The 44453-nt window shown below is 71.2% G+C and carries 59 protein-coding genes; 15 read left to right on the top strand and 44 right to left on the bottom strand.

Annotated elements, in window-relative coordinates; translation table 11 throughout:
- Nucleotides 1–131: 131 nt before the first annotated feature.
- The 24 genes from ACIREO_RS38785 to ACIREO_RS38900 form a co-directional block, all read right to left on the bottom strand.
- The gene (locus tag ACIREO_RS38785; RefSeq protein WP_404119531.1) at nt 132–914 is read right to left on the bottom strand and encodes a hypothetical protein; all 783 of its coding nucleotides are present in this window, start codon (nt 912–914) and stop codon (nt 132–134) included.
- Nucleotides 914–1759 (bottom strand): ParA family protein, encoded by an 846-nt coding sequence (locus tag ACIREO_RS38790; RefSeq protein ID WP_404119533.1) that lies wholly within the window; start codon nt 1757–1759, stop codon nt 914–916. Before ACIREO_RS38790 ends, ACIREO_RS38785 begins: the two co-directional genes overlap by 1 nt.
- Before the next feature lie 204 nt (nt 1760–1963).
- Nucleotides 1964–2398: a hypothetical protein gene (locus ACIREO_RS38795; RefSeq protein ID WP_404119535.1), complete on the bottom strand. Its 435-nt coding sequence runs from the start codon at nt 2396–2398 to the stop codon at nt 1964–1966.
- Between the two features lie 214 nt (nt 2399–2612).
- Nucleotides 2613–3305 (bottom strand): hypothetical protein, encoded by a 693-nt coding sequence (locus ACIREO_RS38800; protein WP_404119538.1) that lies wholly within the window; start codon nt 3303–3305, stop codon nt 2613–2615.
- A complete protein-coding gene (locus ACIREO_RS38805) occupies nt 3302–3736 on the bottom strand; it encodes a hypothetical protein (protein ID WP_404119541.1) in 435 nt (144 codons plus the stop codon). Before ACIREO_RS38805 ends, ACIREO_RS38800 begins: the two co-directional genes overlap by 4 nt.
- Nucleotides 3737–3840: 104 nt before the next feature.
- Nucleotides 3841–4278 carry an NUDIX domain-containing protein gene (locus tag ACIREO_RS38810; RefSeq protein ID WP_404119544.1) on the bottom strand — a complete coding sequence of 146 codons (438 nt, stop codon included), beginning with the start codon at nt 4276–4278 and terminating at the stop codon, nt 3841–3843.
- A 22-nt stretch (nt 4279–4300) separates the two neighbouring features.
- Nucleotides 4301–4477 (bottom strand): hypothetical protein, encoded by a 177-nt coding sequence (locus tag ACIREO_RS38815; protein ID WP_404119547.1) that lies wholly within the window; start codon nt 4475–4477, stop codon nt 4301–4303.
- A complete protein-coding gene (locus tag ACIREO_RS38820; RefSeq protein ID WP_404119550.1) occupies nt 4477–4959 on the bottom strand; it encodes a hypothetical protein in 483 nt (160 codons plus the stop codon). Before ACIREO_RS38820 ends, ACIREO_RS38815 begins: the two co-directional genes overlap by 1 nt.
- Nucleotides 4959–5165, bottom strand: a complete 207-nt coding sequence (locus tag ACIREO_RS38825; RefSeq protein WP_404119552.1) for a hypothetical protein — start codon at nt 5163–5165, stop codon at nt 4959–4961. Before ACIREO_RS38825 ends, ACIREO_RS38820 begins: the two co-directional genes overlap by 1 nt.
- Before the next feature lie 21 nt (nt 5166–5186).
- A complete protein-coding gene (locus tag ACIREO_RS38830) occupies nt 5187–5465 on the bottom strand; it encodes a hypothetical protein (protein WP_404119554.1) in 279 nt (92 codons plus the stop codon).
- Nucleotides 5462–5902 (bottom strand): hypothetical protein, encoded by a 441-nt coding sequence (locus tag ACIREO_RS38835; protein WP_404119557.1) that lies wholly within the window; start codon nt 5900–5902, stop codon nt 5462–5464. The genes ACIREO_RS38830 and ACIREO_RS38835 overlap by 4 nt, the downstream gene beginning before the upstream one ends.
- Nucleotides 5899–6576, bottom strand: coding sequence for a GGDEF domain-containing protein (locus ACIREO_RS38840; RefSeq protein WP_404119559.1), 678 nt, complete (start codon nt 6574–6576; stop codon nt 5899–5901). Before ACIREO_RS38840 ends, ACIREO_RS38835 begins: the two co-directional genes overlap by 4 nt.
- An 87-nt stretch (nt 6577–6663) precedes the next feature.
- Nucleotides 6664–6966, bottom strand: coding sequence for a hypothetical protein (locus tag ACIREO_RS38845; RefSeq protein WP_404119562.1), 303 nt, complete (start codon nt 6964–6966; stop codon nt 6664–6666).
- A 101-nt stretch (nt 6967–7067) separates the two neighbouring features.
- Nucleotides 7068–7376 carry a hypothetical protein gene (locus ACIREO_RS38850; protein WP_404119563.1) on the bottom strand — a complete coding sequence of 103 codons (309 nt, stop codon included), beginning with the start codon at nt 7374–7376 and terminating at the stop codon, nt 7068–7070.
- A 14-nt stretch (nt 7377–7390) separates the two neighbouring features.
- Nucleotides 7391–7600, bottom strand: coding sequence for a hypothetical protein (locus ACIREO_RS38855; protein ID WP_404119566.1), 210 nt, complete (start codon nt 7598–7600; stop codon nt 7391–7393).
- A complete protein-coding gene (locus ACIREO_RS38860; protein ID WP_404119568.1) occupies nt 7597–7863 on the bottom strand; it encodes a hypothetical protein in 267 nt (88 codons plus the stop codon). Before ACIREO_RS38860 ends, ACIREO_RS38855 begins: the two co-directional genes overlap by 4 nt.
- Nucleotides 7860–8795, bottom strand: a complete 936-nt coding sequence (locus ACIREO_RS38865) for an AAA family ATPase (RefSeq protein ID WP_404119571.1) — start codon at nt 8793–8795, stop codon at nt 7860–7862. Before ACIREO_RS38865 ends, ACIREO_RS38860 begins: the two co-directional genes overlap by 4 nt.
- A gap of 113 nt (nt 8796–8908) precedes the next feature.
- Nucleotides 8909–9076, bottom strand: coding sequence for a pRL2-8 (locus ACIREO_RS38870; protein WP_404119678.1), 168 nt, complete (start codon nt 9074–9076; stop codon nt 8909–8911).
- Complete coding sequence (locus tag ACIREO_RS38875) at nt 9076–9414, bottom strand: hypothetical protein (protein ID WP_404119574.1); 339 nt, start codon at nt 9412–9414, stop codon at nt 9076–9078. Before ACIREO_RS38875 ends, ACIREO_RS38870 begins: the two co-directional genes overlap by 1 nt.
- A complete protein-coding gene (locus tag ACIREO_RS38880) occupies nt 9411–9995 on the bottom strand; it encodes a hypothetical protein (RefSeq protein WP_404119577.1) in 585 nt (194 codons plus the stop codon). Before ACIREO_RS38880 ends, ACIREO_RS38875 begins: the two co-directional genes overlap by 4 nt.
- A gap of 125 nt (nt 9996–10120) precedes the next feature.
- Nucleotides 10121–10669 (bottom strand): hypothetical protein, encoded by a 549-nt coding sequence (locus ACIREO_RS38885; RefSeq protein ID WP_404119579.1) that lies wholly within the window; start codon nt 10667–10669, stop codon nt 10121–10123.
- Nucleotides 10670–10697: 28 nt separating this feature from the next.
- Nucleotides 10698–11162: an RRQRL motif-containing zinc-binding protein gene (locus ACIREO_RS38890; RefSeq protein ID WP_404119582.1), complete on the bottom strand. Its 465-nt coding sequence runs from the start codon at nt 11160–11162 to the stop codon at nt 10698–10700.
- Between the two features lie 188 nt (nt 11163–11350).
- The gene (locus ACIREO_RS38895) at nt 11351–11575 is read right to left on the bottom strand and encodes a hypothetical protein (protein WP_404119585.1); all 225 of its coding nucleotides are present in this window, start codon (nt 11573–11575) and stop codon (nt 11351–11353) included.
- A gap of 106 nt (nt 11576–11681) precedes the next feature.
- Nucleotides 11682–12506 carry a hypothetical protein gene (locus ACIREO_RS38900; protein ID WP_404119588.1) on the bottom strand — a complete coding sequence of 275 codons (825 nt, stop codon included), beginning with the start codon at nt 12504–12506 and terminating at the stop codon, nt 11682–11684.
- A gap of 188 nt (nt 12507–12694) precedes the next feature.
- Between ACIREO_RS38900 and ACIREO_RS38905 the strand changes: the two genes are divergently transcribed.
- Nucleotides 12695–12913, top strand: a complete 219-nt coding sequence (locus tag ACIREO_RS38905) for a hypothetical protein (protein WP_404119590.1) — start codon at nt 12695–12697, stop codon at nt 12911–12913.
- Nucleotides 12914–12983: 70 nt separating this feature from the next.
- Here the strand turns inward: ACIREO_RS38905 and ACIREO_RS38910 are convergent, their stop codons facing one another.
- From ACIREO_RS38910 to ACIREO_RS38980, 15 genes are all read right to left on the bottom strand, one after another.
- Entirely contained in the window at nt 12984–13547 is a 564-nt protein-coding gene (locus ACIREO_RS38910) for a hypothetical protein (RefSeq protein ID WP_404119593.1), read from the bottom strand.
- A gap of 82 nt (nt 13548–13629) precedes the next feature.
- Nucleotides 13630–13869 carry a hypothetical protein gene (locus ACIREO_RS38915; protein ID WP_404119596.1) on the bottom strand — a complete coding sequence of 80 codons (240 nt, stop codon included), beginning with the start codon at nt 13867–13869 and terminating at the stop codon, nt 13630–13632.
- Nucleotides 13870–13898: 29 nt separating this feature from the next.
- Nucleotides 13899–14087: a hypothetical protein gene (locus tag ACIREO_RS38920; RefSeq protein WP_404119597.1), complete on the bottom strand. Its 189-nt coding sequence runs from the start codon at nt 14085–14087 to the stop codon at nt 13899–13901.
- A 31-nt stretch (nt 14088–14118) separates the two neighbouring features.
- Nucleotides 14119–15546: a transfer protein gene (locus ACIREO_RS38925; protein WP_404119599.1), complete on the bottom strand. Its 1428-nt coding sequence runs from the start codon at nt 15544–15546 to the stop codon at nt 14119–14121.
- Nucleotides 15543–16373, bottom strand: coding sequence for a hypothetical protein (locus ACIREO_RS38930; protein ID WP_404119600.1), 831 nt, complete (start codon nt 16371–16373; stop codon nt 15543–15545). The genes ACIREO_RS38925 and ACIREO_RS38930 overlap by 4 nt, the downstream gene beginning before the upstream one ends.
- A 92-nt stretch (nt 16374–16465) precedes the next feature.
- The gene (locus ACIREO_RS38935; RefSeq protein ID WP_404119603.1) at nt 16466–16897 is read right to left on the bottom strand and encodes a hypothetical protein; all 432 of its coding nucleotides are present in this window, start codon (nt 16895–16897) and stop codon (nt 16466–16468) included.
- Nucleotides 16898–16906: 9 nt separating this feature from the next.
- Nucleotides 16907–19162, bottom strand: coding sequence for a hypothetical protein (locus tag ACIREO_RS38940; RefSeq protein WP_404119606.1), 2256 nt, complete (start codon nt 19160–19162; stop codon nt 16907–16909).
- 123 nt (nt 19163–19285) lie between these two features.
- A complete protein-coding gene (locus ACIREO_RS38945; protein WP_404119608.1) occupies nt 19286–19477 on the bottom strand; it encodes a hypothetical protein in 192 nt (63 codons plus the stop codon).
- A 3-nt stretch (nt 19478–19480) separates the two neighbouring features.
- On the bottom strand, nt 19481–20002 hold the full coding sequence (locus ACIREO_RS38950; RefSeq protein ID WP_404119610.1) for a hypothetical protein: 522 nt from the start codon (nt 20000–20002) through the stop codon (nt 19481–19483).
- Between the two features lie 263 nt (nt 20003–20265).
- Nucleotides 20266–22440 carry a DUF2637 domain-containing protein gene (locus ACIREO_RS38955; protein ID WP_404119613.1) on the bottom strand — a complete coding sequence of 725 codons (2175 nt, stop codon included), beginning with the start codon at nt 22438–22440 and terminating at the stop codon, nt 20266–20268.
- Nucleotides 22441–22576: 136 nt separating this feature from the next.
- Entirely contained in the window at nt 22577–22726 is a 150-nt protein-coding gene (locus tag ACIREO_RS38960; protein ID WP_404119615.1) for a hypothetical protein, read from the bottom strand.
- A 344-nt stretch (nt 22727–23070) separates the two neighbouring features.
- Nucleotides 23071–23259: a DUF5999 family protein gene (locus ACIREO_RS38965; protein ID WP_404119680.1), complete on the bottom strand. Its 189-nt coding sequence runs from the start codon at nt 23257–23259 to the stop codon at nt 23071–23073.
- A gap of 205 nt (nt 23260–23464) precedes the next feature.
- Nucleotides 23465–23761: a WhiB family transcriptional regulator gene (locus ACIREO_RS38970; protein ID WP_404119618.1), complete on the bottom strand. Its 297-nt coding sequence runs from the start codon at nt 23759–23761 to the stop codon at nt 23465–23467.
- A 253-nt stretch (nt 23762–24014) separates the two neighbouring features.
- Nucleotides 24015–24224, bottom strand: a complete 210-nt coding sequence (locus tag ACIREO_RS38975) for a hypothetical protein (protein ID WP_404119621.1) — start codon at nt 24222–24224, stop codon at nt 24015–24017.
- A gap of 164 nt (nt 24225–24388) precedes the next feature.
- A complete protein-coding gene (locus ACIREO_RS38980; protein WP_404119623.1) occupies nt 24389–25249 on the bottom strand; it encodes a hypothetical protein in 861 nt (286 codons plus the stop codon).
- Between the two features lie 500 nt (nt 25250–25749).
- Here ACIREO_RS38980 and ACIREO_RS38985 point away from each other — a divergent pair, with 500 nt between their 5' ends.
- The 7 genes from ACIREO_RS38985 (at nt 25750) to ACIREO_RS39015 (ending at nt 33906) form a co-directional block, all read left to right on the top strand.
- On the top strand, nt 25750–26538 hold the full coding sequence (locus tag ACIREO_RS38985) for a GntR family transcriptional regulator (RefSeq protein ID WP_404119625.1): 789 nt from the start codon (nt 25750–25752) through the stop codon (nt 26536–26538).
- Complete coding sequence (locus ACIREO_RS38990; protein ID WP_404119628.1) at nt 26535–27125, top strand: UTRA domain-containing protein; 591 nt, start codon at nt 26535–26537, stop codon at nt 27123–27125. Before ACIREO_RS38985 ends, ACIREO_RS38990 begins: the two co-directional genes overlap by 4 nt.
- A gap of 82 nt (nt 27126–27207) precedes the next feature.
- The gene (locus ACIREO_RS38995; protein WP_404119631.1) at nt 27208–27990 is read left to right on the top strand and encodes a GntR family transcriptional regulator; all 783 of its coding nucleotides are present in this window, start codon (nt 27208–27210) and stop codon (nt 27988–27990) included.
- Complete coding sequence (locus ACIREO_RS39000) at nt 27987–28532, top strand: GNAT family N-acetyltransferase (protein ID WP_404119634.1); 546 nt, start codon at nt 27987–27989, stop codon at nt 28530–28532. The genes ACIREO_RS38995 and ACIREO_RS39000 overlap by 4 nt, the downstream gene beginning before the upstream one ends.
- 1203 nt (nt 28533–29735) lie before the next feature.
- Nucleotides 29736–32369: a hypothetical protein gene (locus ACIREO_RS39005; protein WP_404119637.1), complete on the top strand. Its 2634-nt coding sequence runs from the start codon at nt 29736–29738 to the stop codon at nt 32367–32369.
- Entirely contained in the window at nt 32366–33202 is an 837-nt protein-coding gene (locus tag ACIREO_RS39010; RefSeq protein WP_404119639.1) for a DciA family protein, read from the top strand. The genes ACIREO_RS39005 and ACIREO_RS39010 overlap by 4 nt, the downstream gene beginning before the upstream one ends.
- Before the next feature lie 59 nt (nt 33203–33261).
- Nucleotides 33262–33906 carry a hypothetical protein gene (locus tag ACIREO_RS39015; protein WP_404119641.1) on the top strand — a complete coding sequence of 215 codons (645 nt, stop codon included), beginning with the start codon at nt 33262–33264 and terminating at the stop codon, nt 33904–33906.
- A gap of 31 nt (nt 33907–33937) precedes the next feature.
- Here ACIREO_RS39015 and ACIREO_RS39020 read toward each other — a convergent pair whose 3' ends face one another.
- From ACIREO_RS39020 to ACIREO_RS39030, 3 genes are read right to left on the bottom strand one after another with little or no spacing between them, the layout of a single operon-like run.
- Entirely contained in the window at nt 33938–34342 is a 405-nt protein-coding gene (locus tag ACIREO_RS39020) for a hypothetical protein (protein WP_404119643.1), read from the bottom strand.
- A gap of 53 nt (nt 34343–34395) precedes the next feature.
- Nucleotides 34396–34608: a hypothetical protein gene (locus ACIREO_RS39025; RefSeq protein ID WP_404119645.1), complete on the bottom strand. Its 213-nt coding sequence runs from the start codon at nt 34606–34608 to the stop codon at nt 34396–34398.
- A gap of 21 nt (nt 34609–34629) precedes the next feature.
- Nucleotides 34630–35097 (bottom strand): hypothetical protein, encoded by a 468-nt coding sequence (locus tag ACIREO_RS39030; RefSeq protein ID WP_404119647.1) that lies wholly within the window; start codon nt 35095–35097, stop codon nt 34630–34632.
- A gap of 204 nt (nt 35098–35301) precedes the next feature.
- On the opposite strand from ACIREO_RS39030, the gene tap reads away from it, so the two are divergent.
- The 7 genes from tap to ACIREO_RS39065 all read left to right on the top strand — a co-directional run bounded on the left by tap (nt 35302) and on the right by ACIREO_RS39065 (nt 40973).
- Entirely contained in the window at nt 35302–37524 is a 2223-nt protein-coding gene (tap, locus tag ACIREO_RS39035) for a telomere-associated protein Tap (RefSeq protein WP_404119650.1), read from the top strand.
- Between the two features lie 15 nt (nt 37525–37539).
- Nucleotides 37540–38097 (top strand): telomere-protecting terminal protein Tpg, encoded by a 558-nt coding sequence (gene tpg / locus ACIREO_RS39040; RefSeq protein WP_404119653.1) that lies wholly within the window; start codon nt 37540–37542, stop codon nt 38095–38097.
- Between the two features lie 109 nt (nt 38098–38206).
- Entirely contained in the window at nt 38207–38797 is a 591-nt protein-coding gene (tpg, locus tag ACIREO_RS39045; protein WP_404119655.1) for a telomere-protecting terminal protein Tpg, read from the top strand.
- A 102-nt stretch (nt 38798–38899) separates the two neighbouring features.
- On the top strand, nt 38900–39661 hold the full coding sequence (locus tag ACIREO_RS39050) for a hypothetical protein (protein WP_404119657.1): 762 nt from the start codon (nt 38900–38902) through the stop codon (nt 39659–39661).
- Nucleotides 39662–39925: 264 nt separating this feature from the next.
- The gene (locus ACIREO_RS39055) at nt 39926–40159 is read left to right on the top strand and encodes a hypothetical protein (RefSeq protein WP_404119660.1); all 234 of its coding nucleotides are present in this window, start codon (nt 39926–39928) and stop codon (nt 40157–40159) included.
- Nucleotides 40159–40431 carry a hypothetical protein gene (locus tag ACIREO_RS39060; protein WP_404119663.1) on the top strand — a complete coding sequence of 91 codons (273 nt, stop codon included), beginning with the start codon at nt 40159–40161 and terminating at the stop codon, nt 40429–40431. Before ACIREO_RS39055 ends, ACIREO_RS39060 begins: the two co-directional genes overlap by 1 nt.
- A 17-nt stretch (nt 40432–40448) precedes the next feature.
- Nucleotides 40449–40973 (top strand): hypothetical protein, encoded by a 525-nt coding sequence (locus ACIREO_RS39065; RefSeq protein ID WP_404119666.1) that lies wholly within the window; start codon nt 40449–40451, stop codon nt 40971–40973.
- A gap of 1632 nt (nt 40974–42605) precedes the next feature.
- Here ACIREO_RS39065 and ACIREO_RS39070 read toward each other — a convergent pair.
- Both ACIREO_RS39070 and ACIREO_RS39075 read right to left on the bottom strand, forming a co-directional pair.
- Nucleotides 42606–42986, bottom strand: a complete 381-nt coding sequence (locus ACIREO_RS39070) for a MarR family transcriptional regulator (RefSeq protein ID WP_054219678.1) — start codon at nt 42984–42986, stop codon at nt 42606–42608.
- Nucleotides 42983–43453: a transcriptional regulator gene (locus ACIREO_RS39075; protein ID WP_404119669.1), complete on the bottom strand. Its 471-nt coding sequence runs from the start codon at nt 43451–43453 to the stop codon at nt 42983–42985. The genes ACIREO_RS39070 and ACIREO_RS39075 overlap by 4 nt, the downstream gene beginning before the upstream one ends.
- Nucleotides 43454–44453: the final 1000 nt, after the last annotated feature.

The following is a 44453-nucleotide window of genomic DNA, read 5'->3' on the forward strand; positions in this document are numbered from 1 at the left end:
CCGCGCCTCGGCCCCGCTCCCCCCCCCGGCCCCCTCCGGCCCCCCCCCGCGGGCCGGCGCCCCCCCCCCCCCCCCCCCGGGGGCGGGTCCCCCATTTTTCCCCCCCCCCCCCCTGGGGTGTCGGCGGAGCGCTACTTGGCGGCCTTGGTCACCGTTGCCGCCCATGAGGCGACTTCCTCAGCGAGACGCCGGGCATCCTCCGGGCTCTCCTCGAACGCCTTCTTCACCAGCCCCCGCGTCAGGTGCTTCTTCGCGAGGGCGACAGCGTTCTCCAGCTGGCCCACCGCGCTCGGTGTGGTGGCCGCGTGGTTGGTGCTGCTCAGCACCTCGCCCTGGATCGCCTGCTTCGGGTTGCCGTACCCGAGGTCGTCGACGGCGGCCTTGAGGGTCGTCGCGGTGGGCTGCCCGTTCCTCTTCTCGGATTTTGCCCACGCTTCGCTGACGGCTTCCAGCCCGTTGTGCCGGAGCACCGGCGCGAGGACTTGGACGTGCCCGGTGTTCGCGTTCGTGCCCTCTGGGAGAGCCTTCTGCACCTTGGCCGTGGCGACCAGGAGGTAGCCGTGGGTGGAGGAGTAGTCCCACCGCCGCTTCACGTAGTCGACGAAGCTCTCGTAGTCCGGGCGCCACAGTTCGTCGTCATGGATGAGCGCGAGCGCGGGGCCGGCCTCGCGACTGAACTTGTCCTTCGCTTGGCGAACGGTGAGTTCCGCGTTGTCCTGAGCCTTGCCGATGATGCCTTCGAGTACGACCAGACGCTCTTCTGCGGTTCCCTCGTGCGCTGTGCGCGGGAGCGGCACGAGGCCGATGGTCGTGTCGGCCGGGTCGGCTCGGTCTGTGGCTTTCTGGAGGCCGCCCCGTCCAGCCTTTGCAGGGGGCGTGGCGGCCGCGGCCTTCTGAAGCAGTTTGGAAGCCATCAGGCGCCCTTCTGTGTGACGACGTGGTCCAGGAGCTGGCCGTACCAGCCGCGGAGCTTCTTCGCCTCGCGGCCAGGAGCGGAAGTGATCGGTGTGCAGGCCACCCGGCACTCCTCCCGTACGGAGTAGCTGACGATTCCCGGGTAATGCCCCTCATCGGCTGTGAGGTGATCGAGCAGCTTGTCGCCGAAGGTTTCCACGAGTTGCCCGTTGACGAAGTGGTTGACGGCGCGCATGTCGTCCTTCTTCGGCAGGATGCTTCTCACCACCCCGGCGATCTCCAGGTTCTCGTTCATTCCGCTGCCGGGTGAGCTGACGAACCGGATGGTGCGGAGTGCTTGCTCGGCTCCGAGTCGCCCATCGGCGGTGAGGGTGGCGGGGATGAGCACCTTCTTCGCGGCGATGAGCGCGCAGGTGGCGAGCTTGCCGCCCGCTCGTGGCGGGACGTCCATCACGGCGAGGTCGATCTCTCCGTCCAGACCTTCCAGGGCCCGGCGCAGACGTGCCTCGAACATGGTGGAGTCGGTCTCGCGGCGGCCGAGGGGCCGTTCCGAGGGGAGCACCCAGACGTTGGACGGCCATCCCTCACCGGCCCGCACGATCGCGTCGTGGATCAGTTCGGCGGGATCCCCGGGAGGCGTGTCGGCTTCGGGGTCGATGTAGAGGAGATCGTTGAGCGTGAAGCGCGGGTCCTTGACTCCGAGCTCCTCGGTGAGCGTGGCTCGGGGATCGAGGTCGACGGCGAGGACGTTCAGCCCGCGTTCGGCGGCTTCGGCCACCATGCCCGCGGAGTTGCTCGTCTTCCCGACGCCTCCCTTCTCCGAGTAGTTCGCGACTGCGTCCACGCCAACCTCCACTTATGCGATCACTTCCGCGCCGGATCGTCGCTGCTCAGGCTCTCCCCAGGCAAATCACCCTGGTGAGAGGCATCGCGTTGACCTGCGCGTTCGGGAGGCAGCGTAGCGGTCCGCCGTTTCCCAAATTTGGGAAACACCCGTGTCGTCGCCCTACCGAGGGTTGTGGCGGAGTCTTGATCTTGCGCGGCGGCTTCATCTCGCCTGTGCACCAGCCAGGCGTCGCGCATCTTGCCGGACGTTCTCCAGGGCATCGGACGCGCAGCGGATGAACGGGCCGACCAGGTCCGGCGCAAGGATGGCGTGGAGGGCGAGCAAGATGTGCCACGCCTCCTGACGGCCCTCCGCTCCGTCAAGCGGTCCGAGGCGAGTGCGCAACTCACCGGCGAAGTGATCAATGAAAGCAAGCGGGGAGACGGCTCCCTGCTGCTGGCTGGCGATGTCGGCCCGGAGCGCGGTCTGGAGGAAGGCCGCGAAGTCGTCCTCCCCGAGAAGGCCGGCCATCGCGTTGGTCATGTAGACCGCCGCCCTGCACCGGGTGGGCTGACTGCGATCTCTCTGCGGACCGAACCGCTCACGCAGCAGGTCGGCGAGTTCGTCCGGGTAGTCCATGAGATTCCTGGTATCCACTCGGACAGCAAAGCCATCGCTGTCCGGCTGGAGCGAGCGACTCGCCGGAGGGCCACCGAAACGCAAGAAGGCCCGGCCCCCTCGCGATCGATACGCGGGGGTGCCGGGCCTTCGGTTGTCAGGCTGCCCAGGTCACAGGTGCACCTGCGTCAGGGGTAGGGATGCTGATGACGCCGGACTCGGCGCGTCTCGATCTCGTACCGGGCGGGAGCGGTCACGCACTCACCCCCGCAACGGCGGCGTCCAGGAGGGCAACGGCGTCGGCCTCGTACGGGTCGGCGAACAGCAGGTGGTCGCTGACGTCGAAGGGCGCGTACCGCACGCCGACGCGGTAGCCGGGTACGAGGGTGGTCTCCCGCCCGTCCAGCGCGGCGGTGATCCGGTCGTGGTCCTGCTGGGCGTGGCGGGTCTGGGTGTACGGACCGAGGCGCAGCAGGGTGTAGCCGTCGAGGCTGCCGTCTTCGCGGTTGCGGACCTCGATGTAGAGGGCGTAGTGGGCGAGCTCCATGCCGAGGTCGTCGGGCAGGGGCAGGTTGGCGGCGGCGTGGGTGAGCATCGCGTAGCCGGGCTGCCAGATGCCGAGGATCGCGGTGGTCTCGCAGCGCAGCCAGCCCCGTTCGGTGTAGCGGAGCTGGCGGCCGTGGAGGTAGGCCGCGGCGTGCGGGGTGTCGGGGTGGACCAGGGCGACGGCGATCATGTCGGGGCCGTGGTCGTCGCCGGGCCGGGTATGGGCGCGTTCGACGAACGGGCCGACGCGTACGGCGATGTCCTGGGAGTGGCCGGGTGCCCAGGGCTGCGGGTTGCGTACGGCGGTGAGCATCGCGCGGAACTGGTCGACGACGGCCTGGTCCTCGGGCGTGACGTCGCCGGGCGCGTTGCCGCACCGGCGGAACAGGTGACGGATCATCGGGCGATCTCCTTCTCAGAGGTGGCAGGGGCGGCGGGGGGTGACTTGAGCACGCGCGGCAGGTGGGCGTGACGGTGCTCGACTTCGACCTCACGGCCCCGTGCCCGGAGTTCGCGGGCAAGGATTTCCGTGAGGCCGCATGCACGGTGGCGGCCTCCCGCACATCCGATTCCGATGCGGCGGGGGCCAGCGGGAAGGTCGGCGTAGTCGGCGAGGTTGGCGATGAGCTCGCGGGCGCCGGGGGTGTTCAGGACGACGTCCTGGACGCGGGGGTGGAAGCCGTCCAGGTCGAGGATGTCGCGGGCGGCGGCCGGGTCGCGGAGCCGGTCGCGGACGTCTTCGATCCGGTCGGCGGCGGGCGGGACGGGAGAGCCGTCCGGGCCGGTGGGCAGGTGAAGGTAGCCGAACGAGATCAGGCGGATGGGTTCCACGAAGGTGCCTCCGGAGCGCTGGTGAAGGGTGGGAACGCCGGAGCGCCGCGCCCGGCCGGGAAGGTCAGGAGCGGCGCTCCGGTGTCGCGGTTCGTGCGGTGTATTCAGGAGGTGAGGGCCGTGGCCGCGCTGAGGATGTCGGCGTGGTCGAACGCCAACCGGTCCGGCAGGCCGTCCAGGGGCCACCAGCGGGCGGTGCGGGCGTCATCCCCGGCGACGATCGGGGTGTCGGCGGGGACGGTGACCACGTACGCGACGGTCACGTACCGGGCGCGCGGGTCGCGGTCGGGCTGGTCGAAGACGCCGATCTGGCGCAGGTCGCCGGCGCTCACGTGGACGCCGGTCTCTTCGGCCAGCTCACGGACGGCGGCCTCACGGCTCGTCTCTCCGATGTCTACGTGACCACCGGCGATGGCCCAATCGCCCTTGTACGGCGGCCAGTCCCGCTCGATCAGCAGGACGTCGCCGTCGGGCGTCAGGACCACCACGTCGGCGGTGTAGCGGATGGTCTCGAACGTCTCGGTCTCGAACGTCTCGGTCATGTTCGCCTTTCGGTCGGGCGGGTTATCGGATGGTGTCGGTGATGACGAGGAACTGGTCGGTGGCCAGGTCCATCACGACGTGGGCGTCGCGGCCCTGGTCGCGCTGGGTGGCGGCGTATTCGTCGGCAGGCCAGGAGCCGCGGGGGTGGCCGGCGGGGAACCGCTCCAGGACGGTGCGGGTGGGCGCGGTGGTCGTCATCAGGCGTCGCCGCCGGTCACGCGCTCGTGGATGTCGATCAGGGTGGTGATGGCGTCGGGGTTGTCGGCGAGGCCGACCCACGTCCCGAGCGCGGTGAAGACGGGCACTTTGTCCGTGCTGGCGTCGAAGATGACGACGTAGTCGCCGTACCGGTCGATGACCATGTCGTTCAGGACCGGCAGGAGCGCGGTGTCCAGGACCTCCAGGACATCCACGGTGAGCCGCGCGGGCTCGCCGGACGCCGACGGCTGGACCAGGGTGCCGGTGACGCGGAGCAGGTCGCCGGGCTGTATGCCGTGCAGCAGCTCGTGGACGATCCCGGCGGCCTTGCCGGTGCAGGAGATGACCGTGTCGGGGGCGTCCTCGGGCAGGGTGTCCGCGTCGGCGGGGCGGACGATCAGATCGAACGTGGCGGTGCTGTGCGGGCCGGGAGCGGGGATGACGTCCACCCAGCCGTCGACGGCGCAGTGCGTGGTCTCCATCAGCTGGCCTCCGCCAGGGTCTTGGTGGTGCGCGGCGAGCGGGGTCGGGGGGTGTGCTGCGCGCGGAGCAGCAGCTCGCAGTTGCGGCGCTGCTGCTCCGGGGTGATCGGCCGGGGCTTGGGGCCCTGGCGGTGCCAGAGCGGGGAAGCGGGCGGCTCGGGGTAGGCGAGGGTGGGATCGACGTCGTCCTGCGGAGTGCTGCTCATGGGAGCCTCCGGGCGGGTAGTTCAGGCGTGGTTGTCGTCGCGCCGGCGCTTGGGCTGGGTGTCGGAGGCGAACCGACCGAGGCGGGCCTCGGTCGGGTGCTCGGAGATCCAGGACTCAGCGCACACCTTGTGAGCGGGCTCCCCGGAGTGGGAGCGCAGCGGTGTGGGCTGCTCGCACAGCGCGCAGGGGCGCATCTGCCAGTGGTCGTAGTGCTGGCTGTCGCGCCAGTCGAGAAGGCCGCCGGGAGCCGGGACGCAGCCCGGCTCGAACGGCGGCTTCTTGTCTCGCTTGCGGGTCACGGCCGGAAGCCGGGCAACTGCTGGAACACCTGCTCCAGCAGGTCCGGCGTCGGCTTCCAGGGACCGAGCTGACCGCCGACGGGGACAGGCAGGGCGAGCTCCTGGACGTCGGCGAGCACCACATGCCACGCATCGCGCTGTGCCCACTCGGTACAGGGCGGGGAGCCGGCGGGGTCCTGGTGGCAGTCGGTGATCCGGGCGACGCCAACCACCGCGCCGGTCACCAGCTCGCGGCCGCGGATCGTGCGGGCGACCAGCGGCAGGCGCAGGGCGGGCCGGTCGGTCTGCAGGCCCGCGTGCAGGAGCACCCAGCCGGTCCGCCACGGCCGGGGCCGGTTCTCGACCGTCTTCGCTCCGGTCAGGATCGCCGTGGTCCACGGCTGCCTGATGCTGATGCCGCGGATCCAGTCGCCCTCGGGCAGGGTTACGGCGCTCACGCGGCCCGCCCCCACGTCGCTGTACCGGGGCGCCCGGCCCGGCGGCCGTTGATGGACGGCACCGTGACGTGCTGCGCCGTCGCGAGGACCGCCCGGCCGGAGTGCTTGCCGTCGTAGAGCGCAGCGTCGGCGGCCCTCTGCAGCACGGTCAGGTCGCGGGAGCCGACCGAGGCCGGGGCCGCGGCGCCGACCGAGGCGGCGACGTCGACCGTACGGCCGTCGGCCAGGACGACCGGCGTGTGCAGCATCCGGACCAGCTGCTCCAGGCGCTGCGCGCGGCGGTCGCCCTTCAGCTCCAGGACCACGGCGAACTCATCGCCCCCGAGGCGGCCGACGGACGCGCGCGGGCCCGCCCAGGCGGTGAGCCGGGCACCGATCGACGCGAGGACGGTGTCCCCGGCCTCGTGGCCCATGCCGTCATTGATCTGCTTGAAGTGGTCGGCGTCGACCATGACCACGGTCACCTTGTCGCCATGGCGGGCCAGGAGCCGGCGGGCGCGGGCGGTGTAGGAGTCGCGGCGCAGCAGGCCGGTCAGCGGGTCCTTCTCCTTGGCGGCGATCTGCTTGAGCAGCACGGTCGCGTGGACGGCCCAGCCGGTCAGCGGGACGGCGGCGGCGGTGATCAGGAGGGTGCGTGGGCCGAACCGGCCCGTCGTGTGCAGGACGGAGTCCATACTGAGGTCTCCCTCTCGTCTCGTACGGGATGGGTGGCCCGGGGCAGTCGTCAGCCGGACAAGCAGGGCGGCTGTCCCGGGGCGGAGCTACAACTCGAAGGTGCTGGGCTTGGTCCAGCGGTAGGGGTTCGTCCAGCGGCCGGCGGTCGCGGCGGGCCAGTCGAGCTCCCAACCGGGCCGGTATCCGCAGGCGCCCCAGCCGTCCGGCCGCCCGTGGGGGATCTCCCGTCCGGCCTCCGTCGCGGCGCGTGCCGCGTCGTAGACCTCGTGGGCGATCCGTACGGCGGCGCTGCGGCTGTCGGCCCGGCCGGTGAAGACGTGCAGACCGTGCTGGCCGGGGGCCACGGTGCTGCGTATCGGGACGTCCACCTCGAAATACGGCAGCGGCATGACGTCCATCTCCTCTCTGTGTTGAGGGGCCACCGCGACCGCCCCGGGCCCCACGAGGTGCGGGGGCCGGGGCGGCACGGAGTGCGCTCAACTCAGGAGGTTCAGCCGGCCGAGGCGACCGCGCCGCGCAGGTGAATGCGCGCCTGCGCCAGGAGCGCGGCCTGATCGGCGCCGGGCTCGGTCAGCGCGTCGGTGAGGCAGGTGGCGGCGTGGTCCAGGTCGTCGCTGGCGTCCTCGTAGTGGGGGAGGCGGGAGTCGGCGAGGAGGTCGCGGACCTCCTCGATCAGGTCGATGAACCGGTTCGGGGTGAGCGGGCGCGGCGGCTGGCCGCCGGTGTGGGCGGCGAGGTCGGCGGTGAAGCACTCATCGAGCGCGGCGAAGGTGTCGACCTTGGTGAGCGAAGCAGGCATCAGGTTTCCCCTTGTCAGAAGTCGAGCCGGATGGTGATGGGGGTGCGGCGGTCGCCGTAGTCACGGCGCGGGTTGTGGACGGTGCGGCGGTGCGCGGCCAGGCCCGCGCCCCCGCCCTGGACGGGCAGGTGGCACTCGGGGCAGCCGAGCGACCAGTCGTCACCGGGTGGGAGGTCGGCCGGTGTGAGGGGGTGCGGGTGCGGCCCGTCGGCGGCCCGGCTCACCGGCTCTCGCCTCCGGCCGGCTGCCGGTCGGCGAGGACCAGGAGCTCCGCGGCGAGGTCCGGCGCGGCCAGGATGGTGCGCAGGATCGAGGTGATCCCGTCGCGCTCGATCGGGTTGAGGCGGTCCCACACGGCGTGGGCGTCACCGTGGACGCCGACGGCCTTGAGGTAGTCGGCCTCGGACGTCGCGGTGTGCTCGGTGCCGCACCGGCCGCACCGGAAGACGGCCTGGTCCCAGCCGCACGCGGGGGTCTTGGTCGTCATCCGCTGATCGCTTCCAGGGCCTGCGCTTCGAGGTCGGCGTGGTCCTCGGGGTCGTCCTGCCCGGCGTGGTCGTAGAACCCGCCGTGGGCGGTGCAGTGGATGTCCTCGTCGTTGTCCAGGTCGCCGTTGAGCGCCCGGAAGAGGCAGGTGACGCTGTAGGCGGGCGCCCAGGCGTAGTCGGTGCACTCGTCGTCGTGCGGGCAGGGCACGGCGACGTCGAACCCGACGTCGCCCTCACCGTCCACGTCGGTGCGCAGGGTGAGGGTCAGGTACTGCTGACCGAGGCGGATCTCCGCAACGCGGTCGCCCCCGGCGACGTTCGAGCCGTCCTTCCACCGCCACAGCGGCAGGATCTCCTCGCCGAAGGTCCGGCGTACGAGGTTCAGTTCGCCCAGGCCGTCGCTGCCGTCCAGACCGAGGTCGGCTTGCCGCGTCCCGCTCAAGCGCTCCAGGAACGGCAGGAGCCGGTAGAGGCTGTCGGAGAAGACGACCTCGGGGAAGCCCTCCGCCTTGAGGGTCCGGTGGGAGTCGACCATGTCCTGACGCTGCTTGACGACCACGGCTTCCGGCACCGTGCGGTTGGCCGGCCTTGGTCCCTGCCGCTCGATGCAGACGCTGCCGGGCGTGGCGACCATGAGGGCGATGGGGAGCATGTCGTGCCGCTTGGCGGCGGCGAGCAGCGGCTCCCTGGCGGACCTGGTCACGTTGGTCGCGTCGACGACGGTGAACAGCCGGCGGCGCATCCTCGCCTCCAGGAGCAGGTGCAGGGCGGCGACCGCGTCGCCGGTCGCGTCCTGGTCGCCCGCGTTGTCGCTCACGACCTCGCGCAGCGCGTCCAGGGACAGGACCTGCGAGGCGGGCCAGGTGCGCGCGATCGTGGACTTCCCGGCGCCGGACGGGCCGATGAGGACCACCAGGCTGCGCTCGGGCATCTCCGGATAGATCAGCTCGGTCGTGCGAGATCTCCTTGCGGGTGAGGGCGCCGGGCAGCCCGATGAGGCGCTGCCCGGCGTTGTCGGTGAGGGGAGCGGGTGGCTTCGCGCCGTCAGCGGACGATCATGTGGGCGGGGTGGCCGTGGTTCATGTGGTTCACGCACTGCGGGCAGTCCTCGCGCGGGCCGAGCCCTGCGTGGGCCTGGCGGCTGGCGTACGCGTGGTACCAGCACTGCGTGCACTCGCCCCGGGGCGGGTTCTCCGCCTTGGCGTTCGCTATCAGCTGTCTCCCTGCGGGTGGAGGGCGCGGGCTGCCCAGAGGAGGCGCTGCCCGGCGTTGTCGGTGATCAGGGCGGCGGCTTCGTGCAGCGGGCAGGAGGCGTCTCCGTCGCGGTCGGGCTCGATCTGCTCAGCCCTGCGGGCGGCGGCGGTGAGCAGCTGCGCGAGGAACGGGATGAAGCCGCCGGGCGGGTCGGTGTCCTCGATGAGCTCGCGCAGGATCGCGGCGAGCTCCTCCTGGTCGACGTCGTCTGCGCTGAGGTCGTCCTCGATCTGCTGGAGGGCCAGGGAGGCGATGCCGACGGCGGCGCGGACGCGGTCCAGGCGGGTGCGGGTCACCGGCGGGCGCCGGGGCGGGTGGTGAGCCAGACGGTGACGGCGGCGGCGCCGACGCCGATCGCGCGGTGCAGTGCGGCGTCCAGCTCCATCCACGAACTGCCCGGCCCGTTCACCTCCCGGGTCAGCGTGCCGTCGTCGGCAAGGCGGACCGCCTGGCAGTGCTCGATGTAGCCGTTCTTCTTGGTCTTCTTCGCCAGCCACAGCAGAGCGGCCCCGCGGTCGATCGCCGCGTGCGTTCCGGCGTTGATGGCCGCACCGGCGAGCAGCGCGGCCGGGGTGACGCGGTAGCCGAACGCGCGGGTGATCGCGACGGTCGCCCCGAGCTGCACGGCGGTGTACGAGGCGACATGGCAGGCCACGGCGCGCCTGCCGAGCGTGGTGGTGGTCATGGTCGGGCGGGTGGAGCCTGACGTGGCGGGGGAGCCGTCGGCGTGGACCAGGTCCTCGCCGTACAGCCGCTTCCGGGAAGCCGTTTTCGAGCCCTGCACCCAGTGGTCACAGGCGGGGTGCAGCTCGCCGAAGGTCGCCAGCAGGGTGCCGAAGAGGGCCAGGCGCTCGGTGGTGAGGGGCAGTCGGTGCATGCTGGGGTTCTCCTGATCTCGACATGGGTGAAGGGAGCGGGGCGGCCGGCCTCCTTGCCGATGCTGCGGTCGCCCCGGTGCGCGGCTCCGCCCCCGGCCTGCGTGGCCGGGGGCGGAGTTCGTACTCAGGGCCGGCCGAAGGGCTGGACGGTGAAGCGGGTGCCCTGCCCGGAGCTGGTGGGCGTCGCGGCGAGGAAGCCGGGTTCGGCCTGCGCGAGGGACGCCAGCAGCGCCTTGATCCAGCCGGTGGAGCGCTGAACGTCGACGCGCAGCGCGTTGAAGTCGGCGAGGTTCACCGGGCGCGGCGCCGTGCCGTAGCGGTGGCGCCACAGCCGGGAGCGGATCAGTTCGACGGCCTCGGTGTCGTCGGGCCGGGCGGGAACGCCGCGCGGCATCGCCCGGCAGGCCGTGGCGTGCGCGTTGGCGGCCTTGGCTGCCTCCGCCTCCGACATCGGGTTGTGGCCGGTGTTCTGGTCCGCGCGGTAGGTGCAGCCCAGGCACGCGGCGGCGTAGTGCCCGGTGCTCCGGTCGGCGTCGGCGGTGTAGACGAGGACGGTCGCGCCCTCCAGCGCCCGGTAGCGCTGGGAGACGAGCGTCCCCTCCGGCGTCCAAGTCTCCGGCTCGGGGACGGGAGCGGGGGCGGGGGCGGGGGCGGTGCGGGTGAACAGCGACACGGTGACTCTCCTTCGAGGGGGTCGTTGATCAGGCGGCGAGCCGGTGGAGGACCGGGGCCGGGGACGTGAAGTACGTGTCGGGGCTGGGCTCGTAGCCCCTGGCGCAGGGGTCACAGGAGCCCTGGGTGCGCAGCGGGAGGCAGAAGTAGTAGCGCCTGCGGCATTCCGGGCACGTGGACCTCGCGGCCATCGCCCGGTCCAGCGCCCATTCCTGCGCCATCGTCGGCACGCGTTTGGGCCGGGCGAGCGCCACGTCGTACAGCCAACCCCTGGTCGGGTGGTTGCACGAGATGTCGGGGCGGAACGCGCAGTACTTGCAGCGCAGGATGGCGACCGGGCCGTGCCCGCCGGGGCTCAGGCCCCGCTCGCGCAGTTGCCTGCGGGTGACCAAGCCCTCGGGGCAGGAGCGCCGGTCGAACTCCTCCAGCGTCGCGGTACTGCGCGACACCTTCTTGACCTCGCGGCGGGGCCGCTTCTTCCGAGGGCGGGGCATCACCTGCTCCAGGTACCGGGGAGCCTGTGGGGGCGGTGCGGGTAGCGGGGGCCGGGACGCTGCGGGCGGGGCCGGCCGATCCGGCGGCGCGGGCGGGGGATGAGCACGAGGCGGTTCCTCCAGAGGTCGGTGGACAGCGCCGTGGCCCGCCGGCGTCGTTCGTCGGCGGGCCACGGCGTGTGCCGGGTTCAGGCGGGGTGCAGGGCCGTGTGCGTGCGGTGCGTGCCGGGCTTGGTCGGTGCCGGCGTGGTGTGGCTCGGGCGCGGGTGCTGCGGCTGCGGGTCCGGGGAGCCGTGCAGATGGGTGCCGATCAGGTAGCCGATCAGCAGTCCGCCGACGCCGTAGACCTTGTGCCGGTTGGCCCTCCACCAGGTGGGCGGGGTGGGCTCCGTCAGCACGCCTATGACGGCCACGAGTTCTCCATTCAGTTGGGGGCAGGGCTGGTGGTGCGTGAGGCCGGGCGGCCTGTCCGGTCCTCGCCCGCGCAAGGGGCGGGCGAGGACCAGGCAGGGCGACGGGTCAGCGCTTTTGGAGCGGGTGCACGTTGTCCGGGGTGTCAGCGGCGGGCGGCGCGGGCGGGGCGGGCGGGGCGGGGACGTGGATTTCGGGGCGGATGTCGATGCTGGGGGCCGCGTTGTGGATGAACAGCGACGGGCGCAGGCTCAGGCCGCGCAGTGCGAAGGCGGAGGCGACAGTCCAGGCGAGGACGGCGAGCCCGGTGGCGATGGCGCGGCCGTCGGCCGGTGCGGCGCTGTAGACCATCGCGATGCTGGACACGCCGAACGCCGTCCAGGTCAGGCGGGCACCGCTGCTGCGGAAGAACCCGCCGACCAGGCCGAAGAGGCCGACCACCTGCCAGAGGGTGTAGACGGTGGAGGCACTGATCGGCAGCGACCCGGAGTGGGCCGCGATGTACGAGCGGATCGGCTGGTCGACCACGGCGAAGACGCCAGTGGAGGTGTCGGTGCCGACCTGGACGCGCGGGACGGCGGTCAGCAGGTCGTGCAGCGCGGCGGCCAGGACGTCGGTCGCGCCGTCCAGCAGGATGATGACCGCGCAGATCGCGGCGAGTCCGAGCGCCGCCTTCACCCAGTTCGCCATGCCGTGCCAGCCGAGCTCGGGGACCTGGCGCACGTCTTCCCAGCGCTGGTGCAGGAAGCCGCCGCTCTCCCACGCGTGGTCCCACCATTCGCGGGCGGCGGCGAACTGCGTCTGCTTCGGCTTCTGGTACTCCCCGGCCAGGAGCGGCGGGAAGTTGAAGGGCTGCTCCTCCTGGGCGTGCTGGAGGAAGTCCGGCTGGTCGGTGTTCGGGGCCTGGCGGTCGCGGTCGTTGTGGTCAGCCACGGTCAAGGTCTCCTTGGGTGTGTCGGTGAGTGCGCGGAACGGGCCGGGCGGCCTGCTTCGGCTCCCGAACTCCGTCCGGTTGATGGCGGGTTCGAGGGCCGGGGCGGGTTGTCCGGAGGTGTGCGCGGGGATCTGTTGGAAGGGCCTGGTGTGCGTCAGGCTGTGCGCATGAAGCGAAGGGGGCGGTGATGGGCTGGTTCACGCGCGATGAGCCGGAAGGCGTCGTGTTCGATCAGGTGATCGCCGACGGAGTGATCTGGCCGGCGTACACGGACGACGACGGCGTGCTGTTCATCGACGTCGAGGAAGACGTCGAGGTTTTCGTGGATGGCGCGATCGTCGACGGCGTCATCTACGACGCGTGGGTCGATGACTACGGGCGGATCCTGATCGACCTGGAGAGCTGACCGCCCCGGGCCACCTGGCCCGTACTCGACTCCCGGCCTGCGGGGTTCGAGTACGAAGCAGGCGGCCCGGTCAGCGGTTGTTCGTCGTGGTCGTCGACGTGGAGTGGCCGAACCAGCGGCTGGTGTTGTGGTTGGTCACGTGGTTCTCGTTGTGGATGTGCGTACGGCCGCCGCCACCGCCGGTGACCTTGATGAGCAGCCACAGGGCCAGTCCCACGACGACGGCGCCGGTTCCGCCCGCGGCCGCGATGCCCGTGAACGCCTGCCCCAGCCCCCAGCCGATCCCGGCTCCGGCCGCTCCGGCGCCGATGCCGCCCGCGGCGACCAGCTGGGCGCGCGGGTCGAAGAGCGGGACCGGGGTGAGGTCGCGCTGCTGCGGGGCGGGCATCGTCTCGAAGTGGCGGTAGCCGGCGGGCAGCATCTCGCGCGGCACGGCCATGAACTGGTTGCCCGGACCCGGGATCCACACCATCTGTGCGCGCTCGCCGGAAAGTTCCACCGCGTGCGTGGAGGCGCTGACGATCTGGAGCGCGCGGGCCTGCGCCATCGCTTCGGCCACCGGGTCGGCGACGGGCAGGTGCTGGGCGGTGGTGACGGCCACTTCGTAGGGGCGCTGCGTGCCGGACTCGTACATGGCGGTGGGTCCTTCCTGCACAGGGCCGCCCGCCGCACCGGTGAAGGGTGCGGCGGGCGGCCGGGGGGGGTGGTGCGGGCGGTTATGCCTCAGCGCGCCGTACGGCGGCGTCGAGGTCGGCGAGCGTCAGGTACTGCGGGAGCGGCCGGGTCGTGGCGGGCTCCGGGAGCCGGACGCCGTTCTTACGGCCGATGGCGAGCAGGTCGTCGATGAGCGCCTGGACGTCGGGCTGCCCGGGTGCGATGGGCCGGCCGACGATGGTGGTGGCCCTGTCGAGCGTCACGGTGATGCGCTTGACGGGGTTGCTCTTCGATTCGGACACGAGGTTCCTTCTCTCAGGGTCGGGCGGGGTCAGAAGGAGGAGACCCAGCCGGTGACGGAGGTGATCGCGCCGGTGATGCCCGGTGCGATGCCGGTGGAGGCGAGGCAGAACCCGAACAGCACGGCCGCCAGGGCGGGCCACAGCCGCAGGTAGCCGGTGCGCAGCAGGATCAGGACGATCAGGGCAGCGACCACAACGAGGGACAGGGAGATGGCCATGGCGGTTCGGGCTCCTTTTCGGGGGTGAGGGTCAGTTGTTCTTGAGGGCGGTCAGGGTGTTGCGGACGCTGCCGAGGCGGACCTGGCGGCCGCCGTCGGCGTTGACGGCCTCGAGGATCGCGGCGGCGTCCATGTCGTCGTCGGAGTCCTCCAGGACGGCCTGGACGCGTTCGGCGAGGGTGCGGGTGCGGGGCTTGGCCGGCTCGGGCATCGCGGGGCCCGGGTGGGCTGCACGCTTCTTGCCGCCGCCGGACTTCCGCCCGCCACCGCCGCCGCCTTCGCCGTCCTCGTCTTCCTCCTCCATGGGGAAGATCGCGGCGTACGCCTCGGGGCCGTCCAGGCGTCCGGCGTAGGCGTCGCCCGCGTCGTCCAGGGACTCCTTCTCCAGCTGCGCGACGGGCCCGTCGCCGTACAGGGCGAGCATCTCGGGGTCCAGGCCCTCCACCGGCTCGGTGCTGCCGACGTTGAAGAACCGGAAGCGCGAGGTGGGGGAGTGGCCGGACAGGAGGTAGCCGCTGCCCTGGGTGCCGGGCGCGTCCTCGTCTGCGGCTTCCTCGAACTGGCTGATGAGTTTGATCGCCCCGGCGTACTTCGGGATCGGGGCGAGGGACTGCCCGGCGGCCAGCAAGCCGTCGGAGACCAGCTGGCGCATCATCGTCGACGTCCAGCGCAGCAGGATCACTTCGCCGTCCTTGAGCATGCCGCGCAGCGTGTCCGAGCCGCCCAGCTCCTCCAGGTGGCCGGCCTGCGCGGACAGGTGGACCCCGATGCCCAGCGACCGGCCGGTGCGGCCGATGTCCTTGATGTAGTACGTCGCCTCGTCACGGAACGGGGCGCCCTTCTCCAGCAGCCTGTTCGCCTCGTCGATCCGCAGGTTCAGCAGCGGGTCGGGCCGGTTCATCAGGAACTTGGAGCGCCCCGCGGCGGCATAGCGGACCTGCCGCGCCTGCATGATCAGCCACACCGTGCGCAGCTGCGCCATCGCGCCCTCGGGCGTGGTGACGAACCAGTCCACGTTGTCGCGGGCCTCGGGAACGGACTGACCGCCCTTGAGGTCCGAGAGGAACGTGACGATCCCCGAGCGCTTCTCCGCCGCCAGGATCACCTGGAGGCCAGTGGACTTACCCGCGCCGGTCGTGCCGAAGAGCAGACCGCGCTGCGCGGATCCGGCCCTCGGGTCGTACAGGCGCATCCGGGCGGGGCGGCCGTTGTGGTAGCGGCCGACCCAGATGCGGCCCTGGTCGTCCATGGCCAGCTCGGTGGGGTCGGGCAGTTCGACGTCGGCGAGCGGGTCGGAGGGGTAGATCGTGACCAGGGCGTGGTTCATGCCGTCGGTCTCGATCGCCAGCCTGCTGGGGTCCTCGATCCGCAGGGCGGAGGCGAGCCGGATCGGGTCGTAGGCGATCAGGTCCCCGGGAGGGGCTTCGACGGTGAGCTCGTAGATGGTCTCGGCGGTCATGCGCCCAGCTCCTTTTCGATGGTGACAGCGCGGATGGAGGTGATGACGGTCCCGGGCATGCCCTTGGGGGCGACGTTCTGCGCCCAGTGCGCGTACGGGTCGTCGGTCTGTTCGGCGGGGGCGGTGCCGACGCTCAGGCGCCGCACTCCGGCGCCCTGGCGGGGCACGGGGGTGATCTGGAGTTCGTCCTCCGGCCAGTTCAGGGCGGCGGACAGCTCCAGCAGGTTGATCGTGGGGACGGGCTTGCCGGGGAGGGTGGAGCGGATCACGGCGCGCATCGAGCGGCCGCCGGTCTCCTCCACCTGCTCCAGCACGGTGTTGGGGGCGGCGCCGCCCTCGATGGCGACGCGCTGCGCCCAGAACGCGGCGGCCGGGTGGCCCGGTCCGGCCGGGGCGGTGTCCACCAGGAGCTCGCGGCTCGTTTCGACAGCCGTAGGTGTCAGCGACGGCTCGCGGCCGGCGAGGACCTTCGCGATCCGGGCGGGCCGCACCTTGAGCACGACGGCCGTCCATACGGCGGCACCGAGCAGGTCCCACCACCAGTCCAGGCCGGTCCAGATCCGCTGGGTGGTGAGCAGTGCGGCCAGCGACAGAGACGAAGAGAGGTAGAGGGCCATGGCGGCGTCCAGGGCGCGGCCCTTGGGCAGCGTCGCCGACCACACGGTGCCGTATCCGGCGGCGACGACCGTCGCCGTCATCGTGGCGCTGTAGGTGCCGGGGAAGAACGCTCCGGCCGCGAGCGCTCCGGTGCCGGCCACCGTCAGGACGCGGCCGAAGACGTCGCGGGCCTGAGCGATCCGGCCGCGCAGGGGACCGAGGGGAATCATCGGGGGCTCCTCCTTCGAGGGCATGGGGAAGGGCGGCGGACCCCTGGTGGGGTCCGCCGCCCTTGCGGTGCAGGTGGGGAGGGAAGAGCCGGTCAGCGGTTGCTGTAGAAGCTCCGGTCTGCCATGGGGACCGACATCCGGTTCACCGCGTCGGCGACGGGGCCGTAGTCGGCGATGTGGGCGTCGGCGGTGTCGTGGAACAGCGTCGACATCTCCTCGCACTCCACCGCCATCGCCTCCGCCTCATCGAGAACCGAGAGCATCACGGTGGCCGCGTCGCGGTGTTCGCCGATGGTGTCCTTGTCGACGGTCTTCGCCGCCGCCAGGTCGGCGAGCCGGTTCACCTGCTTCGCGCAGTTCTCCACGTACTTGAACGTGGAGCGGACCGTCTCGGACAGCCCGATCATCTTGGCGCTGGCGGCGGTGAGCTGGACGATGACGACGCCGTAGCGGATGCCTTCGCCGATCACCGAGCCGGTCGCCGCGAGGGCGCCGCCGATGCGGGGGACCAGTTCAGAGGACATGGGCACCTCCTATTCGTTGTGGTAGTCGGCTTCGGCCGGGGCGGCGTGGCCCTGGTCGCGGGTGACGTCGGCGACTTCCCGGTGGCGTTCCGCCGCGTTCTCTCCGGCGACGCGGATCGCCTCGGAGGCAGCGGGGATCTTCTCCGCGACCGCCTCCGCGCGCGCCTTCACGTTCATCGCCTTCTCCGCCAGGAGCAGCACCCAGCCCTCCAGGACGCCCGGCACCTTGAGGTCCATGACCTTGGCGTGCAGGTACTCCAGGCGGGTCGTGAGCTTCTCGCAGCCCTCCGCCGCCTCCCTGGCGTTGTCGGCGCCCGCCATGATTTCCTCCGCCATGTCGGCGTCGGAGTCGATGACGTCGTAGATCGTCAGGTCGGAGTCGGCGTACTGGGTGTTGGGTGCCTTGCGCGGCATGGGCACAACCGGTGCGGCCACGGGCGCTCCTTTCGTTCCGGCGGGCAGCGCGACCCGGCTCGTGGTGGTGGATTTATGGCGGCGCTCCTGGGCGCCGGGGCCGCCATCGAGGCGCTCCAGCGTCACGGTGGTGTCCACGGTGTGGCCCCAGCCGGGCGGCGGGCCGAAGCCCCCGCCCGGACCGGCAGGTCCCGAAGCGGTGCCCCGGCGGGCGTTCGTGCGCTCCCACCGCTCACGCGCGCCACGGCCCTTGTTCGGGTCCTTGCGCCCGCTCCAGCGCCAGCCCTTGCGCTTGCCCTTCGGTGCGCCGGTGCCCGTTCCCGGGCCGGGCCCGGTCGGACCGGCTGCCGGACCGGCGGGGCCGGCCTTCTTGCCCGAGCCCTTTGCGCCGGGCTTCTTCTTCAGGTTGACCCGCGGCTTCTTGCGCAGGTTGACCTTCGGCTTCGCCGCTCCCGGCGTACCGGCCCCGGCGGGGCCGGCGCTTCCCGAACCCCTGGTGCCGGGCTTCTTCGTGAGGCTGACCTTCGGCGGCCGCGGCTTCTTGGTCAGGCTGACCTTCGGCGGTGCGGGCGTCTTGGGCTTCTTCGTCAGGCTGACCTTCGGCGTGGTCGGCGCCGTCCCGGCCGCCGTCGCCTTGCCGCCCTTCTTGGGCTTCTTGCCGGTGCGCGGCCGGGCGATGACGGGCTGCAGCCGCTTGCGGCGCTTGTTCAGGCGGCGCTCGGACTCCTTCGCGATCGCCTGCGGCAGCGTGGTGCGCCCCGTGCCGGAGCCGGAGGACCCGGACTTGGAGCCCGAGCCCTTGGAACCGGAACCCGTTCCCGGGGTGCCGCCCGACCCCTTCGTCCCCGGCTTCGGGGATTTCGGGGACTTCGAGCCGGAGCCGGGTGTCGCACCCGGGCCGCCCGATCCGGTCTTCTTCCCCGACGGGCCGCCGGAGCCGCTGCCGGGTGTGCCGCCCCTGCCCCCGCCGGACTTCGGCGACGGGCCGTTCTTCGGAGCGGGACCGTTGCGGACACGGTCCGCGGCCCGCTGCCGGGCGGCCGACCGCAGACTCGGTCCGCGGTCGGTCTTCGAGTTGCCCGAGCCGTTGCGGACCCCGCCCGAACCACCCCCCGAACCACTGGAATTCCGGTTCGCGGGGGTCTTTCCGCCCGAGCCGTCCAGTGGCTTCTTGCGGGACGGCGAGAGCCTGGACTGCCCAGGTGTGCCCCCGCCGCCGGAGCGGCCGCCAGAGCCGCCGCCAGGGCCCTTGTTGGGCGTCTTGCCCCCGCCGCCGCCCGGCCGGTTCGGTCCTCCTCCGGACCGCAAAGACGCCGGAGTGGAATTCTTCGAAGAATTCGAGCGGCCTCCCGAACCGGAAGAATTCCGGGACGACTTGCCGAATTCAGGACCGGACTGGATACGCGATTTCTGGCGGGCCGCGTCGACCCCGATGCGGGCCTTTTCGAGTTCCAGCCCGGACTTGTCCGCCGCCACGCCCTGCTGATCCGCGATCGCGCGGTGGTGGTCGTGACGGGCTTTCAGGTAGGCGGCTGCATGATAGGCACCGCGCATTGCCGCGACGGTGATTCCCGCCATCATCACCACCGACATGGCGGCCACGCCACTGCCGGAGGACTGGGAATCCCCGGAAAGGCCCGGATCGCGATGTGCGGTGGTCGTGCCCGCCGCCGCGCCCCCGGAAAGGTCAGGGGCGTCGGCGACGGAAAGCGAAGCGGGAGGTGCGAGAGCGGCCACGGGGGCCAGGACCGGGAAGCCGCCGGAGGCCGGCGGCGGGTCGTCCGCGACCGCCCCGGGGATCCGCAGCCCGGGGAAGGGGTGGAGCGTCCCTCCGGTGTCGTCATCGGCCATCGGCCGGTCTCCTTCCTTGGTCACCCTCCGTGACCCATCCGGGGTCGCCTCACGCGTACGCGTACACGCGTACGTGGCGACCCCGGATCACGGGGATGAAGTGATGATGATGAGCGCGAAGCGTTACGGCCTGCCCTGCTCCTGCTGCTCCTTGGTCCACTTGCTGAGCAGCCGGACCAGGTCGGCCCACACCTCGTCGTCGCGACCGGCGATCGTGCGTGCCAGGTCCCATGTCGTGCGGGCGCGGTCCGGGTTCGTCTGGGCCGCCGCCAACCGCTTGTTCCAGTAGTCGAGCTGGCCCTGGGAAAAGGCCATCGGTTACGCCCTCCTCTGGTTGTCGAGGAAGTCCAGGAACGTCGGCTCCTGCCCCTCCGTGCCGGACTTCTGGGCAACGGCCTTGCCGTCCTTCGACGGGTCCTCCAGCCCCAGCGCCATGCCCTGGAGCTGTCCGGCGGTGTTCACCGCGCGGGCGTTGCTCAGGCCCTTCTTGTTAGCCTTTTCCAGCTCCTTCTTCTCCGCCTGCCTCTCCCGCTTCGCGGGGAGTTCGACGTAACGGCGCTGGAATTCCGAGTCGAGCTTTCCGGAGTTGTTCACCGCGTCCCGGAGGTTCTTCTCCAGATTCGCCAGCGGACGGGACGCCAGATAGGCCCGGATGCGGTTCTGGAACGGCTTGTCGCCGTCGAACCGCATGTTTTCCAGATCGAACCGGTACTCGCGCAGCAGCGCCTGGACCTCATCGGCCAGCTGCCGCAGCCGCTCGCGCTGCTGGGCGCCGTACACGGCGGTGCCGCCGGGCTTCATCAGGTGGTCCGAAGTCCACCGCTTGTTGTTCTCGGGCATGGGAGAAGACCTCCAGGTCTCGGGGGTGGGAGGGGATGGGGTCCGTGGGTCCGTGTCCCCGAGGCGTGCGTGCGGGGCCGGGATCGTGCTCGGGTCGGGCGGCTCGCCCGCGTCCCGCTCGGGGCGGGGTGCGGGCGAGCGGCCTGCCGGCCGTGGCCGTCACCGGTCCGCGCTCGCGGTGTGCGAGCGCGGGCCGGTGGCGACCATGAGCGGCAGGGGTTCTGCCAGGAGGGTGAGCGCATCGGCGCTCACCGGGCGCTCACCTACGCGCTCGGGGTGGCCTCTTCGACCTGAGCGCGCAGGCGCTGGGCGGTCGGGCGGGAGACCGGGGTGCCGGTCGTACCGTCCAGGTCCGCGTCGGTGAGCGCGTCGCGGATCTCCGTCCACTCGGGGCGGCGCCCGAGCTCGGTGTAGAGCAGACGGATGCGAGCGTGGCGGCGCTTGGTCAGCGCGTCACTCTCGCTGCGCGTAAGCGCCCCGTCCGCTCGGTGAGCGTCGTCGTCCGCCGTGTCGCGCTCACCCTCGTGAGCGCCGGAGGTGAGCGCCGGGCGCTCACGCTCACCGCTCGCCTCGCCCTCGGTGAGCGCGCTCATGTCGGGGTGAGCGCGCGCGCTCTCCTCCACCCGCTCGATCGTGTGAGCGTCCTCGGGGGTGAGCGTGTCGGCGAGCGCGGCGGGCGCTTCCCCGAGCTTGAGCGTCATCCGCTTGTCCAGTGGAGCCTTCCAGCGCCACAGCCAACCGAACTCTTCCTTGAGCTGCGCTCGCAGGTACGTCTGCTCCTGGAGGCGGGTGAGCGCCTCCGTGTAGGAGGTGATCTCCCACAGGATCATCCGGCGGCGAAGGCGGGCGGTGGGGATCGGGGCGAGGATCCAGCGGCTCCGGCGTACCGTCTCCATCCGCTTCTTGCCGGTGACCGCGCCGATCCGCGTGCCGTACACGTGCGAGGCGATCTCCGAGAAGATCACCCACAGCAGCGTCAGGGCAGCGTGCCCGAGACGGCCGCCGGCCGTGGAGGACGCCTGCCAGTTCAGGTAGACGGTCACCGCCGTCAGCGCGCGGGGCACCCAGCGGATCCAGCGGAGCTCCATGCCCATCCGGATCAGGATCAGGCTGGCGCCGGTGAACGCGGGGATGGCGACGTCGATGCCGACGGGCAGCAGCCACGGCCAGTCCCAGCCCCAGGTGGCGGCCTTGGCCTCCAGTGCGGTGTAGGAGGAGAGCAGCCCGAGGGTGGAGACGGTCGCGGCCGCCAGGACGATCCCGACAACCAGCACCAGCTCCTGGCCGGACAGCGGCGGCACCCCGCCGACGGGCCGGGCCTCCTCGCGGGCCTTGCGCCGCTTGGCGCGCGACTCGGTCCGGATCTCCCGGCGCCGCGCCCGCTGCACGGTGCGCTGCGCCGCCGCCTCGAGGACCCGGTCCGCCTCGGTGAGGGCCGACGCGGCGGCGGCCTGATCGGCCGTGGCCTGCGCCGCCGCCTCCCGGGCAGCCTTCGCGTCGGCTTCGGCCTGCTCGCGCAGCCGGACCACGTCCTTGTCGGCGGCGGCCCGCAGCTCCTCAGCGGAGATGCGGGCATCGGCCAGGGCGCGGTCGGCGTCGGCGCGAAGGCCAGCGGCGACCTTCTCGGCTCCGGCCCGTACCTGCGTGGCCTGGCCGTCCGCGCTCTCGCGCATCCGGTCGGCCTCGCCTCGCGCCCGCTCCAGCACCTGTTCGGCGTCGGTCGTCGCGCGGGTGCGGGTCTCAGCCGCGGTGCGCTCCGCACCGGCCAGCAGCTCGGTGCGCTGTGCCTCCGCGTCGGCGAGCGCCTTCGCGGCGGCCTGCGCGGCCTCGGTCCGGACCTGCTCCGCCTGGACGGCCGCCGTGGTAGTGACCTCCTGCGCCTGGCGGCGCGCGTCGGCGAGCAGCTGCTCCACCGTCACCTTGGCGTCGGCGAGGACCTGATCGGCCTCACCGGCCGCCGTCGCCGCGACCGTGTCGGCGTCGCGGCGCGCGTCGGCGAGCAGCTGCTCCACCGTCGCGTCGGCGGCGGCACGGACCTGGTCGGCGTCGGCGACCGCCGTGGTGGCGGCCTCCGTACGGACCTGGTCGGCTTCCTTCATCGCGTCGGCGATGATCTGCGCCTGCTCCGAGTTGACCGCCGCGGTGAACGAGGCGGCCTCCGTACGGGCGTCTTCCATCAGTTCGGCGGCGAGCGCCTGGCCGTCGGCGAGGATCCGCGCGACGTCGTCGGCGGCCAGGTCCCGCAGATCGGCGGCGCGGTCGGCGGCGTCGGCCAGGAGCGGGTCGGCCTCCGGGTACACCAGCGGCACGGTGGTGTCGGGGGCGGCGGCCTGAGCGGGGATGGAGGCCGGCGGCGGCGTCGCCTTGGCGCGCCCGTTGCGGGGCTTCGTGTTCGCTGCGGGCTGGCGCCTGCGGCGGGTGGCGGGCTTGGTGGCCACGGGGTGTCCTCTCTTCCGGGCGCCTCCGTGCAGAGGGGCACCGTGGATCTACGGCGGTGGGTAGGGTCGTGACCAGGCCCTCCGGGACCCCGGCAGCTCTAATGCCGGGGGCTCGGAGGGCCGTTGTGCTGGGTGGTCAGTGCCGGGCGGGCAGCGCGGCGGCGTCCTGTACGAGGTGCTGGCGCAGCCAGGCGACGGCGGCCGGAGTCATCGCCCCGGTGTCCGGCTCGCTCAGCGGCGCGGTGTCGATGTCGTGCATCGCGTCGGCCGCCGGGAGCGGCCGCATGTAGTCGGGCTCGATCCCGGCGCGGGCGGTTGCCGCTCAGCTCCGTCAGGTCGTAGAGAAGCTTGCCGCTGTGGACGTTCGTCCAGGACCGCTCCACCCGGCCGACGAACGTGTGGCCCGGCAGACCGAGCCAGAACCGTTCGACGTCGCGGAACAGGACCAAGTCGCCCTTGAGGTAGTGGGTCTTCGGCTGGACGGCCTGCGTCTGCGGCTGCTGCGCCATGGGCTCTCCTCATATCGCGTGCACCGGCACGAGGCCGGGCGTCCGGGCTGTCCGGCTCTCAGTCACCGCCCGACCCGGCCGCCAGGAGTTCGGCGGTCGGTGCGGGCGGATCAGGCAGCCGTCAGACCGTGGCGAGGGGCCGGTGCGGGGCGATGATCCGGCCGTCGGGCAGCAACTCGCCGGTGTCCTCAAACACCAGTACGGCGTTGCAGAGCAAGTTCCAGCCCTGCTCCGGGTGGGACGCCACGACCTGCGCGGCCTCGCGGTCGGAGCTGGCAGCCGACGGGCACTTCGGGGTGTGCGTGCACAGCGAGTCCGGCAGCGCGGTGGTGCCGGTGAACGTCGTCGCGATGTCGAGCTGGAGGCTGCTTTCCATGGGGCTCTCCTGCGGGGAGGAAGGCGAATCCCGGGATTGTCCCGGGCTGGAGACGTGCGAAAAGGCCGGCGGCCCGCCGTGCGGACAGCCGTTGTACGTCGGTACTGCGAGGCGGGCCGGAAGTTGCCCAACGCTCCCGTCAGGCGGTGCGCTGGCGGGCCGCGCGGCGCCTGAGGGAACGGCGCTCCTTCGCGGACAGCCCGCCGAACACGCCGTAGTCCTCGCCGCGCTCCAGCGCGCCCTGGAGGCAAGACTCCATGAGCGGGCAGGTACGGCAGACGGCCTTGGCTTCCTCCTCCCAGAGGAGCGACGGGCCGGTGTCGCCGATCGGGAAGAACAGCTCGGGGTCCTCGCTGGCACAGGCCGCGCGGGGGCGCTCGATGATGTCCGTGGTGTCGGCGCCGTAGTAGGCGGTGCGTACGATGGAGCGGTTCATCAGGGCCTCCCAGAAGGTCCGTTCGACAGCCCCGGGGGTGCATCCCCGGGGCTGTTCGCGTGTCTGCGGCCGGACGGCCGGAGCGGGGGTGAGCTCCCGACGCTCTCCGCCGGCCCCGCCCGTGGGGGCGCGGGGACGACGGGCAATGCCGGGGGATCGGGTCAGCGGCGGTTGTTCTCCGACCGCTGGTTCTGCTCGCTGTTCTTACGCGAGAGCTCAGCGCGCTCCGCGTCGGTCAGGCTCGTGATGGCGTTCACCGGACCGCCCCCATCTGTGCGAGGGTCCGGCGGGCGCGGCGGCCAGCCTTCGCCGCGCGGGAGTCGCCGTCGGCCACCAGGTGGCGGACCAACCAGTGGAAGGCGTCGGTCTCGTCCCGCTCCGGGCCGCGCTGGTTGTCGTCGTCCTCCATGTCGTCGTAGAGGCCGTTCGACGGGGCGGGAATCGTGCGTGCCATGCTGGGCATCAGGTCCTCCAGTCAGGTCCTGGACGGTCCGAGGGCTGCAATCCCACGGGCTGTCGCGATCACTCCCCAAATGGGGAGTCGACTGCTGTACGAGCAGCCGCGGCCCCGGCCTCCCCGATCACTCGGGATGGCCGGGGCCGCGGTCGTTCGTCCGGGCCGGTTGGTCAGGCGGCGAGTGCGGAGCTTCGGCAGCGGGCGGTGTACGCGGCTGCGGTCTCGCCCGAGGCCGGGGCGGGCAACGCGGCCCTGACCGCAGCCACCAGGGCGGTGTGTGCGGGCTGGTCTGCCGGGGTCAGGGGGCGGCCCTCGATCGTGGCCAGGTGCGTGTAGGCGGCGCGGGTGAGGTGCTCCGCAAGGGCGTCGCTCGCGCACCGGTCCTGGTCGGCGTCGACCAGGGCATGGAGGATGCCAGTGGCCAGGGCGAGGACGGAGCGGCGATCCCCAGCGGTCTGGGGAATCATGGCCAGCGGGGCGCCGGCGGGTCCGTCGACGGCCCGGCCTCGAGTGGTGGGGATCGCGTCGGCGGGAACCGTACGGGCGGCGTCGGCCTGGCGGGCGGCGGGCGCCGCGCGCTCCCACTGAGCTCGCCGGTCGGCGGGGCGCTCCTGGGGCCGGGCGACCTTCAGAGTCTGGACGGTGGCGCGGCGGTGGCGGGTGATGTCGACCGCGAGGCGCTCCTCGCGTGCCCAGTCCCTGTACTGGCGGCGCCAGGCGTAGTCGGTGATGTCTACGTCGATGAGGCGGTTGCTGGAGCGGCAGCGGATCGCGGCGGCGACGCCAGCCTTGCCGGTGTGGTGCGGGACCGTCTTGAGCAGGTAGGTGCCGCGGTGGGAGGTCACGGCCACCCAAGTGCCGCAGTCCGGGCACACCAGCGAGATGCGGCGGGTCTGCGTGGTTTCCACGGTCCGCATGTCGATGTGTCCGGGCGACAGGGCCGAGAGGGCGATCGCGTCGAGAGTGCTGACGCGGGAGGTGTGGGTGTGGCCCTTGCGCTTGGCGGCCTTGGGCATGGCGAGCTCAGGCATGGCGACTCCTCGGCAGGAAGAGAGAAGGAGGGGTGTGTGCGGGACGGATGCTCTCTCCGCCCACCAGGCCCACGAGCCAACGGCTCGAATCCCGGCGGACAGACAGCGCATCAGCGCTGAGGTCGTACAAGCAGTGCTGCCGGCCGGGGGGTTTGATCGTGCTACCGCCTCCGACCACCTGCTCGACTCCGAAGAGACGAGCTGCGGAACTGCGATGGTGCAGTGGTGCGAGGTCATATGACCCAGCGTCAACCAGCCCTGTTGCGCTGGTCGTTGCCACTTCCTATCGGAAGCTGTTCCAGACGGTAGACCCACAAGGGCCCCGCCGTCAACAACTTCCAATAGGAAGTTTGCCGCACTTCCCGGTGACCCTGCGTGCGCGGGCCACCACGTCCGACCTGTTGAATAATCCCGGTTTTTTCCTGCGGGTCAAGCGGTTCCGTGCGTTAATACCGGAATTAAGGTTGGATGGGTCGTCAGACCGTAGGAAGGGAGGCGCCATGGCATCGCCACGGTGGAAGAAGCTCGCGGACGAGATCGCGAGCGAGATCGCGGAGGGCGTGTACCCGCCCGGCGCAAAGCTGCCAAGGATCGCCGACCTCGTCGCCGCCGGTCGCGGCTCACGAACCACGGTCCAGCGGGCATACAGCGAACTGAACGAGCGGGGCTTGACCATCGGCGTCCAGAAGCTGGGCACGATCGTGTCGCCCATCCTGGGAAAGATCCACCGCGATGGGACCGGCCGCTACATGCGTGTTGCCCGGGAGCAGAACGGTGCCCGCGGTGCCTTCGCAGCCGAGATCGAGCGCCTGGGAATGGCTCCGGTCAGCAAGACCGACATCAGCCGCGGCAGTTCGCCGGCGCGCATTGCCGAGCTGCTCGATGTCGATCCCTCAGCCCCGGACACCGTGCTGATCCGGGCGCGAGTCATGTCCGCCAGCGAGATCGTCGTCCAACTGGCCACGAGCTACTTCCCGGGCAGCGTCGCGTTCGGAACCCAGTTGGAACAGCAGGACACCGGCGCGGGAGGCTCGAAGTCCCGGCTGGAAGAGCTGGGCCACGGCCAGCGGACAATCACGGAGACCATCAACGTCCGCTCACCCAGTCCGGCGGAGGCCAGCGCTCTGGCCATCCCCATGGAACGCCAGGTGTACGAGATCACGCACGTAGCCCGTAGCGCAGAGGGGCGGGCCGTCGAGGTTTGCGTGCACGTGGTGTCGACGACGCTATGGACCCTGAGCTACACCTGGCCGATCGACCCGCCGGAAGCAGCTGTCGACCCGGCATGACCACCCATCAAAACCACGAGATGAAGGACGGTTTCCTCACCGTGAACGACAAGATCCTGCGCGACTCCTCGACCCGCTATCTGCGTGCCCGTCGGGAGGAGGGCGCCTCACGCGGAGCTTTCGACACCGAGATCAGGAAGTTGGGCGGCGTCCCGCGCGTCGAGACGACCGTGGAGCGCGACGCGGCCCCGGAGGCCGTCGCCGCGATCCTCGGTGTGGAGGCCGGCACCGAGACCGCCACTCGCAAGCGTCAGATGTTCAGCGCCGACCGCCTGGTGCAGTTGGCCGACTCGTACATCCCGCTCGATGTCGCCGAAGCTGCCGGGATCGAGCAGGCCGACCCGGGCAAGGGCGGGATCATCTCGCGTATGGCCGAGGCTGGCTTCGAGCAGGCCGAGGTCACCGAGGAGATCCAGCAGCACTCGGCGACCGAGGCGGAGGCGACCGCACTCGGCATCGAGACCGGCACTCTGCTGCTCCGCATCATCCATGTGGGCCGAACCAGCGAAGGCCGCGCCGTCGAGGTGACCGTGCACACCCTGGCTCCGAATGCTTGGGTACTGCGCTACAGCGTGCCGACCAGCTGACCGACCGCCGTTCGGGGCCGTTCAGCCCGTGGTTGATCGATTGGACGGCCCCACCCCATTACTTCCTATCGGAAGTTGCGCTATGGTTCCCGCCATGACTAAGAAGCCGGCTACGGCCAGATCGATCGCGGAGACCTTCCGCGCCCGGATCGACTCCGGTGGGCTGCAGCCGGGCGACAAGTTGCCCAGCACGAAGCAGATCTCGGCGGAGTTCGGCGTCAGCGAGCTCCTCGTGTATCGGGCCGTCACCCAGCTCAAGGAGTCCGGCCACGTCGTCGCGCGCCAAGGCGCGGGCGCGTTCGTGAGGGTCTACAACCCGTTGCTCTGGAACCCCGGCGAGTACGAACGTGGCGAGAGAAGCGACGACCCGGTGACCAACACCGACGACTGGAAAGCGCAGGTCCGAGCCCAAGGCAGGGAGCCCGAGCAGGGCGTCCCGCAGGTCTCGACCGAACCGGCGCCGAAGGACATCGCGAACTGGCTCGGTCTGGAGCCGGGCACACCTGTCGTTGCCCGCCGGCGGCTTCGTCTCGTTGACGGCGAGCCGTGCCAACTCGCCGATTCTTGGTTCCCTGTCGAGATCGCTGAGGGCACCCCTCTCATGGAAGAGCGCGACGTCACCATGAAGGGCGGCATCCTCGCTGCCACGGGCAATCCGCAGCACCGCATCCGCGACGAGCTCGACATCAGGATGCCCACGAGTGCCGAGATCGAGCGCCTCAACCTGCAGAACCTTCCGGGTACCCCTGTATGCCAGCACGTCCGAATTGGCTTCGGAGCAGACGGTCTTCCGGTCCGCGTGATGGTGACGATTGCTCCCGGTGACCGCAACCGGATCATCTACGAGCTGGAGATCAACCGGTGATCCTGCGCCCCGCCACTACGGCAGACGTTGACGCCTTGATGGCACTGCGTATCGAGGCAGAAGGCTGGCTCGCTGCCGCCGGAATTGACCAGTGGAGAAACCCTCAGACGCGCGGCCCGGCCTTGGCGAAGTGGATGGCTGATATCGAGGCTGGCCGCACCTGGGTCGTCGAGGACCAGGCCGTACTTGCCACGGTGACACTCGCTCCAGCCGACATGGATTTCTGGCGACCGGGCGACTCTCCCGAAAGCGCCGTCTACGTAGCCAAACTCATCACCGCTCGGGCCGCGAAGGGCAGCAACCTCGGCGGTCTTCTCCTGGACTGGGCCGGCAGCCAGGCGCGCACCCAGGGCAAGTCGTGGGTACGGCTGGACTGCTGGCGCGACAACCTGATGCTGCAACGGTTCTACCTGCGCGAAGGCTTTGAACACGTCCGCACCGAAGCCCCCGCCCATCGCCTGTCCGGATGGTTGGGTCAGCGGCCTGCCTCAGTCGTACGCCACTCGAAGGCAATCAACACACACCTAGGCGGGTTGACCTGATGGCGCCTCAGGGACTTACCCACTGGGTGACCCACCTCGGTCACGACTTTGCCGTCAAACACCGCAGTCTTCCCGGCATTCGCGACTTCTCGGGCGCGGTGCGTTTTCAGCCCCGCAATGTGTCGTCACACGGGGTTAGGGTGATCGCAGATTTGATCCATAACGGCGAGAACCCCCAAGACCGGGCATGGTCCGCTGGGGGCTCTCGAACGGGGCTAAGCCTCGTTGGGCGACTCACCTGGAAAGGAGGTGATCGCGGGATGAAGAGTACCCGCGTCGTCGGAACTTCACGTGCCGCTACGCCGTTTCACCATCGCGATCACGCCATCGGGTGCGCGCCTGGGCAGCTTGACGCCAACCTCCGTATTCAGGGGGTTGGGATGACCTAGCGGCCATCGACCGCGCGTGCCAAAAGAGTGGACTGCCAATCCACTTCGGCCCCGCGTGGCCCGTCTCGCCGACCAGATCAATATCCAGGTCGGCCGCCCAGTCGCCGGTTCACACCCGCCGCTGGGCTCCAGCTCACTGAGCTGGGTCTTCTTTATCTCAATCAGCACAACCCCGCCTTGCCAGGCGGGTCGCTCCACTCGGTCAGCCAAGACCGAGCCATTCCACCCGGTCTGCCAAGACCGAGCTGCTTCACCCGGTCTGCCAAGACCGAGCTGCTTCACCCGGTCTGCCAAGACCGAGCTCCACCGGCCCCTGCCAGGGCCACTGAACGGCCCTCACGGGCCACTGAAACATCCGTTCGAATCACCACAGGAAAGAAAGGCTCGCCTCTGGATCTTCGTCCGGCCGCCCGCTCCTCACGGAGTGGGCGGTCCCCTCACATCTCCATCGGTCGGCCCCTTCCCGCGTAGCGGGCGGAGGTGCGGCCATGAATCTGAAAGGTTGTTCCGCCATAGTGCACGATCTGGCGTCCCCCTGTCAGCCTGAGTTTGCCCGTTTCACCCCGGTTCATGGGTGGCGGGCTTCCCGTGTGACGGGATCCGCTCGGGCTATTTACGTAGTTCGCGGCATTAATCCTGATCACATCTTGGTCACAGGTGTCACACCGGCACCGGTGGGAGCTGCGGAGTCGCGCGGAGGGCTGTATGCCCTCGCGGCGGCCCGGACTCTGTCCACAGGGCCGGTCCTCCAGGCTCGCCGGATGACCTGTTCCTCTTCCTCTTCGCCGCGCCCCGTGTCTGTCCGGGTGGGCCGATGAGTGCCGTGGCGGCGTCGGCCGCCGTGCTGGACCACCCGCTGCGGGACGACGTCGACAACTCGGTCGACGGGGCCCGGCTTCCGGGGCAGCGGACCGCGCTGCGGTCGGTGCCGGCCTCCGGGAAGCCGGGCGAGAACGGCCTGGAGGATCCGCTGCGTCTGGGTCGGCGGATGAGGCTGCGGCTGCTCGCCGCGATCCAGGCGCTGCTGTCGGACCCGTCGATCGTCGGGTTGAAGGACGCGCCGCGGCTGGCGGCGGTGGTGCTGTACGCGAAGTCGCGGGCGCCCAAGGGCGAGAAGAACGACAACCAGACCTCGATCTGGGGCGCGGAGCTGGGCCGCTGGCTGGGCATGAAGGAGTCCACGGTCCACCACAAGGTGCTGCCGGTGCTCCGCGGCTCGGACGTGCTGCACACGCAGGTGGTGACGGACGCGAAGGGGCACCCGACCGGGCTGGATTGCCTGGTCATGCCGCTGTGGAACGCCCGCAAGAGCGGGGGAGCGGGGCACCCGCTGGCGCTGACGAAGGCGGAGCTGGCGACGCTGCTGCACCTCCTGGAGGCGCTGTTCGGGCACGGCTGGACGCCGGAGAACAAGGAGCCGACGCCGCCGGGTCTGCTGGCCGGCCGTAGGGGCAAGGGGGCTGCGACCGACCGGCTCGCTCTGCTGCTGATGGTGCTGAACACCCGGGCGTCGGGCTGGCTGCAGCTGTGCGGCGGCTCGGTGAGGGTGAAGGAGGGGCGCGGGGCGGCGACGCTGGCCCGGCTGCTGGGCTGCTCGCCCTCGGGGGCCCGGAAGGTCCTGGCCCGGCTGACGGAGGCCGGTGTCGTGGCGCGGCAGCGCAAGGCGACGTCGACGCGGATGAACGGCCGGGCCCGGGTCATGCTGCTGCCGGTGGCCCGCGCGTACGGGCGCTCGCCGGCCTCTGTGGAGGCTGTTGAGAGCGCCGGTCTCGGGTTTTCGGTGCGTCCTGATGGTGCGTGCGGAGATCATGCTCCGGCCGGTACGGCTGGTGCCCTTGGTACGTCTGGGATCGGCGGTGCTGAGAGCGCCGGAGATGCGGCGGATCAGGAGCGTCCCGATGGTGCAGCGCTCCACGCAGACCACGCTTCTGTGGTTACTCCCGTCGTTCCTCAGCAGCTTGATTGTGGTTTTTCCGGCGAAGGCCGTGGGGCTGAAGGCCGTCGGCCGGAGCGCGTGTGCGCGGGCGAGGACCGGGCCGTCGACGGCGAAGGCACCGCTGCCGCGTCGACGTCGCCGGTGGCCGGGGTTGGCCCGCTGCGCGGGGAAAAGCCGAAAGAGTCCGCGGTCGATGAGCTGGGTGGGCAGCGCGCTGCCGGTGCCGGGGCCCGTCGCCGGCTGAAGGCCGTGGGTGGTGGAAAGGCGCAGCAGCAGCGGAGGGTGGCCCTTCCGGCTGATCTTGGTCTGCGGGTGGCACTGGGGCCGGTGGCGTGGTTGTGGGGGCGGCTGTCCGGCTGGCAGCAGGACCGGGTGGAGGAGGTCGCGAAGGCATCGCTGGCGCAGGTGGTGGGCCTGGGAGTGGCGTCGGAGGGTGCGCCGCGTCTGCTGGCCGACCGGCTCGCCGACCGGCTGGAGCAGACCGGCGGCGAGGCCCTGGTCACCGACCCGTTCGGGTGGCTGCTCGGGCGGGGCCTGCCCCAGCGGCCGGCCTGCTCGCACCGCAAGTGCGACGACGGAATCCGGCTCGACACCGGCGAGGACTGCGAGAACTGCGGGAACGTGCTGCACCTGCGCCGGGCCCGCCGCGCCCGGATCGGAGCGGACATCGACCGGGAGTTCCCTGGCCTCGGTGACGACGAGCGGCGGCGCGTCCTCGAGGGGCGGTTGCGCGAGCAGGCCGCCCTGGAGGCGGAGGACTTCGTGTGGCGCCGTGAGCAGGCAGCTGCGGAGCAGGCCCGGCGGGAAGCGGCCCGTGCGGCTGACCAGGAGCGGGTGGAGCGTGAAGCGGCGGCCGCGGCTGCTGCCGATGCGGTGCGCCAAGCCCTGGCGTGCGAGGACTGCGGGCAGGAGCGGGCGGCCGGGCTGTGTGAGGCGTGCGGCTACCGGCGCCGGACCGAGGCCCTGATCGTGGAGGCCGGGATGGTCGCGGCCACCTGGTCCGCCGATCTCACCGACCTGGGCCACGTCGCCGCCACCGTCGCCGATGTGCGGGTGTCGCTGGAGCGCCAGATCGCTGCTGTCCGCGCCGACTACGTGCGCGCCATGGACCCGGCCGACCAGGACGGCGACCCGGCGGGTACCGCGTCCGTCCTCGCGTTCGGCGCCCTCCACACCGCTGAGCAGGCCCTTGCGGAGTACCGGCGCAACGCCCTGGCGATGCTGGGGCAGAGCGAGGAAGCCGAGACGGAGGCGAAGCGGGCCTACAAGACCGAGCAGGGCCGCCGCTGGTTCCAGCACAACCCGCACGGTGCGGACGCCGTCGCAGCGGCGACGAAGGCCGCCGACACCGCCCGGGAGCGCGCTGTCGAGTACCTGATGGCCACGCGCCTGGAGCAGCTGCGCGCGCAGGCGGCGGCCCGCACCGAGACGGCCGTGCCCGCGCCGTGGACGGACCGGCTGCCCGAGCTCGCCACCCGCCGGCTGGACGGCGACACGGCGGTGATCGCATGACCACCGAGACGCAGCCGAGCGGCGTCGACCTCGCGCGCCAGGCCCTGCTCGCCGCCCGGGAAGCGGCGAGGAAGAACGGCGCCACCACGAAGAAGCCGAAGCGGCGCACCGGCACCGCCGTACGACGCGACGGCCGGGAGCCGCTCGGTCTGGGGAGCGCGATCGGGATGATGATGACGGAGCGCGGCATGGTCGCCCCGGCCGCCGGCGGAAGCGTCCTCGCCCAGTTCGACGCCATCCTCGCCGCGACCGTGCCCGAGCTCGCCGGACGGGTCCGGGCGGTGGCGTTCGACGCGGACACCGGCCGCCTGGAGGTCGCCCCCGACGTCCCGGCCTGCGGCACACAGCTCCGCTGGAGCGCGCCGAAGCTGATCGAAGCGGCCAACGAGCGGGTGCGAGGCGCGAACGTCCGCGCCCTGCACGTCCTGGCGCCCGCACCCATGACGGCCGGTCCCGCTGCCTCGGTCGCCGCCCCGGCCCCGCAGGTGGCCGCGCCCGCCGTTCCGGTGGAGCGCCGGCCGCCGCCGGACGGGTACCGCCGTGCGATCGAGGCGCACCGCCAGGCCGCACGGCCGTCCCGGGTGGATCCGGGTATCGCGGCGGCGGTGGAGCGGCAGACGAAGGCGATGCGGGAGCTGGCGCGGCGGGCGTTCCCCGAGCCGGGTGTCGTCGCGGACGATGCGCCGGCTGAGATCGGGCAGGCCCGCGTCCAGCGCCGCCGCCAGGCCGCCACGACGGAGGCCGCGGCGCTGCGCCGGGCCCGCGCCGAACGAGCCGGAGCACCCGCCGCAGTGGCACCGCCCCCTCGGCAGGCGGCCGGTGAGGTGGCATGAACCGACGTCTTGATGAGGCGGGCACCACTACCGTGAGCAGCGACTTCCTGGGAGGGATCGTGACTTCGTCTCCGCAGTTCACCAAACTGGACCGGCTGACTTCCGATGAGGTGGGGGCCCTGCGCGACCTGTTCTGCGCGTGCGCGGACCTGAGACACGAGCTGCGGAGCGCAGACGTCCTGGGGCACCGCGTGGATCAGACGCTGAGCAACACGAACCGCTACACCGAGGGGCAGCGGTTCACCCGTCATGCCGGGGCGCTCCTGGCGCTTGAGCAGGCCACGGTCGACTACGAGATCGAGGTGGAGAACCTGGCGTGGAAGCACGTCAGCGCGTGTGTGATGCTCGCGACCGCGTTGTTGGACAGGCTCGCCACCAATGCACCCGGGCTGTCGGTGGAGACGCTGGAGGAGCTGACGTCCGAGCCGTGGATGAGCGTCCTGTGCGCTGGGCTTTCGCTGCCCGGGGAGCGGCTCCTGCCCGGGTGCAGCGGCGGGCCGCTCGACCATTTCGAGCTGGACCGGAAGAAGATGCTCGCCCGAGCGGAAGCCCTTGGAGGGCGAAACGTCGCAGACGGCGGCCTGGACTTCCTCCTGACCGAGGCGAAGACCGGCGGTCCGTTCGGGGACATGGGGCCGTGGTTCGACTGGGCCAACTACCTGGTCGCCCAAGAAATCGCCCATCGTGGTCAGAGCATCTCCTGATGGGCGACAGCGGGGCCCATCAGCCCGACCTCTATTCGGAACCGAGTCGTGCGTCGATGACGATGGGTGGAATCGGCTTCCCCTCCGCCTCCTTGAGGTCCACCTGGTCCAGTACCGCGGCGGCGGCGTCGTAGACCCGCTGGTAGACGGCCCGCTCGTGGGGGTGGGCGACGGAGTAGCCGCGCGCTCCGCGGAACAGCTTGGCGAGCACGAGGGCCAGTTGTGGGCCGGTCAGGCTGACCGGCTGCAGGTCCCGGCCCTCACCGCCGGCGTCCCGGCCCGGCAGGGCAATGATGTCGTTGCGGCGGGCGCACTGGGAGTGGACGGCCCGCCAGGTGTCGCCCGCACAGATGAGATCGACCGAGGCCACCCCGGCGGCTTTGACCAGGCGGTCCTTGTGCTTGCCGGTGAACACTGCCACCAGGTTGTCGAGCACGCTTGTTTCTCCACTTCGACGGCGGGACGGACACGGGTTCCTGGAAAGGCGGATCAGGTCTCGGAGACGTCGCTGTTCGCGGGGCGCTCCAGGCGGCGGAGCAGCAGCTCTGCGCGGATGAGTACGGCGATGCCGGTGACCGTTGCAGCGAGCATGACCAGCCAGGCCGCGGCCTGCCACGTCGATTCGGTCCGCAGTACGTACGGCGTGAACACCGCCATCACAACGGCGAGCACAGTGATCGCGGCCAGCCAGACGAGTCTCATCACGTTCTCCCTCAAGCGTCGTCAGGACGGATCAACCGGCGCCGCTTCCTTCGGGCGCAGGGTGTCGAGCAGTTGCGGGGACAGCGCCGGCGGCAGGAGCCACAGACCGCCGATGCCGATGGTCGTGACCATCAAGGTCAGTACCACGGCGACGAAGTCCCGGTGCGCGGAGCCGAAGAAGCCGGCCATCAGGGACAGGGCGACGACGAAGACCATCATGAAGCGCCAGCCCTTGCGGCCCAGCAGGAATGGGCGGGCCTCGGTGCTGTACCACCAGGACGTGCTGGACATCGTGGTGAAGCTGAACGCGGCGAGCGGGACGACGATCGGCAGCCAGAAACGCAGGTCGTCATCGGCGGGGAGCTGCTGCCCCCAGCGGTCGCCCATGTGGTGCAGGAACCACAGGTACAGCGGGACGCTCACGAGCGCGTACAGCCACAGCGCCGCCCGCATCGCCCAGTCGACCGGGCCGATCTTCCCCTTTGCCATGGTCACGACGGTAATGACCCGCGTCTCCCGCCGGTGCGCATTCGTAAGAACCAGCCATGGCGCGGATTCGCCGCGCCATGGCGCGCCCTGCGGGGTCAGCGCGAAGCGTCGCCTCACCCTCAAGAGTGGTCGTACGGTGTTCGTACGGTCGAAGTACGCCATTCTTACGGTTCATGGGGTAGAGTCTGCGTCAGGAGGTGTTCCATGTCCGAGATGTTCGACGCTGTCGACGCGCTGGTCGCGTCCCGCTCTCCTCTACCGTCGGCGGAGGAGCGCAAGCGGCTGCGGGTCGCCCACGGCCTGACGCTGGACGACATCGCCGGCGCGCTGAACGTGCGCCGGGCCACGGTGTCCGCCTGGGAGTCGGTGAAGAAGCCGACCGAGCCGCGCGGCCCCGAGCGTGAGGCGTACGCGCGGCTGCTCAAGCAGCTCGCGGAGCTCTACCCGGCCCCGGTGCCCGCCACGTTCACCGGCGCACCTGCCCCGGCGGAAGTCCGGTCTCTGTCCACAGGTCCGGCGTCCGAGGCTGCGGTCATGACTGCAACCGAGAACACCCAGCCCCCCGCCCCGGCCCCTGTCGCCGCTGCTCCGGCCGCCGCGTCGCGCCCGGCGCCCGCCACCAGGAGCACGCCGACCTCGCGCCGTCCCGGCACGCGGAAGGCGGCCCCGGCCAATACCCCGGCGGGCGGCACCGATCCGCGGTTCGAGAACGGACCGCTCGCGGTCGTCGACGTCGAGGACGGGAAGGTGCTGGCGTACTGCACCGGCGGCCTGGTCCTGGACGTGCCCGCCAAGTCCCTGCCGTCCCTGGTCGACTGGACGCTCAAGGAGGCGAAGCTCGGGCAGCCGAAGCTGTCCGGCCCGGGGCGGCCCGCCGACCCGCTGCTCGTGCTCACCGAGGCCGCCCTGGAGCGCTACGGCCTGCCCGTCGCGTTCACGGCGGAGGAGAAGGACGCCGGTCGGATCCCGGAGGGCCACAAGGTCATCAAGCAGCTGGTGCGCGCCGACTGGAAGCTCACGAAGAGGGGCTTCGGGCCGTGGGCGCGGATCTTCCGCCCGGCCAAGGGCTCGGAGCGCCAGTGCGTGCAGCTGTGCATCCCGTCGTGGAACGCGCTGGACGCCCGGTTCTGGGGCGACGCCGCGCAGCTTCCGCCGGCGGAGCTCGCCCGCGTCCTGGGCGTCTACGCGGCCCGGGTGATGACGCCGCGCGGCTCCACCGCCGTCACCGGCCTGGAGCTGATGACCGCGCTGCACCCGCCGACCCACGCCGTACGCGATGAGGAGACCGGCGCCCTGCGGCAGTCCGAGACCAAGACGCCCGGGTCGCTGGGTAAGGACCCGGTGGACTGCGCGCCGTGCGAGGCCCCGGACGGGCACCCGCTGCTGGCGGACCTGCCGCGCTTCACCGTCCGGGGACCGGACCAGAAGCTGTTCGAGGAGGCGTACGACTGGGCGCGGCCGATGACCGATGCCGAGTGCACGCTGCGCTACCTGGTCGGACTGGACGTCAACATGGCGTTCGCCGCCGGCGCGAACGGGCTGAACGTCGGCCTTAGTGAGCCGACGCAGGTCAAGAACCCGGTGTTCGACCCGAAGCTGCCCGGCTCGTGGCTGGTCGACCTGTCCCACGTCGACCTGTCGAAGGTGAAGGTCGGCAAGGAGTGGGTGGAGCTGGACGGCTCGCTGCTCCCCTCCCCGTTCACGCCGAAGGGCGACCGCCCGACGGGCCCGGCCTGGTACGCGACGCCGACGGTGGCGTACGCCCAGGAGCTCGGCTACGACGTCGCGCCGGTCGAGGCGTGGGTGCGGTACGAGAGCGGCCGTTACCTGGACGGCTGGTACGGGCGGCTGCGTGACGCCTTCCTCGCCACGATGGCCGACCTCGGCGTCGACGCCGACCTCGCCCCGGCCGACTTCCTCGCCGCGATGGACGGCTACAAGGACCGCGACCCGGAGCTGACGATCGTCGTCTCGGCGATCAAGGCGACGGTGAAGGGCGGCATCGGCAAACTGCGCGAGCGGCCCCGCGGTGAGGGCTGGCGGTCGGGCGAGCGGTGGCGTGCCCTGGAGCGCCCGACGTGGCGCCCCGACATCCGGGCGGCGGTCATCTCCCGTACCCGGATCAACCTCCACCGGAAGATCGTCAAGCACGCGGCGTTCACCGGGCAGTACCCGATTGCGATCCTGTCCGACTGCGTCGTCTACGCCGCGAACGGGCCCTCGCCGCTGGACTTCCTGCCCTACCGGGAGGGCAAGCCGCTCCCGGGTGGCTTCAAGCTCGGCATCAACCCCGGCCTGGTCAAGCACGAGGGCACCCAGTCCGTCCTGTGGGGCGAGGAGGTCCGGGACAAGTTCAACGCCCCGGAGCTCAACCTGGCCCGGTCCATCAAGGACGGCACCGTCACCGACGCCGACAACGGCGAGTAGGGGAGTACGCAGGCGATGAGCATGTTCGGGGACGGCCTGGACAAGGCGGTGCAGAAGGCGTTCACCCGCCCGGCACCCAAGTCCGCGGGCCCGCAGATGCGGTACATGGTCAAGCAGCTCGGCGGCACGAAGGCCGTCGCCGAACTGCTCGGCATGTCCCAGCGGCAGGTGGAGCGGTACGTGGCGGGCAAGGCGAAGAAGCCGCGCGCCGACCTCGCCGCGCGCCTGGAGCGCGAGGTGACCAAGCGGTGGCAGCCTCAGATCCGGGCCAAGGCCCGCGAGAAGGCGGCGACGACCGGCGGCATCGTCATCGACGCCCGCGCCCGCATGGGCTACACCGCGCCGATCGGCTCCACGGACCAGGACCGCATCCGGCACCTGACCGTCGCCCTGCCGCCCGTCTACGCCGCCCGCCTCTTCGACGCCCAAGCGGCCGGGGTCAGTGACGACCGCCTGCGGGAGATCGCGGCCGAAGCACTCAAGGAGGTCTACTTCCAGGACGGCGGCCGCCGCGCCGGAAGCCTGGATGAGGTCCGCATGCTCGATGTCGAGCACCTGGAGTTCGACCTGTAGCAGCCTGCCCCGAACAGCCCGCGAGCCCGGACCAGTTGGTCCGGGCTCGCTCGCGTGTGGGGGCGAAAGCCCGGCCACTGTCCACAGGTGAACCGTGGTCCCTGGAGGTATGAGCGATCACGAGCAGCAGCAGCCGGCCCCGCGCCGCGGCAAGATCCTGGAAGCCCTCGCGCGGGCGGAGCGGAAGCTCTTCACCCGGCCCGCCCCGAAATCGGCAAAGGCACGCATGAAATTCCTCCGCACGCGCGAGGGCGGGTCCACCGCAGCCGTGGCGGAGCGCCTGGGCACCTCACGCCGGACGGTGGAGCGCTACCTCGCCGGGAAGCTGAAGAAGCCGCAGAAGCGTCTCCAGGCCGCCTTGGTGGAAGAGACGGAATCGGAGTGGCAACCGCAGGTCAGGGCACAGGCACGCGCACAGGCGTCCACGTCCCGGGGGATGATGGTGGAGGTGACGGCGTACTTCGGATTCACCTGCACGGGCAGCTCGGACGACGGCCGCGAGCGTCAGATCACCACGGACATCTCGCCCTTCTACGTGAAGCAGATTCTGGAGCTCCAGGAAGCTGGTGCGACGGAGGAAGATCTACACCCGATCGTCGCGGCGGCCATCACCGAGTCGTATTTCACGGACTGGGGCACACTGGCCGATGGTCTGCGCGCAGATTTCACGTCGGTGACGAAAATAGCTTTCAATTTCTGACCCGCCCGAATTCAGGGCCTGCTATAAAACGTATCGGCGGGCCGTCGTACAGCGCTCTGGCGGCGGCCCGCTCCATTCCTCACCACGAATGCGAGACCGAAGATGACCAGGATGTGGCCGCCCGGCGGCGATACCCGCCGACCGCTGCCCCCGTACGCCGCTGCGCCCCGTGAGCCGGTCGACCAGGCGAAGGTGGGCCGCGGCTCGGTGCGCCGCCGCGCCCGGGGCATGACGCACACGGAGGCCGCGGCCGCGCTCGAGGACGCCCACTTCATGGCCCGGCAGGACTCCCGGCACGAGGACCTGGCGAACGATGAGCGCGGACCGGCGGAGCTCGCGGAGTGGGCGCGCATCACGCAGCTGCTCGCCGGGACCGACGACGTGTACGACCCGCAGGGCGACGTCGTCGTCCAGGCCGAGCTCGCCGCCGACGCCGCGGCCGCCGCCGCCCGGGAAGCCGAGCTGCGCGAAGCCCAGCGGATCGCGGCCCGCGCCGACGAGGTCCAGGCGCTGCGCGAGCTCGGCACCCTGGAGCAGGCCGAACCCCGCACCGGTGACGAAGCCGTACGCGACGAACTCACCCGGCGAGCCGGCGGGTACGTCCAGGCCGACGTCGACGCCTGGCTCGCGCACGCCCTGGCCGCGCACCTCGGGCACTACCGCGACCCCGCCGCCCGCGAGGAAGCCGCCGGCCTTCTCAACGCGCCGGTCCTCGCGCACGCCGCGCTGCTCGCCGAACTCGCCCGCCTGGTCCCCGGCGCCGACCTCGGTGAGCTGGCGTTCGCGGCCCGGATCGCCACCACCGAGCCCGAAGCCGCCGATGCTCTCGCCGCGTTTCTCACCCGCGCCCACCCCGCCCGCTGATTACCAAGGGTGACTGTCACGCTGTCACGCTCGGGGTGTCACGCACCCCCGATCCGGCTGTCACGCTGGGGTGTCACGCTGCCCATCGGGCCCGCAATCACGGGGCCGACCCCCGGATTTCGGCCCCGCACCGAACAGCGTGACACCCCGCCGGAAACGACTACGGAGCGCAACCGATGCCCAATTCGGCCGGAGCGGTCCCCGGCCCGCGCCCCCGGCGATACCGTGGTGAGCAACGCCAGTTCCGGCCCTCTGGAGTCCACGATGAGCGAACAGCCGGCCCCCGCCGACACCGCCGCCCGGCAGCTGGAGCCCGCGGCCGCCGACGCAGTGCGCGCGTACGCCGCCAAGACCCGCGCCGACGCCGACCGCTTCGCCGCCGTCCTGGAGGACATCGCCACCAACGGCCTGCCCGACCCCGAGCAGTGCACCCCATGGGAGGAGCTGCGCGAGGCCCACCTCACCCGCCTCACAGCCCAGCGCCCGGCCGTCGCCTGATGCCCAGGCAGCACGGCCCGCGCCGCGCCCGGATCACGTTCTCCGACTCCGCCGCGAAGCAGCTGGAGAGCATCACCAGCGAGGCGGACATCCACGCCCTGGACCGCGCCCTGGTCGTCATCTCCGTCAACCCCGGCATCGGCGAGCCGCTCCCCGGCACCGACGCCGGCCCCCAGCTGCGCGAGTACGCCGACGACGTCGAGCGCGTACGGCTCTTGTACTGGGTTTCGGTGTTGGGGACCGTGATCGTCGTCGCGTACATCGAGGTCTAGCCGCCGAAGGAGCCGAGGTGCCCCACCTCATCCAGCAGCTCTCCGCCCACCGCAACCTCGGTGGACTCCGCACCGCCCCGACGGGCTGCTCCCTCCCGGCCGCCACGCTCCGCGAAGGCCCGGCACGGGACGACGGGCCGGGCGCGGCCTGGCTCGTGTTCCTGTGCCCCGCCCACTCCGAGGACCTGCCCGCGTGGCCCGCGGCCGCGTCCCACCCCGACGACGGCTCGATGTCCTGCGGGACCGTCCTGGACTACCGCACTGCCGAGCAGCAGCTCCGCTCGCACGCCGACCTGTGGCTGACGGCCCTGACCGGCGTCGACCCGAAGGCGCTGGGCTACGTCTGGTCCGACGTCCTGGACCAGGCCGACCGCGTGCTGCTCGCCCGCGTCGAAGAAGCCGGCGCCGACGGCGAGGACAGCCCGCTGCAGAACATGCTGGCGGTGATGGGCCTGGCGTGCCGGGCCGCGGCTGAAGGCGACCTCGAAGTGGCGGCGACGTCCCTGGGGCACTGCGAGACCCTCGCCCAGCGCCTGCCGTGACCGGGAGGTGCCGTCGGCACCTACGGGCAGACGGCGGACCTCATGTTCGTTGTTTGGTGAGGGATCGGGTCCGTCGTTTGGTGAGGGATCGCTCGCGTAAGAGGAATACCTAGGACTGACTGACCAGATGACGAGCGCGCTCTTCCCACCCGCCGTAGGCGAAGTACCGGTAGGTGAAGCTGTGGAAAACCCGGCTGACGCGACGGCGCGCACGGATGCGCCGGGCGGTCTCGCGCTGCGCGCGGATGAGATCGGCACCGTCAGCAGAGAGAGGTTCGACGCACGGGCCTTGCACCCTTGCACCCATCCCCGGGTGCTCCTCGGGGCGCCGCTGCGGGAGCCACGGCCAGCGGTTCGTCGCGGGCCGGATCCGCAGCCGTTCTTGCACCCCATCAGTAGGTAGTACAGGTAGTACCTATGTGCGGGTTGAACTCTCTTCCCCCTGAGAACGAAGCTCGCCACGCGGGGAAATCCTCACCCGCTCACCTGCACCGACGCCCGACTACGACCCCGCCCGCATGATCCTTCCCGGCGCTGTACGGCCGCCTGCGGCGTTTTGACGCCCTCCGGGCTCCCCGAATGCGTCCAGGGCCCACAGAGGCGCTCACAGCGGCGCACAGCGGTTCGAGCGGGCAGGGGAGCGCCGGGCCCGCGGCAACGGCCCCAGGACCGAGGTCGCCGCGTCTTCCGTCCCGGAGCTGCACCCTCGCCGTTCCCGGCCGCGAGCCCCGCTCTCAGGGGGAGGAGAGTTCTACCCGCGCATAGGCACTACAACTACTTACCTACATTGGGGTGCAAGGAACGGTGCCGCCACGGCCCCGGCCAGACGCCCTGGCGACCTCCCGGCGAAGCCCTGACGAGCACCTCCAGCACCCGCCGGACCTTGCACCCTTCCGCCCTCGGTCCGTCCTGCTGCACGAGCCGCTGCTCCTGGTGGTGAGGGTGCAAGGACGTCTGCTGCAAGTCCGCTGAGATGTGCAGCAGAGCGGAGCGCAGTAATCGCACGGCCAGGCGGCACAGGGCTGCTGCACGGGTAGCAAGGGCAACCTCACCGGTGCAGCGGATGGCCGCTGAACCGGGGCAGCCGCGGGCACGGCTGCTGCAACCGGGTCGCCGACCATGGCTAGGCCGGCGACCCGGACAGCTCCGAGCGCGTCTGGGGCTGCGCGTCGGCGGGGGCCTGTCTCGTACGGGGGCGGGTGATCTCGGATTTGTACAAGGTGGCGTGGCGCTTTGGTGTCGACGCAGGCACCCCGCTTTCCCCTCCAGGGGAACGATGTACGCGCTGGTCGGCGGCAGGCTCCCCTCAACACGGACTTCGTTCTGCGCCTCCAGAACACGTCGGTAGCACCAGCGAGACCGACGTCGTACCGCGCATGCCGCTGACGTGGGTAAACGCGTAGCAGCGCTGAGGGTTTCCCCTAGAGGGGAACGATGTATCACCAGGGGGGCGGCGCGGCTGTTGCCGCAGGTCAGCGCGCTCGGGCGAGGCCCTGAAGCAGCGCCAAAAGGCCGCCCCACCTGCCGTTTCCCGCCCAGGGGAACGATGTAACGCCTCTCCCGCGATACGAGAACGGCGCCGCACCCTGGTGAGGTGCAGCGCCGTGGTGCCCGGCCGGGCGGGCGGCCGGGTCAGGAGGCGTGAAGGTGCCGGACGGTCGCCAGGGGCGCGTCCGCGTCGTCGTCCGGCGCTCCGGGCGCCGGCGGTAGGCCCGACGCCTTGGCACCGAGGCGGTAGAACTTCACGCCGACGGCGCTGTAGGCAAGCTGGAGCCAGCCGTTCTCGGCGAGCCGGCCGATGCTGCGCGAGGCGCTGGTGGTGCTCAGGCCGACCATGCGGCCGATGTCCGTGGCGGTGCTGCGGACCGGCTCGCCCATCGGGACGGCCGTGGCGTAGTACATGAGGACCTTGAGGTCAGCGCCCTGCTTGAGCTGGGACCGGAGGAGGAGGTCGTTGAGCTCTGCGGCCTCCATGAAGCGCGGGGCGAACGGCTCGGCGATCTGCGTGGTCATGACGCCTCCTTCTTCTCCGGCGGGCAGGTGGTCGACGGGTGGCGCGCGTGCTGTGTGGCGTGCCGCTGCTGTCCCGAGGAGCCGTCGTAGGCCGCCCGGGGATTCAGCTTGTAGAACTTCACCCGACCCACCTTCTCCGCCTCCAGGAGGTAGCCCCCACGATGAAGGCTACCCACCGACTTGCTCACCGCGTTCGGACGCAGCTCCAGGTTGATGCCGATCTCGCGGAAGCTCTCGCGCAGCGGCTCGTCCCCGGGGGGCGAGTTGAACAGGTAGTAGCCCCAGACCAGCTTGTCATTCTTCGAGTACCCGCTGTCCTTCGAGAACAGCGCCGCGCCCAACTTCTTGCTGGCGTTGACGTGCCGGCCTCCGCCGCTCCACGTAAACGGCTTGTCGTTCTTGTCGAGCAGCTCCAGCTGGAGGTACTCGCCAGTGCTCGTGTTGGCTGCTGGCCTTGCCCGGCCCATACCGCTCCTCACCTCGGGCTTTCCCCTGGAGGGGAACGATGTACGCGCCCTGACCGTAGTGGGCATTTCCCCTGGAGGGGAACCGCCACGCCGAACTTGCCCCGAATCGGCACATGATCATTTCCCCTCTAGGGGAAAGGTGCGTCCCGATTGATACTCAACTAGCCCTCAGCGATACATGGCATGGCCGCTGAGCTGCGGTGATGCTTGATCGCTCTATACGCACCCATCTCGCCGCCCACGGGTGCCGGCCGGACCCGAGGGGGCTGAGGCGGCTTCGCGTGCGGCTCCGTGGCCTTCGCGCGGGTCGTGGACGGCAGCAGCGGCTCTGAGTCTCGGGTGGAGCCGACCGTGACGAGAGAAGCGCCAACGAGAGGGGCTGAGGTCCGTAACGGGTTCCGCCGCCCGGCCCGAGGGGCCGTTCGCCTCCGGTACCTCCGCACGCCGGAATTCCGACTTTCCCATATCTGAGGTACCGTTCTGTGGCTCGGGTCCACAGCTTCCCAATTCGTTATTCCTCGGCTGAGTGGTGGAACTGAATTCCGGCGCTGATGCCGTATCAAAAAGCGCGCCCCGCCCGGGTGGTTGGGGGGTGTCCCGTGTTTCCGCCAACGGTACATGCTGCATCAAACCGATGCATGCACTACACTGGAACTCACACGAACGAGCGACCCCCACCCTCACAGTCAGCCAAGCCCGCGCCAGCGGGCCCTAAGGTTCTGGAGGCGCAGCCGGAAGGACCGTCAGGCGGGGGAGCGCAGCGGACCCGCCCAGGAGTGCGAAGCACTCCCCAACTCCCTTACTGGAGGCCCCACTAGCCGCACCACCACACCCCAGCAGCCCGCCCGCGCACCGCGCGGCCAGCCGGGCGCGCAGCGGCCGGCCCCACTGCCTCCAGGAGCGCAGCGGAGGGAGGCGCCCACGCTCCGCGTGGGCGAAGGGAGCGCAGCGACCGCGCCCCTTGCACATCGCGCAGCGATGTGGTACCCGCTCCGCGGGG

This window comes from Streptomyces sp. NPDC102441 (assembly GCF_044765585.1).
Taxonomy (GTDB): Bacteria; Actinomycetota; Actinomycetes; order Streptomycetales; family Streptomycetaceae; genus Streptomyces.

What these genes read in the sequence shown, in the direction of transcription:
- ACIREO_RS38785 (WP_404119531.1), bottom strand. Translation starts at nt 914, where the DNA reads ATGGCTTCCAAACTGCTTCAGAAGGCCGCGGCCGCCACGCCCCCTGCA.
- ACIREO_RS38800 (WP_404119538.1), bottom strand. Translation starts at nt 3,305, where the DNA reads ATGATCCGTCACCTGTTCCGCCGGTGCGGCAACGCGCCCGGCGACGTC.
- ACIREO_RS38810 (WP_404119544.1), bottom strand. Translation starts at nt 4,278, where the DNA reads ATGACCGAGACGTTCGAGACCGAGACGTTCGAGACCATCCGCTACACC.
- ACIREO_RS38815 (WP_404119547.1), bottom strand. Translation starts at nt 4,477, where the DNA reads ATGACGACCACCGCGCCCACCCGCACCGTCCTGGAGCGGTTCCCCGCC.
- ACIREO_RS38820 (WP_404119550.1), bottom strand. Translation starts at nt 4,959, where the DNA reads ATGGAGACCACGCACTGCGCCGTCGACGGCTGGGTGGACGTCATCCCC.
- ACIREO_RS38825 (WP_404119552.1), bottom strand. Translation starts at nt 5,165, where the DNA reads ATGAGCAGCACTCCGCAGGACGACGTCGATCCCACCCTCGCCTACCCC.
- ACIREO_RS38840 (WP_404119559.1), bottom strand. Translation starts at nt 6,576, where the DNA reads ATGGACTCCGTCCTGCACACGACGGGCCGGTTCGGCCCACGCACCCTC.
- ACIREO_RS38845 (WP_404119562.1), bottom strand. Translation starts at nt 6,966, where the DNA reads ATGCCGCTGCCGTATTTCGAGGTGGACGTCCCGATACGCAGCACCGTG.
- ACIREO_RS38850 (WP_404119563.1), bottom strand. Translation starts at nt 7,376, where the DNA reads ATGCCTGCTTCGCTCACCAAGGTCGACACCTTCGCCGCGCTCGATGAG.
- ACIREO_RS38860 (WP_404119568.1), bottom strand. Translation starts at nt 7,863, where the DNA reads ATGACGACCAAGACCCCCGCGTGCGGCTGGGACCAGGCCGTCTTCCGG.
- ACIREO_RS38865 (WP_404119571.1), bottom strand. Translation starts at nt 8,795, where the DNA reads ATGCCCGAGCGCAGCCTGGTGGTCCTCATCGGCCCGTCCGGCGCCGGG.
- ACIREO_RS38880 (WP_404119577.1), bottom strand. Translation starts at nt 9,995, where the DNA reads ATGCACCGACTGCCCCTCACCACCGAGCGCCTGGCCCTCTTCGGCACC.
- ACIREO_RS38890 (WP_404119582.1), bottom strand. Translation starts at nt 11,162, where the DNA reads ATGCCCCGCCCTCGGAAGAAGCGGCCCCGCCGCGAGGTCAAGAAGGTG.
- ACIREO_RS38905 (WP_404119590.1), top strand. Translation starts at nt 12,695, where the DNA reads ATGGGCTGGTTCACGCGCGATGAGCCGGAAGGCGTCGTGTTCGATCAG.
- ACIREO_RS38910 (WP_404119593.1), bottom strand. Translation starts at nt 13,547, where the DNA reads ATGTACGAGTCCGGCACGCAGCGCCCCTACGAAGTGGCCGTCACCACC.
- ACIREO_RS38920 (WP_404119597.1), bottom strand. Translation starts at nt 14,087, where the DNA reads ATGGCCATCTCCCTGTCCCTCGTTGTGGTCGCTGCCCTGATCGTCCTG.
- ACIREO_RS38925 (WP_404119599.1), bottom strand. Translation starts at nt 15,546, where the DNA reads ATGACCGCCGAGACCATCTACGAGCTCACCGTCGAAGCCCCTCCCGGG.
- ACIREO_RS38930 (WP_404119600.1), bottom strand. Translation starts at nt 16,373, where the DNA reads ATGATTCCCCTCGGTCCCCTGCGCGGCCGGATCGCTCAGGCCCGCGAC.
- ACIREO_RS38935 (WP_404119603.1), bottom strand. Translation starts at nt 16,897, where the DNA reads ATGTCCTCTGAACTGGTCCCCCGCATCGGCGGCGCCCTCGCGGCGACC.
- ACIREO_RS38940 (WP_404119606.1), bottom strand. Translation starts at nt 19,162, where the DNA reads ATGGCCGATGACGACACCGGAGGGACGCTCCACCCCTTCCCCGGGCTG.
- ACIREO_RS38945 (WP_404119608.1), bottom strand. Translation starts at nt 19,477, where the DNA reads ATGGCCTTTTCCCAGGGCCAGCTCGACTACTGGAACAAGCGGTTGGCG.
- ACIREO_RS38950 (WP_404119610.1), bottom strand. Translation starts at nt 20,002, where the DNA reads ATGCCCGAGAACAACAAGCGGTGGACTTCGGACCACCTGATGAAGCCC.
- ACIREO_RS38960 (WP_404119615.1), bottom strand. Translation starts at nt 22,726, where the DNA reads ATGCGGCCGCTCCCGGCGGCCGACGCGATGCACGACATCGACACCGCG.
- ACIREO_RS38970 (WP_404119618.1), bottom strand. Translation starts at nt 23,761, where the DNA reads ATGAACCGCTCCATCGTACGCACCGCCTACTACGGCGCCGACACCACG.
- ACIREO_RS38975 (WP_404119621.1), bottom strand. Translation starts at nt 24,224, where the DNA reads ATGCCCAGCATGGCACGCACGATTCCCGCCCCGTCGAACGGCCTCTAC.
- ACIREO_RS38980 (WP_404119623.1), bottom strand. Translation starts at nt 25,249, where the DNA reads ATGCCTGAGCTCGCCATGCCCAAGGCCGCCAAGCGCAAGGGCCACACC.
- ACIREO_RS38985 (WP_404119625.1), top strand. Translation starts at nt 25,750, where the DNA reads ATGGCATCGCCACGGTGGAAGAAGCTCGCGGACGAGATCGCGAGCGAG.
- ACIREO_RS38990 (WP_404119628.1), top strand. Translation starts at nt 26,535, where the DNA reads ATGACCACCCATCAAAACCACGAGATGAAGGACGGTTTCCTCACCGTG.
- ACIREO_RS38995 (WP_404119631.1), top strand. Translation starts at nt 27,208, where the DNA reads ATGGTTCCCGCCATGACTAAGAAGCCGGCTACGGCCAGATCGATCGCG.
- ACIREO_RS39005 (WP_404119637.1), top strand. Translation starts at nt 29,736, where the DNA reads ATGAGTGCCGTGGCGGCGTCGGCCGCCGTGCTGGACCACCCGCTGCGG.
- ACIREO_RS39010 (WP_404119639.1), top strand. Translation starts at nt 32,366, where the DNA reads ATGACCACCGAGACGCAGCCGAGCGGCGTCGACCTCGCGCGCCAGGCC.
- ACIREO_RS39025 (WP_404119645.1), bottom strand. Translation starts at nt 34,608, where the DNA reads ATGAGACTCGTCTGGCTGGCCGCGATCACTGTGCTCGCCGTTGTGATG.
- ACIREO_RS39030 (WP_404119647.1), bottom strand. Translation starts at nt 35,097, where the DNA reads ATGGCAAAGGGGAAGATCGGCCCGGTCGACTGGGCGATGCGGGCGGCG.
- tap (WP_404119650.1), top strand. Translation starts at nt 35,302, where the DNA reads ATGTCCGAGATGTTCGACGCTGTCGACGCGCTGGTCGCGTCCCGCTCT.
- tpg (WP_404119653.1), top strand. Translation starts at nt 37,540, where the DNA reads ATGAGCATGTTCGGGGACGGCCTGGACAAGGCGGTGCAGAAGGCGTTC.
- tpg (WP_404119655.1), top strand. Translation starts at nt 38,207, where the DNA reads ATGAGCGATCACGAGCAGCAGCAGCCGGCCCCGCGCCGCGGCAAGATC.
- ACIREO_RS39050 (WP_404119657.1), top strand. Translation starts at nt 38,900, where the DNA reads ATGACCAGGATGTGGCCGCCCGGCGGCGATACCCGCCGACCGCTGCCC.
- ACIREO_RS39055 (WP_404119660.1), top strand. Translation starts at nt 39,926, where the DNA reads ATGAGCGAACAGCCGGCCCCCGCCGACACCGCCGCCCGGCAGCTGGAG.
- ACIREO_RS39060 (WP_404119663.1), top strand. Translation starts at nt 40,159, where the DNA reads ATGCCCAGGCAGCACGGCCCGCGCCGCGCCCGGATCACGTTCTCCGAC.
- ACIREO_RS39070 (WP_054219678.1), bottom strand. Translation starts at nt 42,986, where the DNA reads ATGACCACGCAGATCGCCGAGCCGTTCGCCCCGCGCTTCATGGAGGCC.
- ACIREO_RS39075 (WP_404119669.1), bottom strand. Translation starts at nt 43,453, where the DNA reads ATGGGCCGGGCAAGGCCAGCAGCCAACACGAGCACTGGCGAGTACCTC.